Source organism: Pseudomonas quasicaspiana, assembly GCF_021147825.1.
Classification (GTDB): Bacteria; Pseudomonadota; Gammaproteobacteria; order Pseudomonadales; family Pseudomonadaceae; genus Aquipseudomonas; species Aquipseudomonas quasicaspiana.
In genome coordinates this window covers 55,287-111,516 of the sequence record NZ_JAGTPI010000010.1, presented here as the reverse complement: position 1 = coordinate 111,516, position 56,230 = coordinate 55,287, and the positions used below count along the sequence as shown (strand labels likewise).

The 56,230-nt window shown below is 56.2% G+C and carries 55 protein-coding genes and 2 tRNA genes (2 of these 57 only partly in view); 38 read left to right on the top strand and 19 right to left on the bottom strand.

The features are described 5' to 3' along the window. From eno to ispD, 3 genes are all read left to right on the top strand, one after another. Positions 1 to 1,066: the 3' portion of a phosphopyruvate hydratase gene (gene eno / locus KDX30_RS09450; RefSeq protein ID WP_027898793.1), read on the top strand. The gene continues 221 nt to the left of window position 1, outside the view; the window shows 1,066 of its 1,287 coding nt (coding positions 222-1,287); its start codon lies off the left edge, out of view; the stop codon is at positions 1,064 to 1,066. Positions 1,067 to 1,255: 189 nt separating this feature from the next. After that, entirely contained in the window at positions 1,256 to 1,534 is a 279-nt protein-coding gene (ftsB, locus tag KDX30_RS09445) for a cell division protein FtsB (protein WP_027898792.1), read from the top strand. 36 nt (positions 1,535 to 1,570) lie between these two features. Then, positions 1,571 to 2,272 (top strand): 2-C-methyl-D-erythritol 4-phosphate cytidylyltransferase, encoded by a 702-nt coding sequence (ispD, locus tag KDX30_RS09440; RefSeq protein WP_277423618.1) that lies wholly within the window; start codon positions 1,571 to 1,573, stop codon positions 2,270 to 2,272. 370 nt (positions 2,273 to 2,642) lie between these two features. Here the strand turns inward: ispD and KDX30_RS09435 are convergent, their stop codons facing one another. Continuing rightward, on the bottom strand, positions 2,643 to 3,536 hold the full coding sequence (locus KDX30_RS09435) for a LysR substrate-binding domain-containing protein (RefSeq protein WP_231675602.1): 894 nt from the start codon (positions 3,534 to 3,536) through the stop codon (positions 2,643 to 2,645). A 106-nt stretch (positions 3,537 to 3,642) separates the two neighbouring features. On the opposite strand from KDX30_RS09435, the gene KDX30_RS09430 reads away from it, so the two are divergent. The 8 genes from KDX30_RS09430 (at position 3,643) to rpoS (ending at position 10,863) form a co-directional block, all read left to right on the top strand. Continuing rightward, entirely contained in the window at positions 3,643 to 4,755 is a 1,113-nt protein-coding gene (locus KDX30_RS09430; protein ID WP_231675601.1) for an S-(hydroxymethyl)glutathione dehydrogenase/class III alcohol dehydrogenase, read from the top strand. Positions 4,756 to 4,845: 90 nt separating this feature from the next. Beyond that, on the top strand, positions 4,846 to 5,691 hold the full coding sequence (gene fghA, locus KDX30_RS09425) for an S-formylglutathione hydrolase (RefSeq protein ID WP_027898788.1): 846 nt from the start codon (positions 4,846 to 4,848) through the stop codon (positions 5,689 to 5,691). A 53-nt stretch (positions 5,692 to 5,744) separates the two neighbouring features. Further along, positions 5,745 to 6,218, top strand: a complete 474-nt coding sequence (gene ispF, locus KDX30_RS09420) for a 2-C-methyl-D-erythritol 2,4-cyclodiphosphate synthase (RefSeq protein ID WP_231675600.1) — start codon at positions 5,745 to 5,747, stop codon at positions 6,216 to 6,218. Continuing rightward, a complete protein-coding gene (gene truD, locus KDX30_RS09415) occupies positions 6,215 to 7,273 on the top strand; it encodes a tRNA pseudouridine(13) synthase TruD (RefSeq protein ID WP_231675599.1) in 1,059 nt (352 codons plus the stop codon). The genes ispF and truD overlap by 4 nt, the downstream gene beginning before the upstream one ends. Beyond that, a complete protein-coding gene (gene surE, locus KDX30_RS09410) occupies positions 7,261 to 8,010 on the top strand; it encodes a 5'/3'-nucleotidase SurE (RefSeq protein ID WP_231665647.1) in 750 nt (249 codons plus the stop codon). Before truD ends, surE begins: the two co-directional genes overlap by 13 nt. 41 nt (positions 8,011 to 8,051) lie before the next feature. After that, positions 8,052 to 8,687, top strand: coding sequence for a protein-L-isoaspartate(D-aspartate) O-methyltransferase (locus tag KDX30_RS09405; protein WP_176560666.1), 636 nt, complete (start codon positions 8,052 to 8,054; stop codon positions 8,685 to 8,687). A 191-nt stretch (positions 8,688 to 8,878) separates the two neighbouring features. Further along, positions 8,879 to 9,745, top strand: coding sequence for a peptidoglycan DD-metalloendopeptidase family protein (locus KDX30_RS09400; RefSeq protein ID WP_231675598.1), 867 nt, complete (start codon positions 8,879 to 8,881; stop codon positions 9,743 to 9,745). A gap of 101 nt (positions 9,746 to 9,846) precedes the next feature. Continuing rightward, entirely contained in the window at positions 9,847 to 10,863 is a 1,017-nt protein-coding gene (gene rpoS, locus KDX30_RS09395) for an RNA polymerase sigma factor RpoS (RefSeq protein ID WP_027898782.1), read from the top strand. A gap of 553 nt (positions 10,864 to 11,416) precedes the next feature. Here rpoS and fdxA read toward each other — a convergent pair. Continuing rightward, entirely contained in the window at positions 11,417 to 11,740 is a 324-nt protein-coding gene (fdxA, locus tag KDX30_RS09390) for a ferredoxin FdxA (RefSeq protein WP_027901816.1), read from the bottom strand. Between the two features lie 247 nt (positions 11,741 to 11,987). Next, positions 11,988 to 14,555 carry a DNA mismatch repair protein MutS gene (mutS, locus tag KDX30_RS09385; RefSeq protein WP_231675614.1) on the bottom strand — a complete coding sequence of 856 codons (2,568 nt, stop codon included), beginning with the start codon at positions 14,553 to 14,555 and terminating at the stop codon, positions 11,988 to 11,990. A gap of 520 nt (positions 14,556 to 15,075) precedes the next feature. Here mutS and KDX30_RS09380 point away from each other — a divergent pair. The 3 genes from KDX30_RS09380 (at position 15,076) to recX (ending at position 17,208) form a co-directional block, all read left to right on the top strand. Beyond that, entirely contained in the window at positions 15,076 to 15,576 is a 501-nt protein-coding gene (locus KDX30_RS09380; protein ID WP_099269941.1) for a CinA family protein, read from the top strand. Positions 15,577 to 15,669: 93 nt separating this feature from the next. After that, on the top strand, positions 15,670 to 16,734 hold the full coding sequence (gene recA / locus KDX30_RS09375) for a recombinase RecA (protein WP_027901813.1): 1,065 nt from the start codon (positions 15,670 to 15,672) through the stop codon (positions 16,732 to 16,734). 6 nt (positions 16,735 to 16,740) lie between these two features. Then, entirely contained in the window at positions 16,741 to 17,208 is a 468-nt protein-coding gene (gene recX / locus KDX30_RS09370) for a recombination regulator RecX (protein WP_231675597.1), read from the top strand. Between the two features lie 3 nt (positions 17,209 to 17,211). Here recX and KDX30_RS09365 read toward each other — a convergent pair whose 3' ends face one another. Together KDX30_RS09365 and KDX30_RS09360 are read right to left on the bottom strand one after the other, a co-directional pair. Further along, positions 17,212 to 18,327 (bottom strand): LOG family protein, encoded by a 1,116-nt coding sequence (locus KDX30_RS09365; RefSeq protein ID WP_231675596.1) that lies wholly within the window; start codon positions 18,325 to 18,327, stop codon positions 17,212 to 17,214. A 410-nt stretch (positions 18,328 to 18,737) separates the two neighbouring features. Next, positions 18,738 to 19,148: a quorum-sensing-regulated virulence factor family protein gene (locus tag KDX30_RS09360; RefSeq protein WP_027901810.1), complete on the bottom strand. Its 411-nt coding sequence runs from the start codon at positions 19,146 to 19,148 to the stop codon at positions 18,738 to 18,740. A gap of 238 nt (positions 19,149 to 19,386) precedes the next feature. Here KDX30_RS09360 and KDX30_RS09355 point away from each other — a divergent pair, with 238 nt between their 5' ends. From KDX30_RS09355 to KDX30_RS09345, 3 genes are all read left to right on the top strand, one after another. Further along, positions 19,387 to 20,097, top strand: a complete 711-nt coding sequence (locus tag KDX30_RS09355) for a tRNA-uridine aminocarboxypropyltransferase (protein ID WP_231665648.1) — start codon at positions 19,387 to 19,389, stop codon at positions 20,095 to 20,097. 246 nt (positions 20,098 to 20,343) lie between these two features. Continuing rightward, positions 20,344 to 20,994 carry a response regulator transcription factor ErdR gene (erdR, locus tag KDX30_RS09350; protein WP_027901808.1) on the top strand — a complete coding sequence of 217 codons (651 nt, stop codon included), beginning with the start codon at positions 20,344 to 20,346 and terminating at the stop codon, positions 20,992 to 20,994. An 81-nt stretch (positions 20,995 to 21,075) separates the two neighbouring features. Beyond that, entirely contained in the window at positions 21,076 to 21,441 is a 366-nt protein-coding gene (locus tag KDX30_RS09345; protein ID WP_099270068.1) for a diacylglycerol kinase, read from the top strand. Here the strand turns inward: KDX30_RS09345 and KDX30_RS09340 are convergent. Further along, positions 21,438 to 22,373, bottom strand: coding sequence for a LysR family transcriptional regulator (locus KDX30_RS09340; RefSeq protein WP_099270069.1), 936 nt, complete (start codon positions 22,371 to 22,373; stop codon positions 21,438 to 21,440). The genes KDX30_RS09345 and KDX30_RS09340 overlap by 4 nt on opposite strands. Positions 22,374 to 22,494: 121 nt before the next feature. Here KDX30_RS09340 and fpr point away from each other — a divergent pair, with 121 nt between their 5' ends. Beyond that, positions 22,495 to 23,274, top strand: a complete 780-nt coding sequence (fpr, locus tag KDX30_RS09335; protein WP_002554680.1) for a ferredoxin-NADP reductase — start codon at positions 22,495 to 22,497, stop codon at positions 23,272 to 23,274. Positions 23,275 to 23,386: 112 nt separating this feature from the next. Here fpr and tsaA read toward each other — a convergent pair whose 3' ends face one another. The 5 genes from tsaA to rimO form a co-directional block, all read right to left on the bottom strand. Next, positions 23,387 to 24,091 carry a tRNA (N6-threonylcarbamoyladenosine(37)-N6)-methyltransferase TrmO gene (gene tsaA / locus KDX30_RS09330; protein WP_231665650.1) on the bottom strand — a complete coding sequence of 235 codons (705 nt, stop codon included), beginning with the start codon at positions 24,089 to 24,091 and terminating at the stop codon, positions 23,387 to 23,389. 146 nt (positions 24,092 to 24,237) lie between these two features. Continuing rightward, positions 24,238 to 24,699 (bottom strand): YehS family protein, encoded by a 462-nt coding sequence (locus KDX30_RS09325; RefSeq protein ID WP_231665651.1) that lies wholly within the window; start codon positions 24,697 to 24,699, stop codon positions 24,238 to 24,240. A 66-nt stretch (positions 24,700 to 24,765) separates the two neighbouring features. Beyond that, entirely contained in the window at positions 24,766 to 25,476 is a 711-nt protein-coding gene (locus KDX30_RS09320; RefSeq protein ID WP_027901803.1) for an rRNA pseudouridine synthase, read from the bottom strand. A 138-nt stretch (positions 25,477 to 25,614) separates the two neighbouring features. Further along, the gene (locus tag KDX30_RS09315; RefSeq protein ID WP_231675595.1) at positions 25,615 to 26,067 is read right to left on the bottom strand and encodes a GNAT family N-acetyltransferase; all 453 of its coding nucleotides are present in this window, start codon (positions 26,065 to 26,067) and stop codon (positions 25,615 to 25,617) included. 372 nt (positions 26,068 to 26,439) lie between these two features. Then, on the bottom strand, positions 26,440 to 27,783 hold the full coding sequence (rimO, locus tag KDX30_RS09310; protein WP_027898609.1) for a 30S ribosomal protein S12 methylthiotransferase RimO: 1,344 nt from the start codon (positions 27,781 to 27,783) through the stop codon (positions 26,440 to 26,442). A 290-nt stretch (positions 27,784 to 28,073) separates the two neighbouring features. Here rimO and KDX30_RS09305 point away from each other — a divergent pair, with 290 nt between their 5' ends. Continuing rightward, a complete protein-coding gene (locus KDX30_RS09305; RefSeq protein WP_231675594.1) occupies positions 28,074 to 29,972 on the top strand; it encodes a potassium transporter Kup in 1,899 nt (632 codons plus the stop codon). 153 nt (positions 29,973 to 30,125) lie between these two features. Here KDX30_RS09305 and KDX30_RS09300 read toward each other — a convergent pair whose 3' ends face one another. From KDX30_RS09300 to KDX30_RS09285, 4 genes are all read right to left on the bottom strand, one after another. Further along, entirely contained in the window at positions 30,126 to 31,460 is a 1,335-nt protein-coding gene (locus tag KDX30_RS09300; RefSeq protein ID WP_027898611.1) for a virulence factor family protein, read from the bottom strand. Beyond that, the gene (gene mprF, locus KDX30_RS09295) at positions 31,460 to 34,102 is read right to left on the bottom strand and encodes a bifunctional lysylphosphatidylglycerol flippase/synthetase MprF (RefSeq protein ID WP_099269065.1); all 2,643 of its coding nucleotides are present in this window, start codon (positions 34,100 to 34,102) and stop codon (positions 31,460 to 31,462) included. The genes KDX30_RS09300 and mprF overlap by 1 nt, the downstream gene beginning before the upstream one ends. A 326-nt stretch (positions 34,103 to 34,428) precedes the next feature. Further along, positions 34,429 to 34,505, bottom strand: a tRNA-Met gene (locus KDX30_RS09290). 304 nt (positions 34,506 to 34,809) lie between these two features. Then, positions 34,810 to 34,886, bottom strand: a tRNA-Met gene (locus KDX30_RS09285). A 260-nt stretch (positions 34,887 to 35,146) separates the two neighbouring features. On the opposite strand from KDX30_RS09285, the gene dinB reads away from it, so the two are divergent. Further along, complete coding sequence (dinB, locus tag KDX30_RS09280; protein ID WP_122397205.1) at positions 35,147 to 36,208, top strand: DNA polymerase IV; 1,062 nt, start codon at positions 35,147 to 35,149, stop codon at positions 36,206 to 36,208. A gap of 127 nt (positions 36,209 to 36,335) precedes the next feature. Here dinB and KDX30_RS09275 read toward each other — a convergent pair whose 3' ends face one another. From KDX30_RS09275 to KDX30_RS09265, 3 genes are all read right to left on the bottom strand, one after another. Further along, the gene (locus tag KDX30_RS09275) at positions 36,336 to 37,289 is read right to left on the bottom strand and encodes a hypothetical protein (RefSeq protein ID WP_231675593.1); all 954 of its coding nucleotides are present in this window, start codon (positions 37,287 to 37,289) and stop codon (positions 36,336 to 36,338) included. 73 nt (positions 37,290 to 37,362) lie between these two features. Beyond that, positions 37,363 to 39,078: a proline--tRNA ligase gene (locus tag KDX30_RS09270; protein ID WP_231675592.1), complete on the bottom strand. Its 1,716-nt coding sequence runs from the start codon at positions 39,076 to 39,078 to the stop codon at positions 37,363 to 37,365. Between the two features lie 170 nt (positions 39,079 to 39,248). Continuing rightward, positions 39,249 to 40,586 carry an OprD family porin gene (locus tag KDX30_RS09265; RefSeq protein ID WP_231675591.1) on the bottom strand — a complete coding sequence of 446 codons (1,338 nt, stop codon included), beginning with the start codon at positions 40,584 to 40,586 and terminating at the stop codon, positions 39,249 to 39,251. Positions 40,587 to 41,584: 998 nt separating this feature from the next. Here KDX30_RS09265 and KDX30_RS09260 point away from each other — a divergent pair. Both KDX30_RS09260 and KDX30_RS09255 read left to right on the top strand, forming a co-directional pair. Next, on the top strand, positions 41,585 to 42,016 hold the full coding sequence (locus KDX30_RS09260) for an HIT family protein (RefSeq protein WP_231675590.1): 432 nt from the start codon (positions 41,585 to 41,587) through the stop codon (positions 42,014 to 42,016). Continuing rightward, positions 42,013 to 42,219 carry a SlyX family protein gene (locus KDX30_RS09255; RefSeq protein ID WP_027898115.1) on the top strand — a complete coding sequence of 69 codons (207 nt, stop codon included), beginning with the start codon at positions 42,013 to 42,015 and terminating at the stop codon, positions 42,217 to 42,219. Before KDX30_RS09260 ends, KDX30_RS09255 begins: the two co-directional genes overlap by 4 nt. 69 nt (positions 42,220 to 42,288) lie before the next feature. Here the strand turns inward: KDX30_RS09255 and KDX30_RS29565 are convergent, their stop codons facing one another. After that, a complete protein-coding gene (locus tag KDX30_RS29565) occupies positions 42,289 to 42,891 on the bottom strand; it encodes a cold-shock protein (protein WP_317633755.1) in 603 nt (200 codons plus the stop codon). A 379-nt stretch (positions 42,892 to 43,270) separates the two neighbouring features. On the opposite strand from KDX30_RS29565, the gene KDX30_RS09245 reads away from it, so the two are divergent. The 16 genes from KDX30_RS09245 to queC all read left to right on the top strand — a co-directional run. Beyond that, positions 43,271 to 43,744 (top strand): Dps family protein, encoded by a 474-nt coding sequence (locus KDX30_RS09245; protein WP_027898221.1) that lies wholly within the window; start codon positions 43,271 to 43,273, stop codon positions 43,742 to 43,744. A gap of 336 nt (positions 43,745 to 44,080) precedes the next feature. Further along, positions 44,081 to 44,422, top strand: coding sequence for a ribbon-helix-helix domain-containing protein (locus KDX30_RS09240; protein WP_049826719.1), 342 nt, complete (start codon positions 44,081 to 44,083; stop codon positions 44,420 to 44,422). A gap of 315 nt (positions 44,423 to 44,737) precedes the next feature. Continuing rightward, positions 44,738 to 46,513 carry an aspartate--tRNA ligase gene (gene aspS, locus KDX30_RS09235; RefSeq protein WP_027898223.1) on the top strand — a complete coding sequence of 592 codons (1,776 nt, stop codon included), beginning with the start codon at positions 44,738 to 44,740 and terminating at the stop codon, positions 46,511 to 46,513. 136 nt (positions 46,514 to 46,649) lie between these two features. After that, positions 46,650 to 47,396, top strand: a complete 747-nt coding sequence (locus KDX30_RS09230) for a YebC/PmpR family DNA-binding transcriptional regulator (protein WP_231675589.1) — start codon at positions 46,650 to 46,652, stop codon at positions 47,394 to 47,396. Positions 47,397 to 47,519: 123 nt separating this feature from the next. Next, positions 47,520 to 48,044 (top strand): crossover junction endodeoxyribonuclease RuvC, encoded by a 525-nt coding sequence (ruvC, locus tag KDX30_RS09225; RefSeq protein WP_027898225.1) that lies wholly within the window; start codon positions 47,520 to 47,522, stop codon positions 48,042 to 48,044. 144 nt (positions 48,045 to 48,188) lie between these two features. After that, positions 48,189 to 48,797 carry a Holliday junction branch migration protein RuvA gene (ruvA, locus tag KDX30_RS09220; protein WP_027898226.1) on the top strand — a complete coding sequence of 203 codons (609 nt, stop codon included), beginning with the start codon at positions 48,189 to 48,191 and terminating at the stop codon, positions 48,795 to 48,797. Then, on the top strand, positions 48,798 to 49,856 hold the full coding sequence (gene ruvB, locus KDX30_RS09215; protein WP_095093547.1) for a Holliday junction branch migration DNA helicase RuvB: 1,059 nt from the start codon (positions 48,798 to 48,800) through the stop codon (positions 49,854 to 49,856). It begins immediately after the preceding gene. Between the two features lie 137 nt (positions 49,857 to 49,993). Next, on the top strand, positions 49,994 to 50,461 hold the full coding sequence (ybgC, locus tag KDX30_RS09210) for a tol-pal system-associated acyl-CoA thioesterase (RefSeq protein WP_027898228.1): 468 nt from the start codon (positions 49,994 to 49,996) through the stop codon (positions 50,459 to 50,461). Continuing rightward, entirely contained in the window at positions 50,451 to 51,146 is a 696-nt protein-coding gene (gene tolQ, locus KDX30_RS09205; protein WP_231675588.1) for a protein TolQ, read from the top strand. Before ybgC ends, tolQ begins: the two co-directional genes overlap by 11 nt. Before the next feature lie 14 nt (positions 51,147 to 51,160). After that, on the top strand, positions 51,161 to 51,625 hold the full coding sequence (gene tolR / locus KDX30_RS09200) for a protein TolR (RefSeq protein WP_027898230.1): 465 nt from the start codon (positions 51,161 to 51,163) through the stop codon (positions 51,623 to 51,625). Then, a complete protein-coding gene (gene tolA / locus KDX30_RS09195; protein ID WP_087274352.1) occupies positions 51,625 to 52,704 on the top strand; it encodes a cell envelope integrity protein TolA in 1,080 nt (359 codons plus the stop codon). The genes tolR and tolA overlap by 1 nt, the downstream gene beginning before the upstream one ends. Before the next feature lie 50 nt (positions 52,705 to 52,754). Next, positions 52,755 to 54,005, top strand: a complete 1,251-nt coding sequence (gene tolB, locus KDX30_RS09190) for a Tol-Pal system beta propeller repeat protein TolB (protein ID WP_231675613.1) — start codon at positions 52,755 to 52,757, stop codon at positions 54,003 to 54,005. A 58-nt stretch (positions 54,006 to 54,063) separates the two neighbouring features. Further along, positions 54,064 to 54,564, top strand: coding sequence for a peptidoglycan-associated lipoprotein Pal (gene pal / locus KDX30_RS09185; protein WP_027899119.1), 501 nt, complete (start codon positions 54,064 to 54,066; stop codon positions 54,562 to 54,564). Positions 54,565 to 54,570: 6 nt separating this feature from the next. Next, positions 54,571 to 55,389, top strand: coding sequence for a tol-pal system protein YbgF (gene ybgF, locus KDX30_RS09180; protein ID WP_122396454.1), 819 nt, complete (start codon positions 54,571 to 54,573; stop codon positions 55,387 to 55,389). A gap of 174 nt (positions 55,390 to 55,563) precedes the next feature. Further along, the gene (queE, locus tag KDX30_RS09175) at positions 55,564 to 56,211 is read left to right on the top strand and encodes a 7-carboxy-7-deazaguanine synthase QueE (protein ID WP_231675587.1); all 648 of its coding nucleotides are present in this window, start codon (positions 55,564 to 55,566) and stop codon (positions 56,209 to 56,211) included. A 16-nt stretch (positions 56,212 to 56,227) separates the two neighbouring features. Beyond that, on the top strand, positions 56,228 to 56,230 hold the start of the coding sequence (gene queC, locus KDX30_RS09170; RefSeq protein WP_049826808.1) for a 7-cyano-7-deazaguanine synthase QueC. 672 nt of this gene lie beyond the right edge of the window; only the first 3 of its 675 coding nucleotides appear in the window; its start codon is at positions 56,228 to 56,230; its stop codon lies beyond the right edge, outside the window.

Below are 56,230 nucleotides of genomic sequence, written 5' to 3'. Positions count from 1 at the left end.
GATCCGCGACCTGTTGCTGGGTAAGGATCCGGTCGACCAGCAAGCGCTGGACCGCGCCATGATTGCTCTGGACGGTACCGAAAACAAAGCCAGCCTGGGCGCCAACGCGATCCTCGCTGTATCCCTGGCCGCCGCGAAAGCCGCTGCTCAGGATCAGGATCTGCCGTTGTACGCGCACATTGCCAACCTGAACGGTACGCCGGGCGTTTACTCGATGCCGGTTCCGATGATGAACATCATCAACGGTGGCGAGCATGCCGATAACAACATCGACATTCAGGAATTCATGATTCAGCCTGTCGGCGCCAAGACCTTTTCCGAAGGCCTGCGCTGGGGCACCGAGATTTTCCATCACCTCAAAGCTGTGCTGAAGGCTCGTGGCCTGAACACCGCGGTAGGTGACGAAGGTGGTTTTGCACCTGACCTCAACTCCAATGCCGATGCACTGGACGCTATCGCCGAAGCTGTTGCCAACGCTGGCTACAAGCTGGGGACCGACGTGACCCTGGCGCTGGACTGTGCTGCGAGCGAGTTTTACAAAAACGGCAAATACGTTCTGAGCGAAGAAGGCGAGTACGACTCCGCCGGTTTCGCTGACTACCTGGCCGATCTGGTCAGTAAGCACCCGATCATCTCCATTGAAGATGGTCTCGACGAGTCCGACTGGGATGGCTGGAAGATTCTCACCGACAAGATCGGCGACAAGGTGCAGCTGGTAGGTGACGACCTGTTCGTGACCAACACCAAGATCCTCAAGGAAGGCATCGACAAGAAGATCGGTAACTCGATCCTGATCAAGTTCAACCAGATCGGTACCCTGACCGAAACGCTGGAAGCCATTCAGATGGCCAAAGCTGCTGGTTACACCGCTGTTATTTCGCACCGCTCTGGCGAAACCGAAGATTCCACGATTGCCGATCTGGCAGTGGGCACTTCCGCGGGTCAGATCAAGACCGGTTCGTTGAGCCGTTCTGATCGTATTTCCAAGTACAACCAGTTGCTGCGTATTGAAGAGCAACTGGGTGCCAAGGCGGTATACCGTGGTCGCGGCGAGTTTCGCGGCTGACACCGAGATGGTAAAAAGACAGCCGGTGCTGTGACAATCGCCTGCTTTCCCGGATGATTGATCAGCATTGATGCGGCTAAGACCGCTATAGAGCCTGGCCTTGCCAGGCTCTATGCCCTCAGTCCCTGTTGTATTGTTGGCTTCACGTTGTCGGCTCTGCTGTCTTTTTTACTGGGTACCTGATATTCAATGCGCAGTCCTAACTGGTTGTTTCTCGTCCTGATCCTGATGCTTGCAGGCCTGCAATATCGCCTGTGGGTAGGGAACGGGAGTCTGGCGCAAGTGGCCAGCCTTAATCAGCAGATCGCTGACCAACATGCCGAAAACGAAGCGCTGCTTGAGCGCAATCGGGTCATGGACGCTGAAGTGCTTGAGCTCAAAAAAGGTATGGAAACCGTCGAAGAACGTGCTCGTCATGAACTGGGCATGGTCAAGGAAGGCGAAACGCTCTATCAGTTGGCACAATGAAGCTGGCTCTGTGAAGCTTACCTCGTGAATAAGTGCATCCTTCCTGCCTTCTGGGCAGTCATTCCTGCCGCGGGTGTTGGTGCCCGTATGGCCGCAGATCGTCCCAAGCAGTACTTGCAACTGGGCGGCCTGACAATTATTGAACACAGCCTTCTCTGTTTTCTCGATCACCCCCGTCTCAAGGGCCTAGTGATCAGTCTGGCTGTGGACGACCCTTACTGGCCCAATCTGCCGTGTGCGCTGGATTCGCGGATTACGCGGGTTGATGGCGGCAAAGAGCGTGCGGATTCGGTGCTAAACGCGTTGCTGCATTTGCATGCCCAAGGTGCGGATGACCATGATTGGGTGTTGGTGCACGATGCCGCGCGGCCTAATCTGGCGCGTTCAGATCTGGATAATCTGCTGGGTGAGTTGGCCGATGACCCGGTCGGAGGTCTGCTGGCCGTTCCAGCCCGCGACACGCTCAAGCGTGCGGGGCCTGATGGCCGGGTCACCGAAACGGTAGACCGTAGCCTGATCTGGCAAGCGTATACCCCGCAGATGTTTCGCCTGGGCGCGCTGCACCGTGCGCTGGCTGACGGTCTGGTCTCCGACGTTGCCATTACCGATGAAGCGTCTGCCATCGAATGGGCAGGACAGTCGCCCCGATTGATCGAAGGACGCTCGGACAACATCAAGGTCACTCGTCCTGAGGATCTTGAGTGGTTGCGGCAGCGGCGTAGCGAGTTCAATCGCTGATTAGCTAATTTTCTGCATGTTACTGATGCGTTTGATTTTGCATCATCACGACGAATATCAACCTCAAAAACACCGCGGAAATAGCGTCGGAAGGCTGAGCGCAGGTGTCGTGGTGTGGGTCGCTCGGCATGGATGCCGAGCGAGCGCCGTTGGGCCATGGATGGCCCGTCGGCGCGTGCCCACACCACGGCACCGGAGTCGAAGGTACCCCTGCGAAGCGGGGGCCGTACGTCAGCGCAAAATGGTTTTCGCCCCTTTTGCCGTAACAAAAGGGGCTCGACCGTTAGGGCAAAACCACTCTCAGCCGCGACGTGGGTATTGTTGAATCAATTTGATGTGGGTAGCCCCTGTATTCGCCGAGTCCAGGTGCCTAACGATACTCATCCCGCAACGCCAACCCTTCTTTCAGATAATCCACCAGCTTGCGCACCTTTGGCGACAGATGCCGCTGCTGGGGATATAACGCCCACACCGCAGTATTTGGCGGTTGATGAGTCTCCAGCAGGGAAACCAGCGCTCCACTGTTGAGATGGCTCAACACGTAATAATCCGGTAGCTGACACAACCCGACGCCGTGCAGCGCAGCATCAAGCACCGCCTGCCCACTGTTGCAGCGCCAGTTACCCTGAACACGCTGGGAAAACTCCCGTCCGTTTTGTTGAAGCAACCAGGTGTCGCTGCTGCCGATCAGGCAATTGTGTCGGCTTAGCTCCGACAGGCTGTGCGGTCGCCCGTATCGCTCCAGATAGGACGGCGATGCGCACAGGTACATCCGGCGTGGCGCGAGGCGCGTTGCAACCAGGCGGGAGTCCTGTAGTCGGCCTAACCTGATGGCGAGATCCAGTCCCTCATGAACCATGTCCAACGTGTCATTGTTCAACTGGATTTCCACCCGGATCTGAGGATAGAGGTCCATGAAGCGCGTTACCAGCGGCGTGATAAAGCGTTCGCCGTAAGCTACTGCACAGGTCATGCGCAACAAGCCTTTGGGTTCGCTGGTCAGGTCGCCGACTGCGCGCAGCGCTTCCTCGCGACCATCCTGCAAGCGCTGACAATGGTGCAGGAAAGTCTGACCCGCCTCGGTCAGCGCGACCCGCCGGGTGCTGCGATACAGCAGGCGTGTCTGCAAGCGTTCTTCGAGGCGGGCGATTTGCCGACTGATGTGCGAGGACGAAACGCCCATACGTTCAGCTGCTGCCGTGAACTGCCCGCATTCGGCCACTGCGACGAACTCATCCAGGCCTTCCCAGCGGTTGGTGTACATCGATTATCCCTGTTCAGCAATAATGTTTTGCTTTTGATCGGATTATTAACCAAACGGCAGTGCTTTACACTCCCTCCATCGTTTTAACCTCGTTGGAGAAAGATTGATGATCAAGTCACGTGCTGCTGTTGCCTTTGCCCCCAATGAACCGCTGCAAATCGTTGAAGTTGACGTCGAAGCGCCAAAGGCCGGTGAGGTGTTGATTCGTACCGTTGCCTCCGGTGTTTGCCATACCGACGCTTACACGTTGTCCGGTGCCGATTCTGAAGGTGTGTTCCCGTGCATTCTGGGTCACGAAGGCGGCGGTGTTGTTGAGGCCATCGGCGAAGGCGTTACGTCCCTGGAAGTCGGCGACCATGTGATCCCGCTGTATACCGCCGAGTGCCGGGAATGCAAGTTCTGCAAGTCCGGCAAAACCAACCTTTGCCAGAAAGTTCGCGCTACTCAGGGCAAAGGCCTGATGCCTGATGGCACGACCCGTTTCAGCTACAACGGCGAGCCGGTTTATCACTACATGGGTTGCTCGACGTTCTCCGAGTACACCGTGGTGCCGGAAATTTCTCTGGCCAAAATCCCGAAAGAAGCTCCGCTGGAAAAAGTCTGCCTGTTGGGCTGCGGCGTCACCACCGGTATTGGTGCTGTGCTCAACACCGCCAAAGTCGAAGAGGGTGCGACTGTCGCCATCTTTGGTCTGGGTGGTATCGGCCTGGCTGCGATCATCGGCGCGAAAATGGCCAAGGCTTCGCGGATCATCGCAATCGACATCAACCCGGCGAAATTCGACGTGGCCCGTGAACTGGGTGCGACCGATTTCATTAATCCGAAAGATCACGAGAAGCCGATTCAGGATGTGATCGTTGAATTGACCGACGGTGGTGTGGATTACAGCTTCGAATGTATCGGTAACGTGAACCTGATGCGTGCCGCGCTTGAATGCTGCCACAAAGGCTGGGGCGAATCGGTGATCATCGGCGTAGCGCCGTCGGGTCAGGAAATTGCCACTCGCCCATTCCAGCTGGTGACCGGTCGCGTCTGGCGCGGTTCGGCTTTCGGCGGCGTGCGTGGTCGTACCGAACTGCCAAGCTACGTCGAAAAGTCTCAGACAGGCGAAATCCCGCTGGATACCTTTATTACCCACACCATGGGACTTGAAGACATCAACAAAGCATTCGACCTGATGCACGAAGGCAAAAGCATCCGCACAGTCATTCACTTTTAAGCAGTTGCAAGCTTCAAGCGACAAGCTACAAGAGGGTTCCGCGCCTCTTGCAGCTTGAAGCTTGTAGCTTGTGCCTGGGAGTTTACGACCATGGCTCTAGAGAATATTTCCTGTCAGAAAAGCTTTGGCGGCTGGCACAAGCGTTACAAGCATCATTCCGAGGTGCTCGGCTGTGACATGGTGTTTGCTGTCTACCTGCCGCCACAGGCTGAGCAGGGTGGCAAGTTACCAGTGCTGTACTGGCTTTCCGGTCTGACCTGTACCGATGAAAACTTCATGCAGAAGGCGGCGGCTCAACGCGTCGCGGCCGAGTTGGGGTTGATCATCGTTGCGCCGGACACGAGCCCGCGTGGCCCTGGTGTTGCGGGGGATCCTGATGGCGCGTGGGATTTTGGCCTCGGTGCCGGGTTCTACCTCAATGCCACCCAGGAACCGTGGGCCAGGCATTACCGCATGCATGACTACGTAGTGAACGAATTGCCTGCGTTGGTCGAGGAGCATTTCCCGGCTTCGCAGGCGCGTGGGATCAGCGGCCACTCCATGGGCGGCCATGGTGCGCTGATCTGCGCGTTGCGTAATCCGGGGCGCTATAAATCGGTCTCGGCGTTTTCGCCGATCACTAATCCGATGGATTGCCCTTGGGGGCAGAAAGCCTTTTCCCGTTACCTGGGTGAAGAGCGCTCCCGCTGGCGCGAATGGGATGCCACTGTGCTGATTGCCGATGCGCGCGAGAAGCTGCCGATACTGGTGGATCAGGGTGATCGCGATGACTTTCTCGCCAACCAGCTCAAGCCCGAAGCGCTGGTTCAGGCGGCGAAAGCGGCGGGGCATCCTCTGACATTGCGGATGCAGCCCGGTTACGACCACAGCTATTTCTTCATCGCCAGCTTTATTGAAGACCACCTGCGGCATCATGGCGACGCGTTGAACAGCTAAGCGTCGACAAAGTAGGTAGAATCACGCCCTGACTTTTTTCAGGGCGTTTTTTTATGCGTATTGGCCATGGCTATGATGTGCACCGTTTCGCTGAAGGCGACTTCATCACCCTGGGTGGCGTGCGCATTGCTCACCGATTCGGCCTGCTCGCTCATTCCGATGGTGATGTTCTGCTGCACGCCTTGAGTGATGCATTGCTCGGCGCTGCCGCACTGGGTGATATCGGCAAGCATTTCCCGGACACCGATCCGCAGTTCAAAGGCGCTGACAGCCGCGCATTGCTGCGCCACGTCTTGAAGCTGGTGAAAAGAAAGGGCTGGAAAGTGGGCAATGTGGACGCGACGATTGTTGCTCAGGCACCGAAAATGGCCCCTCATATCGAATCCATGCGGGCATTGATCGCAGAGGATCTTCAAGTCGAGCTGGATCAAGTGAACGTCAAGGCAACCACCACTGAGAAGCTCGGTTTCACAGGTCGTGAAGAAGGCATCGCCGTTCACGCCGTCGCGCTGTTGCTGTCCGCATGACCGAATCAGAACTGCTGGGCCCGCAAGCCTATGGTCAGCCGCTGGGCAGCGCGGTGCTCAAGGCGACCGCCGAAGATTTTCAGGTCGATGAAGTGCTGGACATCCCGCTCTCCGGCGATGGCGAGCATTTATGGTTATGGGTCGAGAAACGCGGCCTCAACACTGAGGAAGCCGCCCGCCGTCTGGCGCGTGCTGCTGGCGTTCAGTTGAGGACTGTCAGCTATGCCGGGTTGAAGGATCGTCAGGCCCTGACTCGTCAATGGTTCAGCATCCAGTTGCCGGGCAAGGCTGACCCCGACTTGAGTTCGGCGGAAAACGAGACCCTGAAAATTCTTCAAAGCAGCCGTCACAAGCGCAAGCTTCAACGCGGTGCCCATGCTGCAAATGGATTCACGTTGCGTCTGACCCAACTGAATGTCGACAAAGACGCGCTGAACGCGCGACTTGAGTTGATCGCCAAGGCCGGGATCCCCAATTACTTCGGTGCCCAGCGATTTGGCTACCAGGGCGGGAATCTGGGGGAAGCACGCGATTACGCTGCGCGTCAGGCATTGCCGGAGCAGCGTGCAGTGCGTTCCCGACTGTTATCCACTGCTCGCAGTTACCTGTTCAATCAGGTCCTGGCGTCCCGTGTTGCTGATGGTTCATGGCAGGTTGCTCAGGTGGGCGATTTGCTGGCATTCACCGACAGCCGCAGTTTCTTCCCGGCGGGCGAAAATGAATGCAGCGATCCTCGGCTGGCGATTCTCGATCTGCATCCGACCGGTCCGCAATGGGGAGAAGGCCCATCGCCAGCCTCCGGAGCCACGGCCGCGCTGGAAAATGACGTGGCCAATCGCGAGTCGGCATTGCGCGACTGGCTCACAAGAGCAGGAATGGAGCACGAACGACGCATCCTGCGACTGCCCATTGGGCGGTTGACGTGGCATTATCCCGAGCCTGACATTCTGCAACTGGAATTCGTCCTTCCGCCCGGATGCTTCGCCACTGTACTGGTGCGCGAACTTGTTGATCTGGCGCCGGTTGGGCAGACGGACAGCTCATGCGTATTCTGATTTCTAACGATGACGGGGTCACCGCACCCGGTCTCGCTGCGTTGTATGCGGCGCTGGCCGATTACAGCGAGTGCGTGGTGATCGCCCCCGATCAAGACAAAAGCGGCGCCAGTAGCTCGTTGACGCTCGACCGGCCTTTGCATCCCCATGCCTTGGAGAACGGTTTCATCAGCGTCAACGGTACGCCGACCGATTGTGTGCACCTGGGCCTTAACGGGTTGCTGGACGTGCAACCGGATATGGTCGTGTCGGGTATCAACCTGGGCGCGAACCTGGGGGACGACGTGCTGTATTCCGGTACCGTGGCGGCAGCGCTTGAGGGTCGATTCCTGAACAAGCCTTCATTTGCGTTCTCTTTCCTGTCGCGTCAGCCGGATAACCTGGCGACCGCTGCGCATTACGCGCGAATGCTGGTCGAGGCTCATGAGCAGCTTGATTTGCCACCGCGCACAGTGTTGAACGTGAACATTCCCAATCTGCCCGTTGATCGTATTCGGGGTATTCAATTGACCCGTCTTGGTCATCGGGCGAGAGCTGCAGCGCCGATCAAGGTCGTTGACCCACGCGGTCGGGCCGGCTACTGGATTGCAGCTGCCGGTGACGCAGAGGATGGCGGTGCAGGCACGGATTTTCATGCAGTGATGCAGGGTTATGTTTCTGTTACTCCCTTGCAGCTTGATCGTACTTACCAGGACGGGTTCGCTAGCCTGAACAAATGGCTGGAGGGCCTTCTTTGATGTCGCGCGAGCAAGATGATCTGTTACGTCGTGGAATCGGGATGACCTCCCAGCGGACTCGCGAGCGTCTGATTCAACGTCTCTACGATGAAGGGCTGTCCAACGCGCAGGTGCTGGAAGTCATACGCAAGACCCCGCGGCATCTGTTTGTCGATGAAGCTCTGGCTCATCGCGCCTACGAAGATACGGCGCTGCCGATTGGTCATAACCAGACCATTTCTCAGCCTTACATGGTCGCGCGCATGAGCGAGCTGCTGTTGGCGGCAGGTCCTCTGGACAAGGTCATGGAGATCGGTACCGGTTCCGGCTACCAGACTGCCGTGCTGGCACAGTTGGTAGAGCGTGTGTTTTCGGTTGAGCGCATCAAGGTCCTGCAGGATCGCGCCAAGGAGCGTCTGGTTGAGCTGAACCTTCGCAACGTCGTGTTTCGCTGGGGCGACGGTTGGGAAGGCTGGCCGGCGCTGGCACCGTACAACGGGATTATCGTGACCGCCGTAGCAACCGACGTGCCGCAAGCTTTGCTCGACCAGCTTGCACCCGGAGGGCGATTGGTTATCCCGGTCGGATCGGGCGAGGTGCAGCAGTTGATGCTGATTGTGCGTGAGGAAAACGGGTTCTCCCGGCATGTGCTGGGAGCGGTACGTTTTGTACCTTTGCTCAATGGTCCGCTGGCTTGATGACAACTCACTGAATTCTGCGCACCACCGCCTGTCTACCTCATGGCATTGAGGGCCGGCAGCGCAGTTGAGCTCGAGAAACGGCGAGCCCTGATGTATCCATTGGCTTCAAAGCATTAAGCAGTAGCTGCCAGCCGTTATTACGGCACAATAGGCATCTTTAATTCAGTCACCAGTAAAGGGAGTGGCGGGTGAGTCGCACAGTCATTCGGCAGCGTAGTTATTCAACAAGTTTTCAGCGGCTGGTGATTGGCATTGCGCTCAGTGTCCTCTTGGTCGGTTGTTCCAGTGCGCCGTCCGGTGGCGTGCGTGTTGTCGATCGTAATAACAATGCTGCCCCTCAGCGTCCAACTGTGACCACCGGACAGTATGTCGTCCGTCGTGGCGATACGCTTTTTTCCATTGCCTTCCGTTACGGCTGGGACTACAAGGCGCTGGCGGCGCGTAATCAGATTCCTGAACCCTACACGATTCGTCCGGGTCAGACGATTCGCTTCGACGGGCGTTCAAATTCAACATCGTCGGCCGTCGCGAGTTCATCTGGAACCGGGCGTCCACCTGTTGCGTCCACGACGACTTCAACGACAACAAGTCCTTCTGGCTCTGTGAAAACCACGGTTATTTCCAAGCCGGTGACGGTGGTTCCGCCTCCAGCGGGCAGCTCTACAGTGCCTGCCGGGCCGTCTCCCAAGGGCTGGACGTGGCCGTCGAACGGCATTTTGATCGGGAAATTTTCTTCAAACGGTAGTTTGAATAAAGGCATTGATATCGCTGGAGATTTGGGACAGCCTGTTTTAGCTGCGTCTGATGGGTCAGTGGTTTACGCCGGGAGTGGGTTGCGGGGCTACGGCGAATTAGTCATCATCAAACACAGCGATACCTACGTAAGTGCTTACGGCCACAACCGTAGGCTGTTGGTTCGGGAGGGGCAACAGGTCAAAGCTGGGCAGACGATTGCCGAGATGGGGTCAACGGGAACTGACCGGGTGAAGCTGCATTTTGAGATTCGCCGCCAAGGTAAACCTGTAGATCCGCTGCAATTCCTGCCACGTCGTTGATTGTTGCCAGCCTGTTCCTGGCGTAGAGGGACAGGCTCAAGCGTTGCCATGGAACTGGCGTCGCTGGAGCTTGAGGTCGAACTCACCAAAGGACTATAACAATGGCTCTTAGCAAAGAAGCGCCGGAGTTTGACATCGACGATGAGGTTCTCCTTATGGAAACCGGCATCGTTCTGGAGTCGGAGCTTGAAACGGACGAGAAGCAGACTCATGCTGCCTCTGCTCCCCGATCCAGAACCAAAAACTCCACATCACTCAAACAGCACAAATATATCGACTACACCCGGGCGCTTGATGCGACCCAGTTGTACCTCAATGAAATCGGGTTCTCCCCGTTGCTCACCCCGGAAGAAGAAGTCCATTTTGCGAGGCTCTCGCAAAAAGGTGATCCGGCCGGGCGCAAACGCATGATTGAGAGCAATCTCCGGCTGGTGGTAAAAATCGCCAGGCGCTATGTGAATCGTGGATTGTCATTGCTGGACCTGATCGAAGAGGGCAACCTCGGGCTCATCAGAGCAGTCGAAAAATTCGATCCGGAACGTGGATTCCGTTTCTCAACCTACGCGACATGGTGGATTCGTCAGACCATTGAGCGTGCGATCATGAATCAAACCCGCACCATTCGGTTACCGATTCATGTCGTCAAAGAACTCAACGTCTATTTGCGGGCTGCTCGCGAACTGACGCAAAAACTCGATCACGAACCCTCTCCCGAAGAAATCGCCAACCTGCTTGAAAAGCCGGTGGGTGAGGTCAAGCGCATGCTTGGTCTGAATGAGCGTGTTTCCTCTGTCGACGTTTCTCTCGGTCCGGATTCCGACAAGACATTGCTCGATACCCTGACCGATGATCGCCCTACCGATCCGTGTGAGTTGCTGCAAGACGATGATCTTTCACAGAGCATTGACCAATGGCTCTCAGAGCTGACCGACAAGCAGAGAGAGGTCGTGATACGGCGTTTCGGCTTGCGCGGACATGAGAGCAGCACGCTGGAAGATGTAGGGCTGGAAATCGGCCTTACCCGCGAGCGTGTCAGACAGATCCAGGTAGAGGGCCTCAAGCGTCTGCGTGAGATCCTCGAAAAAAATGGTCTGTCGAGCGAGTCATTGTTTCAATGATGTGAATGTTCATGAAGATAAACTGTGTGTTTATCTTTCATACAAAACAAACACCCCGTTCAGGGGTGTTTTTTATTGCACGGGAAACTAGCTGGCTGCCATTAGTGGCTTTTCAAATACTGCACGGTCGGTTCGTAACTTGACTCTTTCGTTGTAAGCTATTACTTACGCGTGCTGTAAGTCTTTGCGAAATACCGTGAACAACATCGGCTTTTTCGAGTGTAGTAGTTTATTAAGTTGTTGATAAATATGGTTTTATTTTTAGATCGGTTCAGGTCTGGAAGATCTTGAAAGATTTAACCTGCTTGCTCGCGCCGTAAAAATCACTACTATCAGAACTGTGCCCACGGATGGGCACAGGCCGTCAAGGAAGACAGTCAAGGACATCGCAGGACGCGATTCATCAGGATGATGAAAGGGATTAAAAGGATTAGGGAAAAAATGTGGGCGGGTCATACCGCCCCTTTTTTCGTCTGGAGAAAAGTGCTTTCAAGTCCGGACGACGCCTACAAAAAAAGCCCCGAAAGGGGCCTTCTTCAACAGCCGGGAATTCTTAGCGTTCCAGGTCTGCGATCTTGCCGGTTTTGCCGTCCCACTCTTTTGCGTCTGGCAATGCGTCTTTTCTCTCGGTGATGTTCGGCCAGACGTCCGCGAGCTCGGCGTTGAGCTCGATGAAGTTTTCCATCCCGGCAGGGATCTCGTCTTCCGAGAAAATGGCGTTAGCGGGGCATTCAGGCTCGCAAAGCGCACAGTCGATGCACTCATCCGGGTGAATCACCAGGAAGTTCGGGCCTTCGTAGAAGCAGTCCACCGGACAGACTTCCACACAGTCGGTGTATTTGCACTTGATGCAGTTGTCGGTGACGACGAAGGTCATTTCTAATTCTCTCCTCAGGCGGCGACAGCAGAGCCCTTCGGTTTAGGGTTGCCGGGTTCGGGATTCTCCCGTGCCGTGTGAAACACATGCATTAGGTAAACGCTGCTGAATGCAGATCGACTGCACGACAGGGCGTTCGACCTTGGGTTCGCTACGTCTCACGCGGCCCGGATCAACTGCTCAGCCAGGCTAAAAGCTGTCAGCGTCTCAAACCGCGCGGGATTCTAACAGCTTGTTACGGTTCTCGTTAGATGCGAGTTTGCAGTGCATATAACAACTCTAACGCCTGACGTGGCGTGACATCGTCGAGTTTTGCCCTGGAAAGCTCTTCGAGCACCGGATGCGGCAGGCTGGCGAACATGTCGCTCTGCATAGGCGCAGCCGGTTTACCTGCTTTGGGACGAGGTTGTTCGTGGGGCAGACTGGTGGTCTCCAGCCGGTGTAGATGCTCTTTCGCCCGGACAATGACGTTGGCTGGAACCCCCGCCAATTGGGCTACGGCCAGGCCATAGCTCTGACTGGCCGGCCCTGGCAGCACCCGGTGAAGGAACACGATTCGCTCGTTGTGCTCTGTTGCGTTGAGGTGCACGTTTGCGACCAGCGGTTCGCTTTCAGGCAGCACAGTCAGCTCGAAATAGTGCGTGGCGAACAGAGTGTAGGCGCGCAACTGGGCGAGACATTCTGCCGCAGCCCATGCCAATGACAGACCGTCGAAGGTGCTGGTGCCGCGTCCCACTTCATCCATCAGTACCAGGCTGCGGTCCGTGGCGTTGTGCAGGATGTTGGCCGTTTCACTCATTTCCACCATGAAGGTCGAGCGTCCGCCAGCAAGGTCATCGCTGGAACCGATCCGCGTGAAGATCCGGTCAACCAGCGACAATTCACAACTCGCCGCTGGTACGAAGCTGCCGATATGGGCCAGCAGCACGATCAGCGCGGTCTGGCGCATGTAGGTGGACTTACCGCCCATGTTCGGGCCGGTGATGACCAGCATTCGGGTTTTGTCATCAAGGTCGAGATCGTTGGCCACGAACGGTGAGGTCAGCACTTGCTCTACCACCGGGTGGCGACCTTGATCGATGCGCATGCAAGGCTCATCGACGAACTTCGGACAGTTCAGATCAAGATTAAGGGCGCGCTCGGCCAGGTTGCTCAGCACATCCAGCTCGGCAAGTGCCGATGCGGTGTCCTGCAGCGGCGCAAGATGACCAATCAGGTCTTCCAGCAACGTTTCGTACAACATTTTTTCTCGTGCCAGCGCACGGCTCTTGGCCGACAGCGCCTTGTCTTCGAATTCTTTCAGTTCAGGCGTGATAAAGCGCTCGGCGCCTTTCAGCGTCTGTCGACGGATATAGTCCGCAGGTGCCTGTTCGGCCTGTTTGCTTGGCAGCTCGATGAAGTAGCCGTGGATCCGGTTGTAGCCAACTTTCAGGTGGGCCAACCCGGTACGCGCTTTTTCACGGGCCTCGAGATCAATCAGGAATTGTCCGGCGTTTTCACTCAGAGACTGCAGTTCGTCCAGCTCGGCGTCATAACCGGTCTTCAACACGCCGCCGTCGCGGATTACCGCTGGGGGGTTATCAATGACGGCGCGTTGCAGCAGGTCGGCCAGCTCGGGATAGACACCCGCGATCCTTGCCAGCTCCTGCAGATGCGGCGCTTCAAGTTCGGTCATCGCCACTTGCAGCTCAGGCAGCGCGCTCAGTGCGTCGCGCAGACGTGCCAGATCCCGTGGTCGGGCGTTACGCAGGCCAATACGCGCGAGGATTCGTTCAATGTCGCCGATTTCTTTGAGTTGCGGTTGCAGATTCTCGAAGCGATAGCGTTCCAGCAGGCATGTGATCGACGACTGGCGTGCCTTGAGGATCGACAGGTCGCGCAATGGACGATTCAGCCAGCGGGTCAGCAAGCGTGTGCCCATGGCGGTCTGGCAACGATCAACCACCGATTGCAACGTATTGTCGCGACCACCGGCCAGGTTGGTGTCCAGTTCCAGGTTGCGTCGGGTCGCACCATCAAGGATGACGGTATCGTCCAGACGCTCGTGACGCAGGCTGCGCAAATGCGGCAGGGCAGTGCGCTGGGTTTCCTTGGCGTAGCCCAGCAGACAGCCCGCGGCACCGATGGCGAGGGTCAGGTTTTCGCAGCCGAAGCCTTTCAGGTCCTGAGTGGAGAACTGTTGGCAAAGGCTTTTGAGTGCCGAGTCACGCTCGAAATCCCATGGTGCACGACGGCGCGCGCCACGACGTTTTTCCGCTGGCAGGCCTTGTGGCCAATCATCCGGAATCAGTAGCTCTACCGGGTTAATGCGCTCAAGTTCAGCGAGGAGGTTTTCCCAACCCTTGATTTCCAGCACGCTGAAATTGCCACTGGTGATGTCCATTACCGCCAGGCCGAACAGACGTTCATCGCCCAATACGGCTGCGATCAGATTGTCGCGACGCTCATCCAGCAGAGCTTCATCGCTCACAGTGCCGGGGGTGATGATGCGTACTACCTGACGATCTACCGGGCCTTTGCTGGTCGCCGGGTCGCCAACCTGCTCACAGATCACCACGGATTCACCGAGCTTCACCAGCTTGGCGAGATAACCCTCGGCAGCGTGATATGGAATCCCGCACATGGGGATGCTCTGACCGGCGGACTGGCCCCTGGCTGTCAGAGTGATGTCCAGCAATTTGGCGGCTTTCTTCGCGTCTTCGTAGAAGATTTCGTAGAAATCGCCCATGCGGTAGAACATCAACTGGTCAGGATGCTGGTTCTTCAGCCGCCAGTACTGTTGCATCATCGGAGTGTGTGAAGAGAGATCGGAAATTGCTTTATTCATCAGATAGTTAGGCAAGTTCGTTAGAAAGATGGGGCAAATTCGGAGGCGTGCCTGATATCCCCTTTGGGCTAACAGGTCGGTAAGTCCGTGCGTTTTGCGATGGGCGCAAGATTACCACGCGAGGCTTCGCGACGCAGGCCCGCTGCAAAATGGCTTATTCGTCACGGCGCGTTTCCAGGCGCCCACAGATTTGAAATCGCTGTATAGACTTTGCTGCGTCGCCACTCAATCCCGAGCAGGCGTCTATGTGAAAGGAATTTTTATGGCTAACAAGCGCGGAAGGGATTCCGAAAGCGGGCGTTTCATTCCCATTGAAGAGGCTCGTCGTCGCCCCAAGGAAACGACTGTCGAAACCATCAGGAAACCGCACTGCCCGAAACCGAAAGACAAATGATTGCTCATAGGAAGCGGTCCCTTGCGGCCGCTTCTGCTTGAACCTTGAAAGCGCTCGTGTACGGTGACGGTTTAGCTGGCTTTCTTTTACCTGCTTATTTAAAGGAAAAGCACCTTGGATGAAATCACCCGGCTTGCCGCGACACTGGGCGAGCATCTGCAATCAATCAACGCTCAGGTGACTACCGCCGAATCCTGCACGGGTGGTGGCATTGCCGAGGCGATTACCCGGATACCCGGCAGCTCAGCCTGGTTTGAAGCCGGTTATGTCACTTACTCCAATCATCAAAAAAATCTCCAGCTGCAAGTGCCAGCCGAGCTCTTTGCTCGTGTCGGGGCGGTCAGTGAGGAAGTGGTGCGCGCCATGGTGTCGGGTGCCCAGCGTCATAGTGGCGCACGGTTTGCCGTTGCAGTCAGTGGTGTAGCCGGGCCGGATGGCGGCTCGATCGAGAAACCGGTTGGCACGGTTTGGTTGTGCTGGGGTGTGGGTGAAAAGCTGATTTCCCGGCGCGAACAGTTCGCTGGAGATCGTGACGAGGTACGCCGACAAACGGTGAAGGCCGCGCTGGAAGGGCTGATCCAGCTTGTCGACGCAGAAATACCAACTCAGGGGTAGGCGCGCGCTCAACCCTGTGGAATAATACTGGCTACTTATACAGGTGTTGTGGCCGTCAGGCCCCTAATTGAATTTGATTACGTGAGGACTTCAATGGACGACAACAAGAAGAAAGCCTTGGCTGCGGCCTTGGGTCAGATCGAGCGTCAATTCGGTAAAGGTGCCGTAATGCGCATGGGTGACCATGACCGCCAGGCGATTCCTTCTATCTCCACCGGTTCGCTCGGGCTGGACATCGCGCTGGGTATTGGCGGTTTGCCGAAAGGCCGGATCGTTGAAATCTACGGTCCGGAATCTTCCGGTAAAACAACGCTGACCCTTTCGGTTATCGCCCAGGCCCAGAAAATGGGTGCTACTTGTGCGTTCGTCGATGCCGAGCATGCTCTCGATCCAGAATACGCAGGCAAGCTGGGCGTCAATGTTGACGATTTGCTGGTTTCGCAACCGGACACCGGCGAGCAGGCACTGGAAATCACCGACATGCTGGTGCGCTCCAACGCCATCGACGTAATCGTGGTCGACTCCGTTGCCGCGCTGGTGCCGAAGGCCGAGATTGAAGGCGAAATGGGTGACATGCACGTGGGCTTGCAGGCTCGTTTGATGTCTCAGGCGCTGCGCAAGATCACCGGCAACATCAAGAACGCCAACTGCCTCGTTATCTTCATCAACCAGATTCGTATGAAGATCGGTGTGATGTTCGGTAGCCCGGAAACCACTACCGGTGGTAACGCTCTGAAGTTCTACGCTTCGGTCCGTCTGGACATCCGCCGTACCGGTGCTGTGAAAGAGGGCGACGAAGTCGTCGGCAGCGAAACCCGTGTCAAAGTCGTCAAGAACAAGGTGGCTCCGCCGTTCCGTCAGGCAGAGTTCCAGATTCTTTACGGCAAGGGTATCTACCTCAATGGCGAGATCATTGATCTGGCCGTGTTGCATGGCTTCGTAGAGAAATCCGGCGCCTGGTATAGCTATCAGGGCAGCAAGATCGGTCAGGGCAAGGCCAACTCGGCCAAGTTCCTGGCAGATAACCCGGAAGTCGGTGCCACACTCGAGAAGATGATTCGCGAGAAGCTGCTAACCCCAGGTGTTGATACCAAGTCCGAAGCCTCCCGTGCACCAGCGCCAGCTGATGACATGGCCGAAGCTGACGTTGATATCTGATAGATCATGTCAGCGGTACTTGATACACCCGTCGCCGTAAGGCGCACCGCAATGGACCTGCTCGCACGACGCGAGCACGGTCGTGTCGAGCTGACGCGCAAGCTGCGTCAGCGCGGCGCAACTCCTGAACTCATCGAACCCGCCCTCGACCGTCTTGTGGAAGAAGGGCTGCTGTCCGAAGCTCGCTATCTCGAAAGCTTTGTCTCATACCGTGCACGCTCGGGCTACGGTCCTGCACGTATTCGTGAGGAGCTGAACCAGAGAGGGCTGCAACGGGCGGAAGTCGAGCAGGCGATTCGGGAGTGTGGCTTCAACTGGCAGGAAAAGATGCACGAAACCTGGCAGCGCAAGTTTGCCGGTCAGTTGCCAGCAGATGCGCGGGAGCGCGCTAAACAGGGGCGCTTTCTGAGTTATCGCGGTTATCCAATGGATATGATCGGCCGCTTGTTGAGCGGCCGTGGCGAGGATGACTGATTCTCAGGTTTCCTTTGACGATTCGGATTCCCGGATCTTCATCTCTGCTCTTGGCTGAGCCCAGTTCTCCGACAAATTGATGTAGTCCACCAATTCCCGCAAACGCCCTTGATTGCGTCCACTGAAAGTAAAAACCAGACGCGTCAGATGGCTGAAATCAGCCTCGTGCTCTTCACCCTGATAAGCATGTTGCTGGAAGTCTTCAGCCAGCCGCAGATCGGCGAAGGCTTCCTGCATGGTCGCAAGCGCCTGCTCGGTGAGTGGATGATGCATGCGGATAATGAATTTGTTCTTCAGCCAGCGGCTTGAATGGAAGTTGCTGTAGAACTGATGAATCTCCTCAACTGCTTCTTCTGCGCTGTAGACCAGACGCATTAGCTTCATGTCGTTGGGCAGAATGTAGCGGTTGTCTTCAAGCTGATTCTTGATGAAGTCCAGTGCGCTCTGCCAGAAGCTACCGCCCGGCACATCCAGCAGCACGATAGGCACCAGCGGGCTTTTACCTGTCTGAATCAGCGTCAGTACTTCAAGCGCTTCATCGAGCGTGCCGAACCCACCTGGGCAAAGCACCAGCGCATCGGCCTCTTTGACGAAGAACAGCTTGCGGGTGAAGAAGAAATGGAAGGGCAGCAAATTGCCGGTCCCTTCCACTGTGGCATTGGCATGTTGCTCGAACGGCAACGTGATGTTGAAGCCCAGGCTGTGATCGAGCCCGGCGCCTTCATGGGCCGCAGCCATGATGCCGCCACCTGCACCGGTGATGACCATCAGATCTGCTTTGGCCAGCAGCGCGCCAAGCTCTTTGGCCATTGCGTACAGTGGATGCTCAACCGGCGTGCGCGCCGAGCCGAATACAGTCACCTTGCGACGTCCGCGGAATTGCTCAAGTACCCGGAAAGCATTGTCCAGTTCGCGCAAGGCTTGCAGAGTGATTTTGGCGTTCCAGCGATTGCGGTCGTCCTGAGCCATGCGCAGCACAGTGAGCATCATGTCGCGGTAAAGCGGAAGGTTCGGGCTGTCGGGGGCTACCAGATTGATCTGTTCCTCGATCTTGCTGATGAGGTCGTTACCGTTACTTTGGAAGTGGTTGCTTAAAAGGTCGTTGGGTACATAGGGCATTAAGGGCTTCTCCGTGCGCGAAATCATCGCTCCAGCTCGCACCGCCGTCTGAAGCGTGACGCTTATTCCAATTCGATAATGTGCCTAGCCTGCATGGAACTGGCAACGTTTGTTTATGGCATCAAATTTCCGCGGATCGAACCGGGAGGGGGTTGGCGAATGGAATAGAGGACACACGGAGCACTGGCGGGCAGTGACGGAGAATTTGTAGAAGCAGCTACTCGCTCCAACATTATTAAAATCAATTTTACGCAGGCACCATCGCAAACCCGATGCCAAAGCGGTTCTGTGGGAGGCGGGCTTGCCCGCGATGCAGGCACCTCGGTGTGTCAGTTGAACCGAGTCGCCCTTATCGCGGGCAAGCCCGGCTCCCACATGTCAGCGTCCTCAGGACGAGACTGAGTACGTCCTTACTTCTTGACCGAACAGTCGCTAGCCTTGAAGACCTGGCTGGTCACGGGGCGGTTGGTCTTGTACTCGGTGAATTGATACTTCAGCACAGCACCTTTGGTCATCAACTGGCGATAGCCGTTGTTATGACAAACACTGTTGCCCAACTGGTTGCGGACCGCATCGGGATTGGCGCGCATTTGCTGGGCCTGGCCTTCGCGAACACTCAAATGATTGATCAACTGGTTACCATCAACCGTGTAGCCCTGATCAAGAATGTCCTCGTTGATAGCCCGTGGCGTGCCGACGCTGCTTTCCTTCGCAACTTTTTCGAGCATTTTGCTCAATTCGAAATCCTGCTTCGACGCCGCCTGGGCGAAGAACGGGACGGCGAGCAGCAGCGTAAGAGTAGGGACGGTAAGGCGCAGCATTAAATTCTCCTGATTCAGTGACTGGCCCGTTGGACCGGTGACTTGGACGTATGTTCAGCAGGCAGCAGGGCTGGATGCGCATGAATGGTGGGGAAGTATAAGGATGACGCGCAGTGAAAGCGATTCATCCATCGACAGTGCGGGCCGGATGGGGCACCGCTCTGATAAACTGCGCGGACTATTCAGCCCGCCGAGTTACTCCAGTGTTCACGCTTTCCATTCATCGACGCATGCCTTCATGAGTCACGCCGTTTCTCGCCTGCGCGACCGCCGACTGGCGCAGAGTACCAAGCCGTTTATTGCTCGTGGGTCGCGCGCGCCCCGCTGCAATCAGTGTCGGGTCATCCCCGAATACTGTCTGTGCGGATGGAAGCCAAGTGTGGCTGCAAAATCGGCGATGTGCCTGTTGATGTATGACACCGAGCCGCTGAAGCCAACGAACACCGGCTGGCTGATTGCCGATGTGATCGACGATACCCATGCATTCGGCTGGTCACGCATCGACGTCGACGAGCAATTACTGGCGTTGCTGGATGATCCCCAATGGCAGCCCTATATCGTTTTCCCCGGAGAGTTTGTCGCCCCGGAGCGAGTGGTCAATCAGGTCGTGCAGGAGGAGGGCAAGCGTCCGCTGTTTATCCTGCTGGATGCAACCTGGACCGAAGCGCGGAAGATGTTTCGCAAAAGCCCTTACCTTGAACGTTTTCCGGTGCTCAGCCTTGAGCCGGAACAGATGTCCCGCTACCGCCTGCGACGCTCCAAACGTGACGATCATTTCTGCACCGCCGAAGTGGCTGCATTGTGTCTTGAGCTGGCGGGTGATACGCAGGCCAGTGGTGTGCTGGATGCCTATCTGGATGTATTTACTGCCCACTATCTGGGTGCGAAGTATCAAAAAGCCATCGATTCAGATGATGTGTCCCATACTCACCTGAAGGCTTTTCTCTGACCGGATGATGTCGCACTGCGAGTTACCCGCAGATGAGCGCACAATAACGGCCGTTGGCTACCGGGTTAATGCTTGACCACCCCGGTTTCGCTGGGCATGCTGGCGCCGCACAAAGCGCCGGATGCTTGTTTTTTGCAGGACTGGCTGGGGCTGCGTGTTGTTGCAACAAACGTTTGCTGGCATCTGCCCATGCCGTGCTGGGTGCTGAATGGATCGGCGCTCACTTAATCAGTACAGGAACACCCCATGACTTACGAAATCCTGATTGCCGATGACCATCCGCTGTTTCGCAGCGCGTTGCATCAGGCGTTAAGCCTTGGCCTTGGCCCGGACGTGAGGCTGGTGGAAGCCGATAGCATTGCTCAGCTGGAAGCCTGCCTGGGTGAAAAATCCGACTGGGATCTGGTGTTGCTGGATTTGAACATGCCGGGCGCTTATGGCTTTTCCGGTCTGGTGCTGCTGCGCGGGCAATATCCGCAAATACCGGTGGTAATGGTTTCGGCGCAGGAAGAGGCTGCGATTGTCGTCAGGTCCCGGGAGTTTGGTGCCAGTGGTTTCATTCCCAAGTCGAGCCCATTGGAGACTATTCAGAAGGCGGTACGCACGGTTCTTGAAGGCGATGTCTGGTGGCCGCCTCAGGTCAATGAAACCGTCAGTGTTTCTGACGAAGCCAAAGCTGCGAGTGCTGGCCTGGCCAGTTTGACGCCTCAGCAGTTCAGGGTTCTGACAATGGTCTGTGAGGGATTGCTGAACAAGCAGATTGCCTATGAGCTGACTGTGTCTGAAGCTACGATCAAGGCCCATGTCACCGCGATATTCCGCAAGCTGGGAGTCCGTACCCGGACCCAGGCTGCGTTGCTTCTGCAACAGCTGGAATCCATTTCCCCGAACGGATAATCCAGAGCGCTACAGGCGTTCACATATTTTTGATCTGTCCTGAATTAGCTTCCATCATCTTTTTTGCACAGCAGCCTATCTATGTCTCCTTTCAAAGGCCAAACGGGCCTGAAACGTATCCTGAATGCCGCCGGTTATTCGTTCGATGGCCTGTCTGCCGCTTTCAAGGGTGAAGCTGCATTCCGGCAACTGGTGCTTCTCAATGTGGTCCTTGTGCCGCTGGCATTAATAGTCGACGTCAGCAAAGGCGAGCGGGCACTGTTGATCGCGGTCTGTCTGCTGGCGTTGATCGTTGAGCTGCTCAATTCGGCGGTCGAAGCAGCCATCGACCGCATCTCGCTGGACTTGCATCCGCTTTCGAAAAATGCCAAGGACATGGGCAGTGCGGCCCAGATGGTCTCGCTGACCATGATCGCCGCAGTCTGGTTGTTGATTCTGTTCGGTTAAGTCACCGGGTACATGCTCGGCAGCACGATTTCGTCACTGCGTTGCACCCCTTCGGTCAATGACCGACACAGGTCGAGAAACTCACGCATGGCAGAGGTTTGATACTTCTGCTTGTGCCAGATGAAGTAAAACTCTCTGGACAGGTCCAGCTCCGGTGTTTCCACCGCCACCAGACTGCCGCGCCGAATTGCATCCCTGAGCGCCAGTCGGGAAATGCAGCCAATACCCAGACCCGATTCCACGGCACGTTTGATGGCTTCGGTGTGTTCAAGCTCCAGACGCACATTCAGTGCATTACGATGATGACGCATCGCCTGATCAAACGTCAGGCGTGTGCCTGAACCTTGCTCGCGCAGAATCCACGCTTCTCCAGTCAACTCTTCCAGGCTGGCGTGCCCGCGTTTGGCCAGCGGATGCTGAGGCGCGCAGAACACCACCAGTTCGTCTTCGACCCAGCGCTGCACCTCAATGTCAGGATGAGTGCAATCACCCTCGATCAGACCGAGGTCAATTTCGTAGTGGGCAACTTGCTGCACGATGTGCGCGGTGTTCTGCACATGCAGTTTGACCTGGCTTTCCGGGTGACGCTGCATAAAGCTGCCGATCAACAGCGTCGCCAGATAGTTGCCAATGGTCAGGGTGGCGCCCACCGCCAGTGAGCCGAAGCCGGACTTGCCATTGAGCAGGTCTTCGATCTCTTTTGCCTGGTCCAGCAGGGCAACCGCCTTGGGGAGCAACTGCCGTCCGGTGGCATTCAGGCTAAGACGTTTGCCGGCACGATCAAACAGCTGGCAACTGGACTGGCGCTCCAGTTCGGTGATGGAGGTACTGGCCGCCGATTGCGATAGCGACAGAAGGATCGCCGCACGGGAAACGCTTTCCTGCTGGGCGACGGCTACAAAAACCTGAAGTTGACGTAAAGTAAATCGCATATCTATATAACCGATTACCCATATCTTAATAATTCATTTAACAGATATTGTGCTTCCCACTAGAATACTGCGCAATAGCGTTCCTCCCCGGCGCAAGCGAATTTCAGGAGTTTTCACGTCAATGAGCAACATGAACCACGAGCGTGTTCTAAGCGTCCACCACTGGAACGACACACTCTTCAGTTTCAAGTGCACCCGCGATCCAGGTCTGCGTTTCGAGAACGGTCAGTTCGTCATGATTGGTCTGCAGCAGCCAAACGGTCGCCCGCTCATGCGCGCCTATTCCATCGCCAGCCCGAACTGGGAAGAGCATCTCGAATTTTTCAGCATCAAAGTGCCTGACGGTCCCCTGACTTCGCAGCTGCAACACTTGAAGGAAGGCGACGAGATCATCATCAGCAAAAAGCCTACAGGCACGCTGGTACTCGACGACCTCAAGCCGGGCAAGCATCTTTACCTGCTCAGCACCGGTACCGGTCTGGCGCCGTTCATGAGCGTCATTCAGGACCCTGAAACCTACGAGCGCTTCGAGAAAGTCATTCTGTGTCATGGCGTGCGTTACGTGAACGAAGTCGCTTACCGCGAATTCATCACCGAACACCTGCCACAGAACGAGTTCTTCGGCGAAGCACTGCGCGACAAGCTGATCTACTACCCAACTGTTACGCGCGAGCCGTTCGAGAACGAAGGTCGTTTGACTGACCTGATGCGTAGCGGCAAGTTGTTCAGCGACATCGGGCTGCCACCGATCAACCCTCAGGACGACCGCGCCATGTTGTGCGGTAGCCCAAGCATGCTCGATGAAACCAGCGAAGTGCTCAACAGCTTCGGTCTGACGGTTTCTCCGCGTATGCGTGAGCCGGGCGATTATCTGATCGAGCGTGCATTCGTCGAGAAGTAAGCGCTGAAATTACGGGGTGGAATGTGTTCGCACATTCCGCTGATGTGACAAGAAAACCGCCTGGGGGTCACGGACCGGGCGGTTTTTTTGTGGGCGCAGATAAATGGCCTGATCAGGCGTTCGCCAGCACCACTTCGAGCACCTTGATGACACCAGGCTCGGGATAGTGCCAGCGTACGTCCAGATCCCAGAACTGCGCACCGTAGCGGCGTTCCGGAGTCGGTGTCTGATAGGCGGGGCGAGGATCCTGCGCCAGGCATTGCTCGATCAACTCGATCAGAGGCTCATCGAGACGCGAGCCGTGCTCGTGAGCCTGCTTCAAGGCTGACGCTTCCCAATCCACTGGAATGAGTTCAGGGGCGGCGTTCGCGATAGCGTTGGTGGCACTCGGCACGTTGTCGGCGTAAGGCACGTAGGGCTTGATGTCCAATACTGGCGTGCCGTCCAGCAGGTCGATGCCCGACAAATACAGACGTCCGGCTTCGACTTTGTCCAGTTTTACCACCGACTGGCCGATGCCATTTGGACGATGGGTAGCGCGGGTCGCGAATACGCCCATCGACTGATTACCGCCCAGTCTCGGGGGACGTACTTTCAGGCGAGGCTTTTCTTCCAGTGCCAGATGAAAGAGGAACAGCAACCAGACATGGCTGACCTGCTCCAGACCTTGCACCGCATCCCCCTGATCGAACGGCGCGACCAGTTCCAGCACGCCGCGGGCCGCTGGCGCCAGTTGTGGCTGGCGCGGAATGGCGAACTTCTCCTTGAAGCAGGAGCGGACGAAGCCGATGGGGGAGACGGTGTAGGAGTCAGGCATAAGATGTGTCTGAATTGAAGTTTGACCGTGGGAGCGAATTTGTTCGCGAAAGGGCCGGTACATCCAATACATCTCGATGGTACTGAAGGCCTTATTCGCGAATGAATTCGCTCCCACAGGTTTTCTACGCGGCAGTAGAAAATGGATCAGCCGCGAACCCGCAGGGTCAGGCCCTTGAGGAAGTTGCGCAGCAACTGGTCGCCACACGTACGGTAGTTGCTGTGACCGAATTTGCGGAACAGAGCGCTCAGTTCAGGCTTGGATACCGGAAATTCCACTGACTTGAGAATGGCGTGCATGTCTTCTTCTTTAAGCTCGAAGGCAACGCGCAGTTTCTTCAGCACGGTGTTGTTGGTGACGGGCAGTTCGACTGGCTGAGGCGGACGGCTCTCGTCCTTGCCGCGCTTGAAGATCACCAGACCATCCAGGAAGTGCGCCATGATTTCATCGCTGCAATTCAGATAGCCTTCTTCCTCTTCCTTTTTGGTGAAAGCGATGACATCAGCCTTGGAAATTTCCATTCCGCCAAGCTTTGTGATGTCGACAATCTTGCCGTCGCTGATATCAAGCATGTAGCGCACGCTGCGCAATACGTCGTTGTTCATCATGATGCGTAAATCCTGATAAGGCTGGGGTCACGTTGCATGAGCGGGTCATGCAGCATTGAACTGAATTTAGAACTTCTCTTTGGAAGTCATGTAGCGCCATTGGCCTTCGGGAAGCTTGCCCATGGACACGCCGCCAATGCGGATACGGCGGACTGAAACGATCTTCAGGCCCACGGCCTCACACATCTGGGCGATTACGCCAGGCTGAGGGTTTTTCATCGCGAAACGCAGGCGGTTCTCGCTCTGCCAGCTGGCTTTGACCTTGGGCAGTTCTGTGCCCTTGTAAGTCATGCCGTGATTGAGACGGTTGAGGCCGTGGGCGACCATCTCGCCGGAGATTTCCACCACGTACTCTTGCTCGATCTTGCTGCGGTCATCGGTGAGTTTGCGCAGGATTTTCCAGTCCTGGCTGAACACCATCAGGCCGCTGGCATTGGCCTGCAGGGTCGAGATGGGTTCAAGACGCAGAAAGTGCCCTTTGAGCGGACGTTTACCAAAGCTGTGTTCTTCCGAGAGGGTGGCAGGGGTAATCAGTGCCAGCGCATCGGCTTCGCTGAGGGCGGCCGGTTTGTGGAAAATGATGGTCACCGGCTCGGGCGCATCGGCCTTGGCTTCGCGATCAAGGACGACGGTTTCGGTATCAACCTTGTACTGCGGTTCATCGATGACTTTACCGTCCACGGTGACCCAGCCGCCTTCGATATACAGCTCAGCCTCCCGGCGGGAGCAGCCGGTGAGTTCGATCAGGCGTTTGGAGAGGCGGATGGGTTCTGACATGAAAAAAAGCCGTTACGTGGGAGAAAGGCCGACATTGTACCCGTGCGCGCAAGGTTAATCGCGGCAACATTGCAAATGGTGTGTAATCGGGTCGCTGCCCTCGCCGTCGAGGCAGCTCCTGCAAGAGGGGGCCTGGTATCAAAGCCGCTGCTCCAGCCTCATCCGCAACATCGGATACGGCTGTCCAAGCCCGTCCACTTCCGTACGGTTGATCACTTCGAAGCCCTGCTTGAGGTAAAAGCCCAATGCCTGTGGGTTTTGTTCGTTGACGTCCAGCTCGCGGATCCTGAAGTGTTTGATGCTGTAATCCAGTAGCTGTTTGCCTAGCCCTTGGCCGCGATGGTCGGCCTCAATGAACAGCATCTCCAGCTTGCCGATGCTGACGCCAGCAAAGCCCGTGATGTTCAGGTGCGAATCCCGGGTGCAGAACAGCGTCACGGTATCCAGATAGCGGGTCAGTAACAGCTCTCTAAGCTGCACGATGTAAGCTTCTGGCAAAAAGTCATGGCTCGCGCGGACGGCGCTTTCCCAGACCTGGATCAGTTGCGGATAGTCATTTTTATCCGCGCTGGAAATCGCCGGATGTTGCATGGGGTTTGGCTCCATTGAAGATCGCTTTGTGTTCCTGACACGTCGCTGTCTCTCATCAAAAAACTACAAGTTTCTGATATGGAATGCTTTTCTGTAGGAGCTCACGAGCACCGCGAGGCAGCGATGGCGGTCTGTCTGATACACCGCTATCGCGGCCTCGCGGTGCTCGTGCGCTCAGGTTCAATATTTGGTTTGAGACAGCGCGGTGTCTGGGATACGGGGCGATCTTCTACAAAAAATGCATTTCACTTAAAGGATTACATCTGTTCGACAAGAAGCAGTGCACACGGACTAGCTTAGCCCCTTCGAAGGCAAAAAAAGCCCCGCCGTTTGAAGGGCAGGGCTGTTTTGTTGCATCAGCTCAACGGAGGGTCAGAGCGTCTCGGCCCAAAGGTCGTATTCGTCTGCGTCGGTAACGCGGCACATTACTTTGTCGCCTGGCTTGAGGGTGCTGTTTTCATCCAGAGCGATGAATACGTTGCCGTCAATTTCCGGTGCGTCGAAGAAGCAGCGGCCTACGGCGCCTTGTTCGTCAACTTCGTCAATCAGCACTTCGATTTCCCGGCCGATTTTCATTTGCAGGCGAGCTGCGCTGATGGCCTGTTGGTGCGCCATGAAGCGGTCCCAGCGATCCTGTTTGACGTCGTCCGGCACAATGGCCGCGTCCAGCAGGTTGGCCGGCGCGCCCTCAACCGGCGAGTACTGGAAGCAACCGACGCGATCCAGTTGCGCTTCGGTCAGCCAGTCCAGCAGGTATTGGAAGTCTTCTTCGGTTTCGCCGGGGAAGCCAACGATGAAGGTGGAGCGGATGATCAGGTCCGGGCACTGTTCGCGCCAGTTCTTGATGCGGGCCAGGGTCTTGTCTTCGAAAGCCGGGCGCTTCATCAGCTTAAGGACTTTCGGGCTGGCGTGCTGGAAGGGGATATCCAGATACGGCAGGATTTTCCCGGCTGCCATCAGTGGAATCAGCTCGTCAACGTGCGGATACGGATAAACGTAGTGCAGACGGACCCAGACGCCCATGGTGCTGAGGGCCTGGCACAGCTCGGTCATGCGTGTCTTGACCGGAGCGCCATTCCAGAAGCCGGTGCGGTACTTGATGTCGACACCGTAGGCACTGGTGTCCTGAGAGATCACCAGCAGTTCTTTCACGCCGGATTTGACCAGACGCTGTGCTTCGTCGAGCACATCGCCCACCGGGCGGCTGACCAGCTTGCCGCGCATCGACGGGATAATGCAGAAGCTGCAACTGTGATTGCAGCCTTCGGAAATTTTCAGGTATGCGTAATGGCGCGGGGTCAGCTTGACGCCTTGTGGCGGCACCAGATCGATCAGCGGGTTGTGATTGAGGTTGGGTGGCGCGGCATCATGCACTGCGTTGACCACTTGCTCATACTGCTGCGGGCCGGTTACGGACAGTACGCTTGGATGCACGTCACGGATCACGCTTTCATCAACACCCATGCAACCGGTGACGATGACCTTGCCGTTTTCTTTGATGGCGTCGCCAATCACTTCCAGCGATTCAGCCTTGGCCGCGTCGATGAAGCCGCAGGTGTTGACCACAACAACATCGGCGTCCTGATAAGTCGGCACGACTTCGTAGCCTTCCATGCGCAGTTGGGTGAGGATGCGCTCGGAGTCAACCAAAGCTTTTGGGCAACCCAGACTGACGAACCCGACCTTGGGAGCGGATGGCGTGGTGACGGTGGACATTGACTAACCTCGGCGGAGATGTGGGCTTCGGCATTTAGCCGAGGCAACAGCTGGGCGCTGGTATCCCGTACAGGATTCGTGCGCCTCTGATCAAAAAGTGCGCAATTCTAGCGATCAGCCCTGCGATTGACCAGTGTTATGCAGAGAATTACGACGAGTGCTGCGCTATGCTTCGCGTCGTTACGAAATATGTCTGGTTTTTGCGTAGCCACCAGCACGCAATCTGTATGGGTGAGTCTGAGCACTGTCGTGTGCTTTTGCGGTTCAAACCCAGGTTTCAGGAGTGGTAAATGAGTCAAGCAAACAGTCAGGCTGGAACCGGACATCCAGTGTCAAAACCCTTCGCGCTGTTGATCGCCGCGGTTGGTGTGGTTTACGGCGATATCGGCACCAGCCCGCTGTACACCTTGAAAGAGGTGTTTCAGGGCGGTTATGGCGTAGACGTCACCCATGACGCCGTACTCGGCATTCTGTCGCTGATCTTCTGGTCACTGATCTGGGTCGTTTCCTTCAAGTACATGGCGTTCATCCTGCGTGCTGATAACCAGGGCGAGGGCGGCATCATGGCGCTTACCGCCCTGGCGCGTCGGGCCACCATCAAGTATCCGAAACTGCAAATGACCATGGTCGTTTTCGGTCTGTTCGGTGCCGCGCTGTTTTACGGGGACAGCATGATTACCCCGGCGATCTCGGTGCTGTCGGCCATGGAAGGGTTGGAGCTGGCCTTTGATGGTATCGATCACTGGGTAGTGCCGATGGCGCTGGTGGTGCTGGTTGCGCTGTTTTTGATTCAGCGTCATGGCACTGCGCGTATCGGCGTTTTGTTCGGGCCAGTGATGGTCACCTGGTTTGTCGTGCTTGGGCTGTTGGGGATCAATGGCATTGCGCATCAGCCGGAAGTGCTGCACGCCATGAACCCGGTGTGGGCCGTGCGCTTCTTTATCGTTCATCCAGGCATCGGCGTCGCAATCCTCGGTGCAGTGGTGTTGGCGCTGACCGGTGCCGAAGCGCTGTACGCCGACATGGGCCATTTTGGTCGCAAGCCGATTGCTCGTGCCTGGTTTGCGCTGGTGCTTCCCGCGCTGGTGCTCAACTATTTCGGTCAGGGCGCGCTGGTTCTGGAAAATCCCGAAGCGGCGCGTAACCCTTTCTATCTGTTGGCACCCGGTTGGGCTTTGCTGCCGCTGATCGGACTGTCGACGCTGGCGACGGTAATCGCCTCACAAGCGGTGATTTCCGGCGCGTTCTCCATGACCTTGCAGGCGATCCAGCTTGGCTACATCCCGCGCATGCACATTCAGCACACATCCAGTGACGCCCAGGGCCAGATTTATATTGGCGCGGTGAACTGGTCGTTGATGGTCGGTGTGATTCTGCTGGTATTGGGGTTCGAGTCTTCTGGCGCGCTGGCCTCGGCCTATGGCGTTGCGGTAACCGGGACCATGTTCTGCACCACCATTCTGGTGTCGTCGGTCATGCTGCTGCTCTGGAAGTGGCCTGCAGTTCTGGCGGTGCCGCTGTTGTTGGCGCTGCTCCTGGTGGACAGTCTGTTCTTCGCTGCCAACGTGCCTAAAGTCATTCAGGGTGGCGCGTTCCCGGTCATTGCCGGGGTGGTGTTGTTTATCCTGATGACCACCTGGAAGCGCGGTAAGCAACTGCTGGTGGAGCGTATCGATGAGGGCGGGCTGCCGCTGCCGATTTTCATCAGCAGTATCCGTGTTCAGCCGCCGCACCGGGTTCAGGGCACAGCGGTGTTCCTGACTGCTCGCAGTGATGCCGTTCCGCATGCGCTGTTGCACAACATGCTGCACAACCAGGTGCTGCACGAGCAGGTGGTGTTGCTGACGGTGGTCTATGAGGACACGCCTCGTGTGCCAGCGCATCAGCGTTTTGAAGTTGAGGCTTATGGCGAAGGCTTCTATCGAGTGATCCTGCATTTTGGCTTTATTGATGAGCCGGATGTGCCCGCTGCACTGGCCCTGTGTCACTTGGAAGAGCTGGATTTCAGCCCAATGCGCACGACTTATTTCCTGAGTCGCGAAACGGTGATCCCTTCGAAGATTGTAGGAATGGCCCGATGGCGTGAGGCGCTGTTTGCCTTCATGTTAAAGAACGCCAACGGAAATCTGCGCTTCTTCAAGTTGCCGTTCAACCGGGTTATCGAGCTGGGAACGCAGGTTGAAATGTAGGGCGCGGTAAGCAAAGGGCAAGATTGCGTTGCAGTTGTAGGAGCGCGCTTGCCCGCGATGACGTTGTAGCTATCAAGACAGGCATTAGCCAAAACAAAAAATCCCCGCAGCCTCACAGCTGACGGGGATTTTTTTGTGTTGCCTTAAAGCGACTTACTGCGCTGTGGTCTTGCCCTGACGCTTGTTGATGAAAGCAATCAAACGCTTGGCCAGAGCCGGGTAGTTTTCGTCGAAGTGGTGACCCCCAGGCAGTTGGAGTTTCTCGCCAACAGCCGTGGTATCAGTACAGCCACTTTCCTTGATCTCTTCCACGCCATACACGCACAGCACTTTATCGCCCGGCAATTTCGCCATTTCCGGACCCGTTTGCAGATCCTTGCCTGCCGCACCTAGCCAGCCATCGACGCGAATCTCGAAACTGCCAGTGCGTGCGAAAGCCAGCAGAATCATGCCGTCGACTCGGTCCTGATCTTCTTGCGCCAGACGGTTATAAACCGCTGGCAGTACATCTGCGCCGAACGAGTAACCCGCCAGAATAAAACGCTTGGCACCCCATTTCTGACGGTAGTGCTGCATCAGCTCGGTCAGGTCAGCTGCGGTCTGCTCAGGGGATTTGTGTTCCCAGTAATAACGCAGCACGTCGATGCCAACCACTGGATAGCCCATGCCGGCCATGTCCCCGGCAACAACTTTGTCCAGATCACGCCAGCCACCGTCACCGGACAGGAACAGCGTCACGGTATCCGAGGGTTGAGCAGCAGGCACTTCGACCACAGGGATGCCCAGACCGCCGCCTTTATCGTCTTCGCCGACCAGCTTGCGGCGCAGCTCGCTGTTGAGGACTTGCGGCAGCTTGATGTCGTAATCGCTGATGCTGGTATCGGCGTTGGCCTGATCGCGCACGAACGCTGCCGGCTCATCGTCCGGAGCATCGTTCCATGCCACCATCCAGTGACCGTGTGGCGCGGTTTTGGGCAGCGGCACGTCACAGATCACCGGTGGGGTCTCGTCGGGCTCAAGTGCCTTGACCGGCTGAGAAGGTACTTCCAGATAGAAGCCTACTGAAATGGCCTCCGCCTTGTCGTTGTTCTGCCCGGCGAGCCAGCGCCATGCGAGCGTTGCGCCTGGGCCGATACCGGCCACAACGGTCGGCGCTTCGTCGAGTTTGCCAAGCGCCTCGTTGAAGGTCTTCTGCTGCAATGTGCAGTCTGCTTTGGGCAGTACGACCTGAATGATTCGGGCAGAGGCATCCTGGCTCAGCGCCTGCAGTTGTTTGTCCGACAGCAAGTCGTCTGCGGTGACTGCCAGTGCGACACGAACCTTGGCTCGGGTGCCCGGTGTGACAGTGGTCAGGGCCGAGCCGTCGGTCAATGTTGAACGGTCCAGTGTTGCCGGTGGGGCGGGGCGGCTCCACAGCCATACCCCGAGAATCAGAACCACAACAAACAGCAGTGCTGCGAGCAAAATGCGCCGGTAGCGTTGAATCATCAGCGTTTCACCAATCCAGTCAGGCCGCCCGCAATCAGGGCAGCGGTGTCAGCCAGTGCCACCAGCGGATCGAGTCCGGCGGGCACGGCCATATAGCGAGGTTCCCAGTCAGGCTGGAATTTGTCTTTGAAGCGACGCAGACCCTGGAAGTTGTAGAGCTGCTCGCCGCGACGGAACACCATCGAACCCAGGCGCTGGGTCAGAGGCGCGCCACGGCGCGGTTGCAAGCCCGACAGCGGCACCATGCCCAGGCTGAAGCGTTCGTAGCCGTGTTCTTTGTAATACAGAATCAGCCCGACCATCATGAACTCCATGGTCAGCTTCGGTGCATCAGGGTGAGCGCGCATCAGGTCCAGGCTGGCAAGGTCACGACGCGAAGTCTCCAGCAGGTTGGCGAACGCCACCGGCTTACCTTCGAAGTGGATGATCGCGATACGGAAATGCTTGAGGTACTCAGGGCTGAAACGACCCAGCGAGAAGCCTTTTTCACGGACATTCTTGCCGGTAAGCCAGGCGTCGGAGATGATTTTCAGCTCCTCCAGCGGTGCCTGACCTGCTTCATAGATCTCCAGTGACAAACCGTCACGTCCACCCCGATTCCAGGTGTAGCGCAGGTCTTTCATTTCCTTGCCCTTGGCTTCGATATCAAAGCGCAGCAAGTTGACGCGTGCCTCTTCACCCAGCTTGATCGCGGTCAGGCCGATGTCCATATAGAACGGCAGATTTTCTGCGCGCACTTGATAGAACACTGGCCGGGCGTGGTGCACATCACACAGGTCACGGAATTGCCAGATCAGCTCGGCGCGCTGTTGGGTTGGGCCGATCGGATCATAGAGGGCCACCAGGCTGCGGCCCCGATGGGCGTACATCAGAAATGCATTGCCTTGTGGGTGCAGCAGGACAGCCTTGTCACCGGTCAGCACCAGCCCGCCGTCAGGCTGTGACGACGCATTGACGATCTCGGCGGCCTTGGCCAGCTCCGAAGCGTCTGGCAGCTTGATGACCGGGCGCGCAGTGCGCAGTAACCAGGTCAGGGAAATAATGATCAACAAGACGGCGCTGCCCAATGCAGAGCGCAAGCCGCGGGGGGCATCCGCGTCCAGCGTGAACTGCCACCACAACTGATGGCTGTAGGGCACGTCCTGATAGGCGAACAGCAGCAGCCAGAATGAAGCGCCCAACACGCACAGGGTCGCTACCAGATACAGCGGCGAGAAGGGCAGCTCCAGCAGACGGCTCGGGCGGTAGAAAGAGCGACGGAAGATAGCCAGCAGCGCTGCGGTCAGGATCAGCAGTGTGGCTTCTTCATAATCGAAGCCTTTGAGCATCGACAGTGCTGCACCTGCCAGTAGCAGGATGACCGTCAGCATCCATGCGGCCGAGAGGCGACGGCGCAGCCCTTGAGCCAGCAGCAGGCACAGGACGCCAATCAGGCTGGCGCCAAAGTGCGAAAGGTTGATCAGCCGATGAGGGATAAGGAATCCCAGGTCTTCCAGGCGCGTATCGATTTCCGGGGTCGCGCCAGAGAACAGCAGTACGACGCCTGAGAGGAACACCAGCAGCGCCAGAATCGGTGCCGCCAGACCCGAAGCGACGCGCATCGCCTGTTTGGTTGGCAGCAACCGCTGACCTTCAGTAAACAGCAGCACCAGACACGCCAGTAACAGTGGCAGGACGACGTAAATCATCCGATACAGCAGCAACGCAGCAGCCAGCGGGGCGGCGCCAAGCTCGTTGGCAAAGGCGGCGAGCAGGATGGCCTCGAAAACTCCCACGCCACCGGGTACATGGCTAAGCACGCCAGCGGCGAGGGCCAGCAGATACACCAGTACAAATGCACCGAAGGGAGGGGATTGTGGCAGCAGGAGGTAGAGAACAGTCGCAGCGGCCGCAACGTCCAGTGCCGTAATCACCAGTTGCATCAGCGTCAGGCGTACGCCGGGAAGGCGCAGAGTGCGGCGTCCGGCACGCACCAGCAGGGTATGCGGGATGGTCTGCTCGGGCAGTCGGCGGCGATAAATTGCAATGGCCAGCACAGCGGTCAGCACGAGTACGCCAATAGCGATGCCTGCCAGCACGTTTACCGGGGTGTGCAGCGCCAGCGATGCTCCGGACAGATTGCTCAGGGTTGCCAGTGCTGCCAGCGGTGGCAGGGCGCATCCTAGAGAAAGGCTGGCAAACAGCGTCATACGGGCTACTTCGACCGCGCCAATACCTTTGCGGGAGTACAGTCGATAGCGCACCGAACCGCCCGACAGCATCGACAGGCCTACGGCGTTACCAATGGCGAAGGCTGTGAAGCCGCCCATGGCGAGGGTTTTGTTGGGTAGATCAACCCCGGCGTAACGACTGGCAGACCATTCATAGCCCAGCAGAATAATGAAGCCGATCACCGTGGCCAGCAGGGCACCTGCCAGAGACGCGGCAGGCACACTCAGCAATGAATCCTGCAATGCATAGAGATCAAGCTCGCTCAACATGTGTCGGCAAGCAATCAAGGCCACGGCAAATAGCAGCAACGTAACGCCCAGGCCTATGGGCTGGCGATATTTACTCAACAACTCCAGCCATTGGAGGCGGGCAGGTTGGATGGGTTGATTCGCCGTAACTGCTTCGTTCGGTTCTGACGGGTTGGCGCGCATCAATCACTCCTTGGATCGTGCGCGACAGAATGGAGGTATACAGCCAAGTTACCAATCCCTACGCAAAAAATATTTCGAGATGTTAGCGCGTCATCGTCTAACGAGCGAATGGAGCCTGTTTGTTCATGGAGCTGTTCAGCAACAGTTCAGCTATTAAACAGCTATCGGCAGAGGGCTGCAAAACTGTCGGGTTTTGTAATGTTACGTTACAACGAGAGGGTGTGTTGCGGGGAGGGGAAGGGAAAATTGCTTTCCAGCCAACGGGTTGCCCTGTTTTTAGGCGCGCACAAAAAAGGCCACTCTTTCGAGTAGCCTTTTTTGATGTTTGGTTGCGGGAGCCGGATTTGAACCGACGACCTTCGGGTTATGAGCCCGACGAGCTACCAGACTGCTCCATCCCGCGTCTGTGTGGCGGCATTCTACAGCCGAACGACGAGGTGTCAACCTTTAATGTGGAAAGTCGGCAAATAAGTTTGAATTGAGTGGTTGGAGATTTAAGTGCCGGACGGGTAAAGATTTTTGCTCGTCACGTTCCATGAGGTTACAGCCTTTCGGATTGACCTTTTTCTGTAGGCACTCACGGCACCGCGAGGCACTGATGGCGGTTTTTCAGACAAATGCTCGTAAGCTCATGCAGTTGTTTTCGGACCGTCCTCAAACGACACGCACAAAAAAGGCCACTCTTTCGAGTAGCCTTTTTTGATGTTTGGTTGCGGGAGCCGGATTTGAACCGACGACCTTCGGGTTATGAGCCCGACGAGCTACCAGACTGCTCCATCCCGCGTCTGTGTGGCGGCATTCTACAGAGGAACGCCGGGCTGTCAATGACTAATTTTCGGAAATTTCTTTTCCTTCAATCGCTTAGCACCGTTTATTGACCGTTCGGACAAGCTGTAGGCCCCGCTGTGCGGGCCTGTCATGCAATGTTGGGGAGTCGAATAGTGACGCAGATACATCAAATTTTCTCGGGCGAGCGCATCATGAGATGTCACATGTCGATACGAGTGAGATACTGACCTGCCACGCCTCCCGCATAATGCCTACATGACGCAGCGAAAAATCATCCATGTTGACTGTGATTGCTTCTATGCAGCCATCGAAATGCGTGATGACCCTCGACTGGCGGACAAGCCGCTTGCAGTGGGTGGTTCTGCGGACAGACGAGGAGTCATTGCGACCTGCAATTACGAAGCCCGCGCTTATGGTGTGCGCTCGGCCATGTCGTCGCGGCACGCGTTGAAGCTTTGCCCTGACCTCACCATCGTCAAGCCGAGAATGGATGCTTATAAAGAAGCATCCAAAGAAATCCAGACCATCTTCCGTGACTACACCGACCTCATTGAGCCTTTGTCGCTGGATGAGGCGTACCTCGATGTGTCCGACGCCAGTCATTTTTCCGGCAGTGCGACGCGTATTGCGCAGGACATTAGGCGCCGTGTCTCTAAACAGCTGCATATCACGGTGTCGGCCGGTGTTGCGCCTAACAAGTTTCTGGCCAAGATTGCCAGCGACTGGAAGAAGCCCAACGGCTTGTTTGTGATTACCCCGGATCAGGTCGAAGATTTTGTTGCGCAATTACCCGTCAACAAGCTGCACGGTGTCGGCAAGGTGACTGCCGACAAGTTGGGAAAGCTGGGGATTGTCAGTTGTACTGATCTGCGCGACTGGAAAAAGCTGGCGCTGGTGCGAGAGTTTGGTTCGTTCGGCGAGCGTTTGTGGGGGCTGGCTCGCGGCATAGATGAGCGTCCCGTCCAGAATGACAGCAGGCGTCAGTCCGTGAGCGTGGAAAATACCTACGACACTGATCTTCCGGATCTGGTCAGTTGCCTGAAAAAGCTCCCTGAGTTGCTCGAAACGTTGAACGGGCGAATAGAGCGGATGGAGGGGCAATACCGGCCTGGCAAACCGTTCGTGAAGGTGAAGTTTCACGATTTCACCCAGACGACACTTGAGCAGGCAGGGATTGGTCGGGATCTGGACAGCTTCGAGCATCTGCTCACGCAGGCATTTGCCAGGGGCGGCAAGCCGGTCCGTTTGCTGGGGATTGGTGTGCGTCTGCATGACTTGCGAAAAGCACATGAGCAGTTGGAGCTGTTTGCGCGCTGACCGCGCCTTATCGCGAAGCAAACAGGTTACTTACTCTTAGGCGCTGCCGAAGGCTGCGAAGGCGGTATGTCAGGATAAATGCTTCGCAGCCTTCGGCAGCTCCTACAGAAAAACAGAGCGTTTCAGGTCACTTTTCCGCGCCGGGATCTGCTACCAGTCGGCCCGCATCCTTGGCCAGCGATTTCAGGAAATCGCGCTGCAACTGCGGATCGTCCCGTGTCATTTCGATCAGGCTTTGTTCGAGGTCGCTGGCTTCTTCTTCAAGTCCCAGATCAGAAAGGCGCTTGACCCGGTAAACCCACTGGCTAACTTCGTCATCTTCCAGATCGTCGTAAATCAGGCCATGAGCTTCGATCAATTTGCCGCGCAGGCTACGACTGACCACCAGGTCTGCATTGGCGTGGGTGTTGTCCTGATCATCTTCGACGCTCAAATACAGGCGGGTGACATGACTCAAATCCTGTTCAGCAAACGGGCTGTCCAGCAGGCTCAGGCGCAGTACGCCATTGCGATCGGTCATCAGTTCATGCGTCTGGGATCCAGCCTTGACCGTTACCGGGCGTTCACTCCACGGCAGTGTCGTGTTTTCGATTCTCTTGTCCTGCTGTACTTCGTTAATACCTGCCAGGTTTTGCTGAGCGCGCCCGTGGGAAGGTGCATTCATGAAAGGGTTGAGCCCGGCGACACCGTAGTTGATCCAGTCTTTGGTCACGCTGTCCGGTAGGCGGCCCAGAGCGAAGACATTGACCACGTTGGCACCGACGCCCGCGACAACGGCCACTGCACCGAGGGGAATCTCGTAGATTTCCCGCCAGGGCTGATAGGGCGTGTACCGGTCGTAAAGACGAGTTACTTCAAATTCGGTGACCTCAAAGGTCCGTTGCTCGTGGATGCGCACACGTCGTTGCGGCAACTCAAGGGTTTTGGGCTCGCCGAGGTCGATCTGGACGCTGTGCGAGAGCAATTTGCGCTCGATGCGTTCTTCGTGCTCGCTGCGTTGCGACAGTTGATTGGCGCAACCGCTGACCAGGGTGGCGCAAAACAGCACGCAGCCCAGGCTGAAAGGGGATCGCTTGAACATGAGATCTCTTGCGAATTAAGGCGCGTCGTTGCTGAAACGATAGCGCCCATCTTTCGATGGGCGCTATCAGGACTCAGCGGCTGACGCGGCCCTGGATGAAGGACAGTACCTCGGCAACCGGCAGGGCCTGGGCTTCGGACTCGGTCCGGCTCTTGTATTCCAGGTTGCCTTCGGCAAGGCCGCGATCACTGACGACGATACGATGCGGTATGCCAATCAGCTCCATGTCGGCAAACTTGTTGCCAGGGCTGGTTTTCTTGTCGCGATCATCAAGCAGTACTTCGAAACCTGCGGCGGTCAGTTCGGCGTACAGCTTGTCGGTCGCTTCGCGGACTGCGTCAGTTTCGTAGCGCAGTGGAACCAGAGCGATCTGGAAGGGCGCCAGAGTGTCATTCCAGATAATGCCGTTATCGTCGCTGTTCTGCTCGATTGCAGCAGCAACCACGCGGGAAACACCGATGCCGTAGCAGCCCATGGACAGGTTCACCGGTTTGCCGTTCTCGCCCAGCACCTGACACTTCATGGCTTCGCTGTACTTGGTGCCCAGCTGGAAGATGTGGCCGACCTCGATTCCGCGTTTGATTTCGAGGGTGCCTTTGCCATCCGGGCTAGGGTCGCCAGCCACGACGTTACGCAGATCGGCGACGGCTGGAACCGGCAGGTCGCGTTCCCAGTTGACGCCGAAGTAGTGCTTGTCGTCGATGTTTGCACCAATGGCGAAGTCGCTCATCAATTCCACCGAACGGTCGATGATGCAAGTCAGCGGCAGATTCAGCGGGCCCAGGGAGCCGGCACCGGCACCGATTGCAGCGCGCAGTTCGGCTTCGGAGGCCATGACCAGAGGGCTTGCAACCTGCTCAAGTTTGGCGGCTTTGATTTCGTTCAGTTCGTGGTCGCCACGAATGATCAGTGCAATCAGCTTGCCTTCTTCTGCGGCGTGTACCACCAGGGTCTTGATGGTCTTTTCAATCGGCAGGTTGAAGCCTTCTACCAGTTGCGCAATGGTCTTGGTATCCGGGGTGTCGATCAGACGCAATTCTTCAGTTGCAGCGCCACGGCTGGTTTCCCGAGGTACAGCTTCGGCTTTCTCAATGTTGGCGGCGTAATCGGAACCATTGCTGAACACGATATCGTCTTCGCCAGATTCAGCCAGGACGTGGAACTCGTGGGAGCCTGCGCCACCGATCGAGCCGTTATCGGCTTCAACCGGGCGGAATTTCAGGCCCAGACGCGAGAACACGTTGCAGTAAGCCAGGTGCATGCGATCGTAGGTGATCTGCAATGAAGCGTGATCAGCATGGAACGAGTAGGCGTCTTTCATGACGAACTCGCGGCCACGCATCAGACCGAAGCGCGGGCGAATTTCGTCGCGGAATTTGGTCTGGATCTGGTACAGATTGATCGGCAGCTGTTTATAGCTATTAAGCTCGTTGCGGGCCAGATCGGTGATGACTTCTTCGTGGGTCGGACCCAGGCAGAATTCACGGTTGTGCCGGTCTGTCAGGCGCATCAGTTCAGGGCCGTACTGTTCCCAGCGGCCGGACTCTTGCCATAACTCGGCGGGCTGAATACCCGGCATCAGTACTTCCAGTGCGCCAGCAGCGTCCATTTCTTCACGAACGATGGCTTCGACCTTGCGTAATACGCGCAAGCCCATGGGCAGCCAGGTGTAAAGGCCGGAAGCAAGTTTGCGAATCATGCCCGCACGCAGCATGAGCTGGTGGCTGATCACGACCGCATCGGAAGGGGTTTCTTTCTGTGTGGCGAGCAAAAATTGACTGGTGCGCATGGTTGGCCGTTGTCGGTTGCTGAGACTGGAAATGACTGGGCATTGTACGGACAGTGTCTAGTCTCGTACAGGCCGCGACCGCCTCAGGATTGCAGCGAAATCAGATTCATTCATATATGAAAAAGCCCGGCATGAGCCGGGCTTTCTTTAAACGAGAAGCTGAGTGGCGATTACAGGACCGAAATCGGGTAGTCGACAATCAGGCGGAACTCGTTAACGTCGCCTTCACCCTGGTCAGCATTGGCGCGGTGCCATGCTTGACGGATGCGGAACGACAGGTCTTTGACGGGGCCGGTCTGAACCACATACTTGGCTTCAAGGTTGGTCTCGTGGTGCTTGCCGTCTGCACCGTACAGTGGAGCGCCAGCGCTATTGCGGTACTGGGAGTTCGCTGCCAAGCCAGTACCGTCGATGTCGTAGCCCTTGATGTAGCGAGTCATGAAGCTCAAGCCAGGCACGCCGTACGGAGCCATGTTCAAGTCATAGCGAGCCTGCCAGGATTTCTCGCCAGGACCGTTGAAGTCGGAGTACTGGATGGAGTTATTCAGGAAGATCGAGTCGCCACCCTTGTTGTTGTCGCCGATACCGATGTAATCGAATGGTGTATCACCATTGATTTTCTGGAAGGCCAGAGTCACGGTGTGCGCGGCTGCAAACGAATAGGCAACCGAGCCGGAGAATGCAGTGTTACTGATGTCGCCAGCTTTGGCACTACCAGCATCAGTGGTGCGGTAGATGTTGGCATCGAACGCCAGGGACTGATCGTCAGTCAGAGGCAGCGCGTAGTTCACGTTGGCGTAGTACTGGTTCCAGATGTCTTCCAGCTTGGCCGCATAGAAAGCTACACCGAGGCTGTCGGTGATGGCGTATTTACCGCCTGCAAAATCGGCTGAGCTTGCTTCCACACCTGAATAGTTGGAATAGATGCCGCCATCGTGGCTGTTGTCGTTTTGGCTGGTGCCGGAGTAGAAGTGACCTGCTTCGACATCCAGACCTGCGATCTCGCTGCTTTGCAGGCTGATACCGCTGGCTGTCTGAGGCAAGAGGCGAGAGCCGCCGACTGCGAATACCGGGCTTGTAGGCTGCATGTCGCCGACTTTCAGTTCAGTCTTCGAAACGCGGAATTTGACAGCGCCACCGACTTTACCCTGCTCGTCACGGTTATTGCCTTGGCGATCGAGGCTCAGGTTGCCCGAGCCGGCATATTGGTCCTGACCATCCAGCTTCAGACCCCAGTAGCCGAATGCTTCGACGCCGACACCAATGGTGCCTTGCGTGTAGCCAGTGCTGAAGTTGCCCCAGAAACCTTGGGTCCAGTCACGCTGATCACTGCTGCCGCTCCGGTTGTCGCGGTTGAAATAGTAGTTGCGAGCCTTCACGTCCAGCGTGCTGCCTTCAATGAAACCCTTGGCATCAGCCTGATCGCTGACAAACGGTGCAGCCGTTGCCAATTGGGTGCTGGCAGCAGTAACGGCCAGTGCGATTGCGCTCCACTTCATCACTCTCATTGTGACTTGCTCCTTTGGTTTTTAAGAGAAGAGTACCGCCGTCCACCGGTTTTTTTATCTGGACGGCTCTTTCTTTTTTTGTGTCGGCGAAACTTATATCTCGCTGACAATGGTGGCTATAGTTACAGACCTAACCTTGCAAAATCTTTACAGCGCTGTCGCAAATAATTACGGTCCTTGTCGCAAACACAAAGCCTCCAACGGTACTGATCATCAACGATCGGGCCATTGAAATATGAAGCTTGTGCCTTACCTGCGTATTCCTTCCTTTAGTGGATGATTTTCTCCACCTTTCGTGGCTGCTCGTCCTCTGTTCTCCGCCAGAAGATCGCTCAACCTTGCCCAGTAACATAGCAACAACCGTGCACAAAGCTAAGCAGAATGAGAAAAAAACGTGAAAAAACTAGTATTTACTTTCGTTTTTTACGCTAACCACATGAAATTAAAGAGGAAAATATTTCCTTGTTTTTGAAGGGGAATTGAGATTTTCCGTCTGGATAGCGTGTTTGGCCGTCGACAGCGTTACCCCGGTGCGTTTGGCATGTGGGGATTCTCCATGACCGGGCTATCTGTAGAGACAAGGTGGGTTGTTTTGGTGCGATGACAGCCTGTGATGGGTCTCTATTCTCGTGCGTCACTCCCTGGCTGCTCCGTAGCGTTTCATATTCATGACGCAATCGGTTTTGCGGGGTCGTGGCTTATAGGCTCAGGTCGTTTGACCTGTAGCGATATGTAACAACGGTTGTAACGATGGTATCGGTGGCGGTGCGCGAAAAAGGGGCGCTGTCTGCGCTCTGGGGTATTTGCTGGTGCGTGATGCTATCGCGTCTGTCGGCTGAATGAGCAAGACGCAGAGCGTGGGCTGCTGGCAAAAAAATGCTCGTGAGTCAGGTAAGCGATGAAGTCGAGGTTTTTCCCGAGTATCCTGCCGGTTACTGTGCGGCGATATCTGAAATACAAGTCGGCGCAAATTTAACCTGTAGATCAGGAGTTACATCGTGTTCGCTCTGGATTCACGCTTGCAAGAAGATACTTTAGTGATCGGCGATTTCCCGTTGTGCCGACTGCTGCTGTCCAATGATTCAAATTATCCCTGGTTCATTCTGGTGCCTCGGCGTCCGGATATTAGCGAGGTGTTCCAGCTGGATGCGCGGGATCAGTTGCAGTTGTGGCAGGAAACTACGCTGCTGTCAGAGCAATTGAAGGACTTGTTCAACGCTGACAAGCTCAATGTGGCAGCGTTGGGTAACGTCGTCAGTCAACTGCATATGCATGTGATCGTGCGGCGGCGAAGCGACATCGCATGGCCGGCGCCTGTCTGGGGCAAGCATCCGGCTACGCCTTATACGGCGCAGGAGTTTTCACTGGTCAAGGATCAGCTGCGAGCGGTTCTGGTCAAGGACTTCATCTTCGCGGAGGAGTCGGTATGAGTCTGGAGGCACGAGTGACCGATCTGGAGAGCCGACTGGCTTTCCAGGACGATACTATTCAGGCGTTGAATGACGTACTGGTTGCTCAGCAACGAGCATTGGATCGTCTGCAGCAGCAATTTGCGGCAATGCTCAAGCGTCAGGAGGAAATGGGGAGTCAGTTCGAGATTTTCGGCGAGGATGCGCCTCCGCCTCATTACTGAGTTTTCGCACCGCACAAAAAAACGGCCTTCTATATATAGAAGGCCGTTTTTGTATTGCGGTAGAAAGAATCAGCGGCGTGGCAAAGCGGCAATCACATCCTCTGCCTGCAAGCCCTTGTCGCGATTCATCACCGAAAACTCTACACGTTGACCTTCAACCAGTACCCGGTGACCTTCGCCGCGAATAGCCCGGAAGTGCACGAAGATATCGTCGCCGGAGTCGCGGGAAATGAAGCCGAAGCCCTTGGACGTGTTGAACCACTTTACGGTGCCCGTATCGCGGTTGGTCATGTCGTGGCTTTGCGCAGCAGGTGACGGGGAGGACCGGTAAAAGCTGACGGCCAGATGCAAGGCAACTGCGACCAGTGCCGCGGTCAGCGCTGCGACGATTGCCGGTTGACCGGCGATGGTATCGAGAGGGACAAGCAAGGTCAGGATTTGAATAACTACAGCAAGAACCAGTAACGCACTGACCAGATTCTGCAGATGATGACGTGGGCCTCTGTTCCAGTAGGGGATCACGGGTGCCAGTACAAGATTGAGCAGGCCGAAGAATGCCAGATAAAGCGCATCGGGTTGCAGCAGCGAAGACAGAGCTTCACTGCGCAGGCTGGGGATAAAGGAAAGCAGCAGGGCTGCGGCTCCCGTTAGCAGGTGGACTATTTTCAACATGTTGATGACTCACATTAAGATGGATCGCAAGGAAATAGCTGAAGGCACCCGGTACGCTTCTTGAAAAGTGGAGGCGTGAGGCACGCGTGATCTTTCAGCCTATGCGCGGCAGCCTGATCAATCAGCTGCCGCGACACGCGGTGTATTTAACAGCAAAGCTCAGAGCTACTCAAATCAACAGCTTGCGTTACATCGCACAGTGGCAGCCCCGGACGTGACAAAGCGACGGGCGGTGTTCGGTGGTCCCCAATCGGGGCATGGTCGTTCCGACTGACGCAGGGGCAGGTATTTGCAAAGCAGGGCTGCGTCCTGCCCTGTGTCTTGATACAGTGGCCTCTGTACCTGCTGGATTAAAACCATCAATTGAAAGGGGAAATACATGGCAATCGATATCGGTATCAGCGAAGAGAATCGCAAGTCAATCGTCGATGGTCTTTCTCATTTGCTCGCAGATACCTACGTGCTTTACTTGAAAACTCATAACTTTCACTGGAACGTCAGTGGTCCGATGTTTCGCACGCTGCATCTGATGTTTGAAGAGCAGTACAACGAACTGGCCCTGGCGGTTGATTCCATTGCCGAACGTATTCGTGCGCTGGGCTTTCCGGCTCCAGGTACTTATACAACGTATGCGCGTCTTTCTTCGATCAAAGAAGAAGAGGGTGTACCGGGTGCCGAAGATATGATCAGAAGTCTGGTTCAGGGACAAGAGGCTGTAGTGCGTACTGCTCGTAGTCTTTTTCCTCTTCTGGATAAGGTTAGTGACGAACCGACTGCCGATTTACTGACGCAAAGAATGCAGGTCCACGAAAAAACGGCGTGGATGCTTCGCTCGATGCTGGAAACCAAGTAACGGTCAAATGAGTGTCAGGCGAGTGGTGCGTCGCACTTCTCGCCTGTCTGATCTCCGGGGGCTGATAGCCTCATCGCCCCCTGCCTGCCTGAGCCTCTGCCGCCTACCCGGCATGGTTTTTAGAAAGTCTATAACTATTCATTACCTTCAGATGCGTTTAGTGTTTAGTTGTTACTAGTTACTCTTTATTCCTCAGTGCTTTGTGGTCATGTCCTACACGCTCTAAGTCTTAATGCGGCTGGTTATCTAAACGTAAATCGGGCCTGATAGTCGGACATTTATTTATATTTAAATGTTTCTCATGGGACCCGATTTTATAGTTTAGAGGAAGCCGCTATGGTTCAAGAGGTCGAATGCGACGTAAAAGACCTGAAACGTCACGCGAAAATTTGCAATGATCCGTTTGTCGAAGATTTCAATATGGCTCTGGCTCAACCCCATTCCAAGTCGGTGCGGCTTAATGGTCTGGCCACCTGTTTGCGTCTGGAGCATGTGTACTGGAATATTCTGTCCACGATTGCCAGATCAAATGATTGCTCTGTCAATGCGGTACTTTCTTATATCGACCGGGAGGTGCATTTGCGCTATGGCGGCGTAAAAAATTTCAGCGGCCTTATCAGGGTCGTGTGTGTTGCTCATCTTTTGAAGGGTGACAGCCTGGATCTGAGACAAGCTTAACGCAGTTGACGTACCCCTATTTTGCGGGCTCGCTTTCCGGGCGGGCCTGCTTTTGTAGCGCGTTCCTCCAGCGGCTGCGTTGCCCTGAGCCGCACGCCGCGGCAAGTTATCTCGATCTGTTCGGTTTGCGCGGCTGCACGCTCTTGATTAACGCTATATAATCCCCGGCCTTGCTAAAAACGGGCACGTCTGCGCCTGCAGTGCGCAGCGACGGGCTGACGGCTTGAACGCGTGCCTGGGCTCTTGCACTATTGAGCGCAAGCCAAGAGCGAAAGCTCCACCGAATTTCGAATTACGAGAAGTGAACAGACCATCATGATGCGCAGCCATTATTGCGGCCAATTGAACGAGAGCCTGGAAGGTCAGGAAATTACCCTTTGCGGATGGGTCCACCGCCGTCGTGACCACGGGGGTGTGATTTTCCTCGACATCCGTGATCGTGAAGGTATGGCTCAGGTGGTGTTTGACCCCGACCGCGCAGATACTTTCGCCGCTGCCGACCGTGTTCGCAGCGAATATGTCGTCAAGCTCACCGGCAAGGTGCGTGCTCGCCCGGCCGGTGCCGTCAATACCAACATGGCGTCCGGCGCCATCGAAGTGCTTGGCTACGAGCTGGAAGTGCTGAACGAGTCGGAAACCCCGCCGTTCCCGCTCAACGAATATTCCGATGTTGGCGAAGAAACCCGCCTGCGCTATCGCTTCATCGACCTGCGTCGCCCGGAAATGGCCGAGAAGCTGCGTCTGCGCTCGCGCATCACCACCAGCATCCGTCGCTACCTGGATGACAACGGCTTTCTCGATGTCGAGACGCCGATCCTGACTCGCGCTACTCCGGAAGGCGCTCGCGACTATCTGGTGCCTAGCCGCACACACCCGGGCAGCTTCTTTGCCTTGCCGCAATCCCCGCAGTTGTTCAAACAACTGCTGATGGTTGCCGGCTTTGACCGCTACTACCAGATCGCCAAGTGCTTCCGCGATGAAGACCTGCGTGCTGACCGCCAGCCGGAATTCACCCAGATCGACATCGAGACCAGCTTCCTCAATGAAGAAGACATCATCGGTCTGACCGAGAAGATGATTCGTCAGTTGTTCAAGGAAGTACTGGACCTGGAGTTCGGCGATTTCCCGCACATGACTTTTGAAGAAGCCATGCGCCGTTATGGCTCCGACAAGCCGGACCTGCGTAACCCGCTGGAACTGGTTGACGTTGCTGATCAGCTTAAAGAAGTTGATTTCAAGGTATTCAGCGGCCCGGCCAACGATCCGAAATGCCGTATTGCCGCGCTGCGCGTTCCTGGCGGGGCGAGCATTCCGCGTAAACAGATCGACGACTACACCAAGTTCGTCAGCATCTATGGTGCCAAGGGCCTGGCGTACATCAAGGTCAACGAGCGTGCTGCCGGTGTTGAAGGCCTGCAGTCGCCAATCGTGAAGAACATCCCTGAAGCCAACCTCAATGTGATCCTGGATCGTGTTGGCGCGGTAGATGGCGATATCGTGTTCTTCGGCGCAGACAAAGCCAAGATCGTCAGCGAAGCCCTCGGCGCGCTGCGTATCAAGGTTGGTAACGACTTCAAGCTGCACACTTGCGAGTGGGCACCGATGTGGGTCGTGGACTTCCCGATGTTCGAAGAGAACGACGACGGCAGCTTCACTGCATTGCACCACCCGTTCACTGCGCCGAAGTGCACCCCGGAAGAACTGGAAGCCAATCCGGCAACCGCTCTGTCCCGTGCCTACGACATGGTGCTCAACGGCACCGAGCTGGGTGGCGGCTCGATCCGTATCCATCGCAAGGAAATGCAACAGGCGGTCTTCCGCTTGCTGGGCATTGCCGAAGACGAGCAGCAGGAAAAGTTCGGCTTCCTGCTCGACGCTTTGAAGTACGGTGCACCGCCGCACGGTGGTCTGGCGTTCGGTCTGGATCGTCTGGTCATGCTGATGACCGGTGCGCAATCCATCCGTGAAGTGATCGCGTTCCCTAAAACCCAGAGCGCGGCTGACGTCATGACCCAGGCACCTGGTGTGGTGGATGCCAAGGCACTGCGTGAGCTGCATATCCGTTTGCGTGAACAGCCAAAGGCTGAGTAACGCTCGCTGAGGCGCGTTCCGTCGCTCGACGTGAGCGCGCCCTTGCATGGCTACACCCCCAGTCAAGTAAACCCTTTTGCCTGTTTATAGTTGGGCGAAAGGTGAAGGTGTTCGAAAAAAGAATCTGGAGCGAGATATGGCAGGTCATTCTAAGTGGGCGAACATCAAGCACCGCAAAGAGCGTCAGGATGCCAAGAAAGGCAAGATTTTCACCAAGTGGATCCGTGAGCTGACCGTTGCTGCCCGTCAGGGTGGTGGCGATCCCGGTTCTAACCCTCGTCTGCGTCTGGCGCTGGACAAGGCGCTTGGTGCAAACATGACCCGTGACACCATTGATCGCGCAGTGGCACGCGGTACGGGTGCAGCAGATGGTGATGACGTCGAAGAGTTGGGCTACGAAGGCTACGGGCCGGGCGGCGTCGCGATCATGGTTGAAACCATGACTGACAACCGTAATCGCACTGCAGCGGCCGTACGGCACGCTTTCACCAAGTGCGGCGGCAACCTGGGTACAGACGGTTCTGTCGCGTACCTGTTTGATCGTAAAGGTCAAATCTCGTTTGCTGCCGGTGTTGATGAAGATTCCCTGACCGAAGCTGCAATGGAAGCTGACGCCGATGATATCGTCACCAATGATGACGGTAGCATCGATGTGTTTACCTCGTTTTCCGGTTTTTACGCGGTTCGCAATGCTATTGAAGCTGCTGGCTTCAACGCTACGGACGCTGAAATCGTCATGTTGCCGACGACCAGCGCGGTACTTGATCTGGAAACAGCAGAAAAGGTGCTCAAGCTGATCGACATGCTTGAAGATCTGGATGACGTACAGAACGTCTACTCCAATGCGGAAATTCCGGACGAAGTCATGGAACAGTTGGGCTGACAGATTTCTGCAGGACAAAGGGGCCGGAGGCCGGTGGCGATGTACTGACATCGCTATCGGCCTTCGGCTTCTGCCTTTATGCTGCGATCTTCGCTGAGTATCACCTCTCAAGCTGCAGGCGTTATGACTCTTATTCTTGGTATAGACCCCGGCTCTCGGATCACTGGTTATGGCGTGGTACGAGATACCGGGCGTGGCTGTGTTTACGTGGCGTCGGGCTGTATTCGCACCGGCAGTGGCGAGCTGCATGAGCGGTTGCAGATTGTGTTCCGCGGGGTGAGGGAAGTCATTCAGACGTACGGCCCCGTGACCATGGGCATTGAAAAGGTCTTCATGGCGCGCAATGCCGACTCGGCTCTCAAGTTGGGCCAGGCACGGGGTGCAGCGATTGTTGCCGGGGCCGAGGAGGGACTGGAGATTGCCGAATACTCGGCGACTCAGGTCAAGCAGGCGGTTGCAGGAACCGGGGGCGCGAATAAAGAGCAGGTCATGATGATGGTCATGCATTTGCTCAAATTGACCCAGAAGCCACAAATTGACGCATCCGATGCTCTTGCGATTGCCCTGTGTCACGCGCACACCCGCTCAAGCCTGATTCCTCACGGCCTGAACACTGCACGCAGCCGCGGTGGTCGTCTGCGTCTCTAATGCGTGCAATAGTGGTGCTGCGTCTCTGGTAGCATCCTCTGCTTGAATGTTTCTGCTTGCAGGTCTTGTCTTGCCTGCAATGATTACGACCATTATTTCGCGCCGGTTACGCGGTCTGACCGGCAACACGAAAGGATTTGATACGTGATTGGACGCTTACGCGGCTTTTTGGCTGAGAAACAGCCGCCGCATCTGGTGCTTGATGTGAACGGTGTCGGTTACGAAATCGAGGTCCCCATGACCACGCTTTACCGCTTGCCGCATGTCGGTGAGCCGGTGACGCTGCATACTCACCTTGTCGTTCGTGAAGATGCGCATCTGTTGTACGGCTTCTATGAGAAGCGCGAACGCGAGCTGTTTCGTGAATTGATACGCCTTAATGGCGTTGGCCCGAAACTGGCACTCGCCTTGATGTCCGGTCTCGAGGTTGATGAGCTGGTGCGTTGCGTTCAGGCTCAGGACACTTCAGCGCTGACTCGCATTCCGGGCGTCGGGAAAAAGACCGCTGAACGTTTGCTCGTCGAGCTTAAAGACCGCTTCAAGGCGTGGGAAACCCTGCCTGGGACCTTCACCTTGGTTTCCAATGGTCCGAATGCGCCGGAACCCGTGGCAACCGCCGAAAACGATGCGGTCAGTGCGCTTATTTCCCTGGGCTACAAACCTCAGGAGGCAAGCAAAGCTGTTTCCGCAATCAAGGAAAAAGATTTGAGCAGTGCTGATTTGATTCGACGTGCATTGAAGGGAATGGCTTAAGTGATTGATGCTGACCGCCTGATAACCGCCACTGGCGGGCGTGATCGTGATGAGCAGATTGATCGCGCGATTCGTCCGCTGAGCCTTGCCGACTATATTGGTCAGCCGACGGTGCGTGAGCAGATGGAGTTGTTTATCCAGGCTGCTCGCGGACGTAACGAAGCACTCGACCATACGCTGATCTTCGGTCCGCCCGGTCTGGGCAAGACCACACTGGCCAATATCATTGCTCAGGAAATGTCGGTTTCCATCAAGAGCACATCTGGCCCTGTACTGGAGCGGCCGGGGGATCTTGCGGCCATTTTGACCAATCTCGAACCCAACGATGTGTTATTCATCGACGAGATTCACCGGCTGTCGCCCATCGTCGAGGAGGTCTTGTACCCCGCGATGGAGGACTTTCAGCTCGACATCATGATTGGTGAAGGGCCAGCGGCTCGCTCGATCAAGCTCGATTTGCCGCCGTTCACGCTGGTAGGGGCGACGACTCGAGCGGGCATGCTGACCAATCCGTTGCGTGACCGTTTCGGTATCGTCCAGCGTCTGGAGTTTTACAGCATCGCGGATCTGGCAACTATCGTATCGCGTTCAGCCGGCATTCTCGGTCTGCCGATAGAGCCGGAGGGTGCGTTCGAAATTGCCCGTCGGGCTCGTGGCACGCCGCGGATTGCCAACCGCTTGCTGCGCCGCGTGCGGGATTTCGCCGAAGTGCGCGGCAAGGGTGAGATTACCAAGCCTATCGCCGACCTTGCTCTTAATTTGCTGGACGTCGACGAGCGCGGTTTTGATCATCAGGACCGGCGTTTGCTGCTGACCATGATTGAGAAGTTTGATGGCGGCCCGGTGGGTGTCGACAGTCTGGCTGCTGCCATCAGCGAAGAGCGCCACACTATTGAGGACGTGCTGGAACCCTATTTGATCCAGCAAGGCTATATCATGCGCACACCGCGTGGCCGGGTCGTGACCCGGCATGCGTATCTGCACTTCGGGCTGAATATTCCTTCCCGAATGGGGGAGATGCCGGGCGCCGAACAATTTGTTGCAGATGAAGACATTTAAAAACTCGCAAAACACTGATTTATTCAGGGTTTGCGCGGTCAGACTGGCTACTGCGTCAGGCTGGCATGAAATAACCGGTAAAACGTTGAAAACAGTTGCCGTGGCGGATTGGCAACCTGAGGAGTAAGCACTAGAGTATGCGCGCGCAAAACGGGGTTCAGTCGTTCGCACATCGCTGTCGCGTTTATTACGAGGACACCGATGCTGGCGGCATTGTCTATTACGTCAATTATCTGAAATTCATGGAACGGGCTCGTACCGAACGGCTGCGGGAATTGGGTTTTGCCCAATCCTCAATGGCGAAGGAAGGCTTGTTGTTCGTTGTGCATTCCAGCGAGGCCAGGTATCACAAGCCGGCGCGATTGGACGACGAATTGCTGGTCAGCGCTGAAGTAATCGAATTGAACCGTGTCAGTCTGCGCTTCAAACAGGAAGTCAGACGGGCTGCGGATGCAACGCTGCTCTGTGAGGGGCAGTTTTTGGTGGCGTGTGTAAACGCCGATAGTTTGAAACCCCGGGCCATTCCCGAAGCTCTGCGTACGGCCTTTGCCGGCCAGGGCGGCGCGGGCACACATACAGAGCAGGAGAGCAAGCGTGGAAGCTAACGTCGTCGACCATTCCTCCATGTGGAGTTTGGTCAGTAATGCCAGCATTGTCGTTCAGTTAGTTATGCTGATCCTGGTGGCTGCTTCAGTCACTTCATGGGTCATGATTTTTCAGCGCAGCAACATGCTGCGTGCTGGACGCCGGGCATTGGACAGCTTCGAGGAGCGTTTCTGGTCCGGTATCGATCTGTCCAAGCTGTACCGTCAGGCGGGCAGCAATCCAGACCCGGATTCTGGTGTGGAGCAGATCTTCCGTGCCGGCTTCAAAGAGTTCTCGCGTCTGCGTCAGCAGGCAGGTGTCGATCCTGAGGCCGTGATGGAAGGCGTGGCTCGTGCCATGCGTGTTGCCATCTCGCGTGAGGAGGAGAAACTCGAAGCGGGTCTCCCTTATCTGGCCACCGTTGGCTCCGTCAGCCCGTACATCGGCTTGTTCGGTACCGTCTGGGGGATCATGAACTCCTTCCGCGGCCTGGCCACGGCGCAACAGGCGACACTCGCCACCGTTGCCCCTGGTATTGCCGAAGCACTGATCGCAACAGCCATTGGCCTGTTCGCGGCGATCCCTGCAGTAATCGCTTACAACCGTTTCGCCGCTCGCAGCGAAACCCTGATTAGCCGTTACTACACCTTCGCCGAAGAATTCCAGGCCATCCTGCACCGTAAAGTGCACACCAGCGAAGAGTGAGCAGGTAATTCCCAATGGCTTTAATCGCTCGAGATCGCCGCAGAAAACGCAAGCCGGTCGCCGAAATGAACGTAGTACCTTACATCGACGTGATGTTGGTGCTGCTGGTCATCTTCATGGTCACCGCTCCCATGATCAATCAGGGCGTGAAAGTCGATTTGCCCAAAGTCTCCAGCGAGGCTTTGCCGCAAGACAACAACAATCAGGTCCTGACCATTTCGATCAAGGCTGACAAGACCTATTACTGGAACCTTGGCAGCGAAGTCGACACCGACAAGCAGATGGACAAGGCGATGACCTTGCCGCAACTGACGTCGGCCGTTACCAAAATCGTTGCCGCCGGGCGTGATGCCGGCAAGCAGACGCAGGTTTTCATTCGTGGCGACAAAACCGTTGATTACGGTTCGGTCATGGGCACCATGGGTGGGCTGCAGAAGGCAGGGGTCGGGAATGTCGGCTTGATTACTGAGGCCCCCTGATGCAGCCAATTCGAGAGCCGTCCGCCTCGGAGAATTATTTCTGGCCTAGTGTCTGGGCCGTGGCGTTGCACGTCCTGATTTTTGGCTTGCTGTTCGTCAGCTTTGCCATGACTCCGGAATTGCCGGAAGCCAAGCCTATCGTGCAGGCGACCCTGTACCAGCTCAAGTCCAAGAGTCAGGCGACGACCCAGACCAACCAGAAAATTGCCGGCGAGGCGAAAAAGACCGCTGCACGACAGACTGAAGTCGAGCAACTGGAACAGAAGAAAGTCGAGCAGGAAAAGCAGGAAGCTGTAAAAGCTGCGGAACAAAAGAAAGAAGAGGCTGCTCAAAAAGCGGAAGAACAGAAGGCTGAAGAAGCAGCGCAGAAAGCGGCGGAAGCGAAAAAAGCCGACGAAGCGAAGAAAGCTGATGAAGCCAAAAAGGCTGATGCCAAAAAAGCTGAAGAAAAGCAGCTGGCCGACATAGCCAAGAAAAAAGCTGAAGACGACGCCAAGAAAAAGGCCGAGGAAGACGCCAAGAAAGCTGCAGCCGAGGAAGCCAAGAAACAGGCCGCCGACGATGCGAAGAAAAAAGCGGCAGAGGACGCCAAGAAAAAGGCTGCCGAAGACGCTAAAAAGAAAGCAGCTGACGACGCGAAGAAAAAAGCCACTGCCGATGCTGCCAAGAAGGCGCAGGAAGCAGCTCGCAAATCTGCTGAAGATAAAAAGGCTCAGGCCTTGGCTGACTTGCTTTCCGATAAACCGGAAAGGCAACAGGCATTGGCGGACGAGCAGGGTGACGAGGTCGCGGGTAGTTTCGACGATCTGATTCGTGTTCGAGCGTCCGAGGGCTGGAGTCGACCACCGTCAGCACGTAACAACATGTCCGTAACACTGCAGATTGGTATGTTGCCGGATGGCACCATTGCCTCGGTATCGGTTGCCAAGTCCAGTGGAGACGGGCCGTTTGACAGTTCAGCAGTCGCAGCAGTCAAGAATATTGGCCGTTTGACAGAAATGCAGGGTATGAAGGCCGCGGACTTCGCTCCCTATCGTTCATTCAAGATGACATTTACACCTGGAGATCTAGCCTTGTGATCAAGCTTTTTCGAGGACTGCTAGTAGTCGTTCTCTGTTGTGCGGCCGGTATGGTTGGCGCAGAAGAGAAGAACATTCTGGTCACCAGCGGCAGTGACCGCGCCACGCCTATCGCAGTTGTGCCTTTTGGCTGGCAGGGCGGCAACGTACTGCCAGAGGATATGTCGGAAATCATCGGCAATGACCTGCGCAATTCGGGTTACTACGCGCCAATCCCGCGTCAGAACATGATCAGCCAGCCAAGCCAGGCCAGCGAAGTCATCTTCCGTGACTGGAAAGCATTGGGTGCGCAATACGTTATGGTCGGCAATATCGTGCCTGCAGGCGGTCGTCTGCAGGTGCAATATGCGCTGTTCAACGTCGCAACCGAGCAGCAGGTACTGACCGGTAACGTGTCCGGTACCACTGATCAGTTGCGCGACATGTCGCATTACATTGCGGACCAGTCGTTCGAGAAACTGACCGGCATCAAGGGTGCTTTCTCTACCCGCATGCTGTACGTGACTGCCGAACGCTTCTCTGAAAACAATACGCGCTTCACTTTGCAGCGCTCGGATTACGACGGTGCACGTGCAGTGACCCTGCTGCAATCCCGTGAGCCGATCCTGTCGCCGCGCTTTGCGCCGGATGGCAAGCGCATCGCTTACGTATCGTTCGAACAGAAGCGCCCGCGCATCTTCGTTCAGCACATCGATACCGGTCGCCGCGAGCAGATCACCAACTTCGAAGGCCTTAATGGTGCGCCTGCATGGTCGCCTGATGGCACGAAACTGGCATTCGTATTGTCGAAGGACGGTAACCCGGAAATTTACGTGATGAACCTGGCCTCGCGTCAGCTGAATCGCGTGACCAACGATTCGTCCATCGATACAGAACCGTTCTTCGGCAAAGACGGCTCGACGCTGTACTTCACGTCGGACCGTGGCGGCAAGCCGCAGATCTACAAGACAAATATTAATGGTGGTGGTGCTGAACGAGTGACTTTCGTCGGCAACTACAACGCCAACCCGAAATTGTCAGCTGATGAAAAGACGCTGGTAATGATTCACCGGCAGGACGGCTTCACTAATTTCAAGGTTGCAGTGCAGGATTTGGCCCGCGGAAGCGTAAAAATCCTCACAGATAGCAACCTTGATGAGTCGCCTACTGTTGCGCCCAACGGCACCATGGTAATCTACGCCACCCGCCAGCAGGGCCGGGGAGTCTTGATGCTCGTGTCCATTAATGGACGCGTAAGGCTCCCGCTTCCTACCGCTCAAGGCGAAGTCAGAGAACCTTCCTGGTCCCCTTACCTGAACTGACGCGGCGCTACACAAAAAAGATTTGCTTAACACACTGGGGTTCATTAGGAGTTTCACGATGGAAATGCTGAAGTTTGGTAAATTTGCTGCGCTGGCTCTGGCCATGGCTGTAGCTGTAGGTTGCTCTTCAAAAGGCGGCGACAACGCTGGCGAAGGCGCTGCTGTTGATCCTAACGCTGGTTACGGCGCAAACACTGGTGCCGTTGATGGCAGCCTGAGCGAAGAAGCTGCTCTGCGCGCAATCACCACTTTCTACTTCGAATACGACAGTTCGGACCTGAAGCCAGAAGCCATGCGCGCTCTGGACGTTCACGCCAAAGACCTGAAAGGCAATGGCGCTCGCGTCGTTCTGGAAGGCAACACCGACGAACGTGGTACTCGCGAGTACAACATGGCACTGGGCGAGCGTCGTGCGAAAGCCGTTCAACGCTACCTGGTTCTGCAAGGTGTTTCCCCAGCTCAGCTGGAACTGGTTTCCTACGGCGAAGAGCGTCCAGTTGCTACCGGCAACGACGAGCAGTCCTGGGCTCAAAACCGTCGCGTCGAACTGCGTAAGTAATTTGACATGCGAACGTGCCGACGTGCTGTAACAGTATTGGCCCTCACCCTTCCACTTGTTGCGTGGGGTGCGGTTCCTGTGGTCGATAACAATTCTGGCTCTGGCAGCAGCAGTTATCCGCCAGCTGGTTATGGCACGTCTGGCGCCTATGCCGGGGGAGGGGTTACGGCCCAGCCCTCGGCACAAGGTCAGCTGTTCATGCAGCTACAACAGATGCAGGACGAAATCGCGCGTTTGCGCGGTATGGTCGAGGTCCAGCAAAACGATATCCAGCGCATGAAACAAGAAGCGCTCGAGCGGTATCAGGATCTGGATTCACGCATAGGAGCAGGCGGCGCAGCCGCAGCGGCTTCCAATAATTCTCAACCGGCTGGCGGTGATATCAACGCCAGCGGGACACCTGCCGCACCGGCCGCGCAAGCGCCGTCGGCAGGTACTGAACCACCTGATCCTGCGAAGGAGAAGCTTTATTACGAAGCGGCCTTCGATTTGATCAAAGCCAAGGATTTCGACAAGGCCAGTCAGGCTTTCGGCGCTTTCCTTCGCAAATATCCGAACAGTTCGTACGCGGGCAATGCTCAGTACTGGCTGGGCGAAGTGAATCTGGCCAAAGGTGACCTTCAAGGCGCAGGTCAGGCGTTTGCCAAAGTCAGCCAGCTTTACCCGAAGCATGCCAAGGTGCCTGATTCGTTGTACAAGCTTGCTGATGTCGAGCGCCGCCTGGGTCATACCGACAAGGTCAAAGGCATTTTGCAGCAGGTTGTTGCTCAGTATCCGGGTACATCTGCCGCTCAGCTGGCACAGCGGGATCTTCAGCGCCTTTAAGGTTCTGACCCGTAATTCAAGAAAGCCGCGCTTGTCGCGGCTTTTTTCGTTAGAATTCGGCACCCGAATTTTCGGTACTTTTAAATACGCTTCTCTGGATTCTGCCATTGCAGGGTGCTTTGAAGTGCCTGACGGAGGCGGACGGCCTGTTTAGCTGTTACGCCCGTGGCCCATATGCAAGAAACGTTACGTATCACCGAAGTCTTTTACTCGTTGCAGGGTGAGACTCGCACCGCCGGCTTGCCCACTGTTTTTGTCCGTCTCACGGGCTGTCCGCTTCGATGCCAGTACTGCGACAGCGCCTATGCCTTCACTGGCGGCACCATTCAGACACTGGACGACATCCTCGGTCAGGTGGCTGATTATCGCCCGCGTTACGTCTGCGTGACTGGGGGTGAGCCGTTGGCTCAGCCCAATGCCGTCCCGTTGCTCAAGCGTCTCTGTGATGCTGGTTATGAAGTATCTCTGGAAACCAGTGGTGCGCTGGATATTTCGGCTGTTGACCCTCGTGTCAGCCGAGTCGTGGACCTGAAAACACCAGGCTCCATGGAAGTCACTCGCAACCGTTACGAGAACATCGAGCTGTTGACGCCCAACGATCAGGTCAAGTTCGTGCTTTGCTCTCGTGAGGACTACGACTGGGCCGTCTCCAAGCTCATTCAGTACGGTCTGGAGCGTCGAGCGGGCGAAGTATTGTTCTCGCCCAGCCATCACCAACTGAATGCCCGCGACCTCGCAGACTGGATCGTCGCCGACAACCTGCCTGTACGCCTGCAAATGCAGCTGCATAAATTTCTCTGGAACGATGAGCCAGGGCGCTGAGATGAGTGAATCAAACATG

Excerpts from the sequence above, each read along its gene's own strand:
- recA (WP_027901813.1), top strand. The coding sequence starts at position 15,670 with ATGGACGACAACAAGAAGAAAGCCTTGGCTGCGGCCTTGGGTCAGATC.
- KDX30_RS09245 (WP_027898221.1), top strand. The coding sequence starts at position 43,271 with ATGGCAATCGATATCGGTATCAGCGAAGAGAATCGCAAGTCAATCGTC.
- ybgC (WP_027898228.1), top strand. The coding sequence starts at position 49,994 with ATGCGCGCGCAAAACGGGGTTCAGTCGTTCGCACATCGCTGTCGCGTT.
- rpoS (WP_027898782.1), top strand. The coding sequence starts at position 9,847 with ATGGCTCTTAGCAAAGAAGCGCCGGAGTTTGACATCGACGATGAGGTT.
- tolR (WP_027898230.1), top strand. The coding sequence starts at position 51,161 with ATGGCTTTAATCGCTCGAGATCGCCGCAGAAAACGCAAGCCGGTCGCC.
- surE (WP_231665647.1), top strand. The coding sequence starts at position 7,261 with ATGCGTATTCTGATTTCTAACGATGACGGGGTCACCGCACCCGGTCTC.
- KDX30_RS09275 (WP_231675593.1), bottom strand. The coding sequence starts at position 37,289 with ATGTTCAAGCGATCCCCTTTCAGCCTGGGCTGCGTGCTGTTTTGCGCC.
- dinB (WP_122397205.1), top strand. The coding sequence starts at position 35,147 with ATGACGCAGCGAAAAATCATCCATGTTGACTGTGATTGCTTCTATGCA.
- fghA (WP_027898788.1), top strand. The coding sequence starts at position 4,846 with ATGGCTCTAGAGAATATTTCCTGTCAGAAAAGCTTTGGCGGCTGGCAC.
- tsaA (WP_231665650.1), bottom strand. The coding sequence starts at position 24,091 with ATGCCTGACTCCTACACCGTCTCCCCCATCGGCTTCGTCCGCTCCTGC.
- ispF (WP_231675600.1), top strand. The coding sequence starts at position 5,745 with ATGCGTATTGGCCATGGCTATGATGTGCACCGTTTCGCTGAAGGCGAC.
- KDX30_RS09345 (WP_099270068.1), top strand. The coding sequence starts at position 21,076 with ATGTCTCCTTTCAAAGGCCAAACGGGCCTGAAACGTATCCTGAATGCC.
- KDX30_RS09230 (WP_231675589.1), top strand. The coding sequence starts at position 46,650 with ATGGCAGGTCATTCTAAGTGGGCGAACATCAAGCACCGCAAAGAGCGT.
- KDX30_RS09315 (WP_231675595.1), bottom strand. The coding sequence starts at position 26,067 with ATGCAACATCCGGCGATTTCCAGCGCGGATAAAAATGACTATCCGCAA.
- tolB (WP_231675613.1), top strand. The coding sequence starts at position 52,755 with ATGGTTGGCGCAGAAGAGAAGAACATTCTGGTCACCAGCGGCAGTGAC.
- KDX30_RS09300 (WP_027898611.1), bottom strand. The coding sequence starts at position 31,460 with ATGATTCAACGCTACCGGCGCATTTTGCTCGCAGCACTGCTGTTTGTT.
- KDX30_RS09405 (WP_176560666.1), top strand. The coding sequence starts at position 8,052 with ATGACCTCCCAGCGGACTCGCGAGCGTCTGATTCAACGTCTCTACGAT.
- KDX30_RS29565 (WP_317633755.1), bottom strand. The coding sequence starts at position 42,891 with ATGTTGAAAATAGTCCACCTGCTAACGGGAGCCGCAGCCCTGCTGCTT.
- aspS (WP_027898223.1), top strand. The coding sequence starts at position 44,738 with ATGATGCGCAGCCATTATTGCGGCCAATTGAACGAGAGCCTGGAAGGT.
- KDX30_RS09255 (WP_027898115.1), top strand. The coding sequence starts at position 42,013 with ATGAGTCTGGAGGCACGAGTGACCGATCTGGAGAGCCGACTGGCTTTC.
- erdR (WP_027901808.1), top strand. The coding sequence starts at position 20,344 with ATGACTTACGAAATCCTGATTGCCGATGACCATCCGCTGTTTCGCAGC.
- KDX30_RS09430 (WP_231675601.1), top strand. The coding sequence starts at position 3,643 with ATGATCAAGTCACGTGCTGCTGTTGCCTTTGCCCCCAATGAACCGCTG.
- KDX30_RS09435 (WP_231675602.1), bottom strand. The coding sequence starts at position 3,536 with ATGTACACCAACCGCTGGGAAGGCCTGGATGAGTTCGTCGCAGTGGCC.
- KDX30_RS09265 (WP_231675591.1), bottom strand. The coding sequence starts at position 40,586 with ATGAGAGTGATGAAGTGGAGCGCAATCGCACTGGCCGTTACTGCTGCC.
- KDX30_RS09320 (WP_027901803.1), bottom strand. The coding sequence starts at position 25,476 with ATGTCAGAACCCATCCGCCTCTCCAAACGCCTGATCGAACTCACCGGC.
- recX (WP_231675597.1), top strand. The coding sequence starts at position 16,741 with ATGTCAGCGGTACTTGATACACCCGTCGCCGTAAGGCGCACCGCAATG.
- tolA (WP_087274352.1), top strand. The coding sequence starts at position 51,625 with ATGCAGCCAATTCGAGAGCCGTCCGCCTCGGAGAATTATTTCTGGCCT.
- KDX30_RS09360 (WP_027901810.1), bottom strand. The coding sequence starts at position 19,148 with ATGCTGCGCCTTACCGTCCCTACTCTTACGCTGCTGCTCGCCGTCCCG.
- queE (WP_231675587.1), top strand. The coding sequence starts at position 55,564 with ATGCAAGAAACGTTACGTATCACCGAAGTCTTTTACTCGTTGCAGGGT.
- KDX30_RS09240 (WP_049826719.1), top strand. The coding sequence starts at position 44,081 with ATGGTTCAAGAGGTCGAATGCGACGTAAAAGACCTGAAACGTCACGCG.
- pal (WP_027899119.1), top strand. The coding sequence starts at position 54,064 with ATGGAAATGCTGAAGTTTGGTAAATTTGCTGCGCTGGCTCTGGCCATG.
- ruvC (WP_027898225.1), top strand. The coding sequence starts at position 47,520 with ATGACTCTTATTCTTGGTATAGACCCCGGCTCTCGGATCACTGGTTAT.
- KDX30_RS09340 (WP_099270069.1), bottom strand. The coding sequence starts at position 22,373 with ATGCGATTTACTTTACGTCAACTTCAGGTTTTTGTAGCCGTCGCCCAG.
- KDX30_RS09355 (WP_231665648.1), top strand. The coding sequence starts at position 19,387 with ATGAGTCACGCCGTTTCTCGCCTGCGCGACCGCCGACTGGCGCAGAGT.
- rimO (WP_027898609.1), bottom strand. The coding sequence starts at position 27,783 with ATGTCCACCGTCACCACGCCATCCGCTCCCAAGGTCGGGTTCGTCAGT.
- KDX30_RS09325 (WP_231665651.1), bottom strand. The coding sequence starts at position 24,699 with ATGATGAACAACGACGTATTGCGCAGCGTGCGCTACATGCTTGATATC.
- truD (WP_231675599.1), top strand. The coding sequence starts at position 6,215 with ATGACCGAATCAGAACTGCTGGGCCCGCAAGCCTATGGTCAGCCGCTG.
- mprF (WP_099269065.1), bottom strand. The coding sequence starts at position 34,102 with ATGCGCGCCAACCCGTCAGAACCGAACGAAGCAGTTACGGCGAATCAA.
- fpr (WP_002554680.1), top strand. The coding sequence starts at position 22,495 with ATGAGCAACATGAACCACGAGCGTGTTCTAAGCGTCCACCACTGGAAC.
- ybgF (WP_122396454.1), top strand. The coding sequence starts at position 54,571 with ATGCGAACGTGCCGACGTGCTGTAACAGTATTGGCCCTCACCCTTCCA.
- KDX30_RS09305 (WP_231675594.1), top strand. The coding sequence starts at position 28,074 with ATGAGTCAAGCAAACAGTCAGGCTGGAACCGGACATCCAGTGTCAAAA.
- fdxA (WP_027901816.1), bottom strand. The coding sequence starts at position 11,740 with ATGACCTTCGTCGTCACCGACAACTGCATCAAGTGCAAATACACCGAC.
- ftsB (WP_027898792.1), top strand. The coding sequence starts at position 1,256 with ATGCGCAGTCCTAACTGGTTGTTTCTCGTCCTGATCCTGATGCTTGCA.
- KDX30_RS09270 (WP_231675592.1), bottom strand. The coding sequence starts at position 39,078 with ATGCGCACCAGTCAATTTTTGCTCGCCACACAGAAAGAAACCCCTTCC.
- KDX30_RS09365 (WP_231675596.1), bottom strand. The coding sequence starts at position 18,327 with ATGCCCTATGTACCCAACGACCTTTTAAGCAACCACTTCCAAAGTAAC.